This window comes from Azospira sp. I13, assembly GCF_003112695.1.
GTDB lineage: Bacteria > Pseudomonadota > Gammaproteobacteria > Burkholderiales > Rhodocyclaceae > Azospira.
The window spans coordinates 82812-138813 of record NZ_BFBP01000010.1 but is presented as its reverse complement, the minus strand read 5'-3'; the positions used below and the strand labels follow the sequence as shown (position 1 = coordinate 138813).

General features: G+C 65.0%; 51 protein-coding genes (1 of these 51 running past the window's edge). 28 read left to right on the top strand and 23 right to left on the bottom strand.

The annotated features are described in order from the left end of the window. From secA to AZSI13_RS17295, 7 genes are all read left to right on the top strand, one after another. On the top strand, positions 1 to 1691 hold the 3' portion of the coding sequence (gene secA / locus AZSI13_RS09410; RefSeq protein WP_109040917.1) for a preprotein translocase subunit SecA. It extends 1006 nt beyond the left edge of the window; only the last 1691 of its 2697 coding nucleotides appear in the window; its start codon lies off the left edge, out of view; it ends in the stop codon at positions 1689 to 1691. 75 nt (positions 1692 to 1766) lie between these two features. Next, positions 1767 to 3008 carry a bifunctional glutamate N-acetyltransferase/amino-acid acetyltransferase ArgJ gene (gene argJ, locus AZSI13_RS09405; protein WP_109040916.1) on the top strand — a complete coding sequence of 414 codons (1242 nt, stop codon included), beginning with the start codon at positions 1767 to 1769 and terminating at the stop codon, positions 3006 to 3008. 201 nt (positions 3009 to 3209) lie between these two features. Then, complete coding sequence (locus AZSI13_RS09400) at positions 3210 to 4475, top strand: tyrosine-type recombinase/integrase (RefSeq protein WP_109040915.1); 1266 nt, start codon at positions 3210 to 3212, stop codon at positions 4473 to 4475. A gap of 189 nt (positions 4476 to 4664) precedes the next feature. Next, positions 4665 to 4901 carry an AlpA family transcriptional regulator gene (locus tag AZSI13_RS09395; RefSeq protein WP_109040914.1) on the top strand — a complete coding sequence of 79 codons (237 nt, stop codon included), beginning with the start codon at positions 4665 to 4667 and terminating at the stop codon, positions 4899 to 4901. Between the two features lie 10 nt (positions 4902 to 4911). Beyond that, positions 4912 to 7263: a DUF3631 domain-containing protein gene (locus AZSI13_RS09390; protein WP_109040913.1), complete on the top strand. Its 2352-nt coding sequence runs from the start codon at positions 4912 to 4914 to the stop codon at positions 7261 to 7263. After that, on the top strand, positions 7260 to 7628 hold the full coding sequence (locus AZSI13_RS09385) for a hypothetical protein (RefSeq protein ID WP_109040912.1): 369 nt from the start codon (positions 7260 to 7262) through the stop codon (positions 7626 to 7628). The genes AZSI13_RS09390 and AZSI13_RS09385 overlap by 4 nt, the downstream gene beginning before the upstream one ends. Before the next feature lie 269 nt (positions 7629 to 7897). After that, entirely contained in the window at positions 7898 to 8107 is a 210-nt protein-coding gene (locus AZSI13_RS17295) for a hypothetical protein (RefSeq protein ID WP_133247301.1), read from the top strand. 107 nt (positions 8108 to 8214) lie between these two features. Here AZSI13_RS17295 and AZSI13_RS18195 read toward each other — a convergent pair whose 3' ends face one another. Together AZSI13_RS18195 and AZSI13_RS09380 are read right to left on the bottom strand one after the other, a co-directional pair. Further along, complete coding sequence (locus AZSI13_RS18195) at positions 8215 to 8346, bottom strand: hypothetical protein (protein WP_268807524.1); 132 nt, start codon at positions 8344 to 8346, stop codon at positions 8215 to 8217. A 133-nt stretch (positions 8347 to 8479) separates the two neighbouring features. Beyond that, positions 8480 to 9457, bottom strand: coding sequence for a cytochrome-c peroxidase (locus AZSI13_RS09380; RefSeq protein WP_109040911.1), 978 nt, complete (start codon positions 9455 to 9457; stop codon positions 8480 to 8482). Positions 9458 to 9654: 197 nt separating this feature from the next. Between AZSI13_RS09380 and AZSI13_RS09375 the strand changes: the two genes are divergently transcribed. Further along, complete coding sequence (locus AZSI13_RS09375) at positions 9655 to 10560, top strand: LysR substrate-binding domain-containing protein (RefSeq protein WP_109040910.1); 906 nt, start codon at positions 9655 to 9657, stop codon at positions 10558 to 10560. A gap of 18 nt (positions 10561 to 10578) precedes the next feature. Here the strand turns inward: AZSI13_RS09375 and AZSI13_RS09370 are convergent, their stop codons facing one another. Beyond that, positions 10579 to 11172: a class I SAM-dependent methyltransferase gene (locus AZSI13_RS09370; protein WP_109040909.1), complete on the bottom strand. Its 594-nt coding sequence runs from the start codon at positions 11170 to 11172 to the stop codon at positions 10579 to 10581. Between the two features lie 7 nt (positions 11173 to 11179). Further along, positions 11180 to 11563, bottom strand: a complete 384-nt coding sequence (gene apaG / locus AZSI13_RS09365; protein ID WP_109040908.1) for a Co2+/Mg2+ efflux protein ApaG — start codon at positions 11561 to 11563, stop codon at positions 11180 to 11182. Positions 11564 to 11682: 119 nt separating this feature from the next. On the opposite strand from apaG, the gene rpe reads away from it, so the two are divergent. The 7 genes from rpe (at position 11683) to AZSI13_RS09330 (ending at position 18534) form a co-directional block, all read left to right on the top strand. Then, on the top strand, positions 11683 to 12372 hold the full coding sequence (rpe, locus tag AZSI13_RS09360; protein ID WP_109040907.1) for a ribulose-phosphate 3-epimerase: 690 nt from the start codon (positions 11683 to 11685) through the stop codon (positions 12370 to 12372). A 7-nt stretch (positions 12373 to 12379) separates the two neighbouring features. Next, complete coding sequence (locus AZSI13_RS09355; protein WP_109040906.1) at positions 12380 to 13042, top strand: phosphoglycolate phosphatase; 663 nt, start codon at positions 12380 to 12382, stop codon at positions 13040 to 13042. A gap of 219 nt (positions 13043 to 13261) precedes the next feature. After that, positions 13262 to 14737, top strand: a complete 1476-nt coding sequence (gene trpE / locus AZSI13_RS09350) for an anthranilate synthase component I (protein ID WP_109040905.1) — start codon at positions 13262 to 13264, stop codon at positions 14735 to 14737. 10 nt (positions 14738 to 14747) lie between these two features. Beyond that, positions 14748 to 15320, top strand: a complete 573-nt coding sequence (locus AZSI13_RS09345) for an aminodeoxychorismate/anthranilate synthase component II (protein WP_109040904.1) — start codon at positions 14748 to 14750, stop codon at positions 15318 to 15320. Further along, entirely contained in the window at positions 15317 to 16339 is a 1023-nt protein-coding gene (gene trpD, locus AZSI13_RS09340) for an anthranilate phosphoribosyltransferase (protein WP_109040903.1), read from the top strand. The genes AZSI13_RS09345 and trpD overlap by 4 nt, the downstream gene beginning before the upstream one ends. Continuing rightward, positions 16336 to 17133, top strand: a complete 798-nt coding sequence (gene trpC / locus AZSI13_RS09335) for an indole-3-glycerol phosphate synthase TrpC (protein ID WP_109040902.1) — start codon at positions 16336 to 16338, stop codon at positions 17131 to 17133. The genes trpD and trpC overlap by 4 nt, the downstream gene beginning before the upstream one ends. Positions 17134 to 17415: 282 nt before the next feature. Then, positions 17416 to 18534 (top strand): porin, encoded by a 1119-nt coding sequence (locus AZSI13_RS09330; protein WP_165833432.1) that lies wholly within the window; start codon positions 17416 to 17418, stop codon positions 18532 to 18534. Between the two features lie 140 nt (positions 18535 to 18674). Here the strand turns inward: AZSI13_RS09330 and minE are convergent, their stop codons facing one another. The 3 genes from minE to minC are packed head-to-tail and all read right to left on the bottom strand — an operon-like array spanning position 18675 to position 20611. After that, a complete protein-coding gene (gene minE / locus AZSI13_RS09325; RefSeq protein ID WP_109040900.1) occupies positions 18675 to 18941 on the bottom strand; it encodes a cell division topological specificity factor MinE in 267 nt (88 codons plus the stop codon). A gap of 1 nt (position 18942) precedes the next feature. Then, a complete protein-coding gene (minD, locus tag AZSI13_RS09320) occupies positions 18943 to 19755 on the bottom strand; it encodes a septum site-determining protein MinD (protein WP_109040899.1) in 813 nt (270 codons plus the stop codon). Positions 19756 to 19795: 40 nt separating this feature from the next. After that, positions 19796 to 20611 (bottom strand): septum site-determining protein MinC, encoded by an 816-nt coding sequence (gene minC, locus AZSI13_RS09315; protein ID WP_109040898.1) that lies wholly within the window; start codon positions 20609 to 20611, stop codon positions 19796 to 19798. 334 nt (positions 20612 to 20945) lie between these two features. Between minC and AZSI13_RS09310 the strand changes: the two genes are divergently transcribed. After that, entirely contained in the window at positions 20946 to 22829 is a 1884-nt protein-coding gene (locus AZSI13_RS09310) for a potassium transporter Kup (RefSeq protein ID WP_109040897.1), read from the top strand. Between the two features lie 83 nt (positions 22830 to 22912). On the opposite strand, the gene AZSI13_RS09305 is transcribed toward AZSI13_RS09310, so the two are convergent. Further along, entirely contained in the window at positions 22913 to 23290 is a 378-nt protein-coding gene (locus AZSI13_RS09305; protein ID WP_109040896.1) for an oxidoreductase, read from the bottom strand. 199 nt (positions 23291 to 23489) lie between these two features. On the opposite strand from AZSI13_RS09305, the gene AZSI13_RS09300 reads away from it, so the two are divergent. Further along, on the top strand, positions 23490 to 26501 hold the full coding sequence (locus tag AZSI13_RS09300) for an HD domain-containing phosphohydrolase (RefSeq protein WP_109040895.1): 3012 nt from the start codon (positions 23490 to 23492) through the stop codon (positions 26499 to 26501). A gap of 187 nt (positions 26502 to 26688) precedes the next feature. Then, complete coding sequence (locus AZSI13_RS09295; RefSeq protein ID WP_109040894.1) at positions 26689 to 27111, top strand: hypothetical protein; 423 nt, start codon at positions 26689 to 26691, stop codon at positions 27109 to 27111. Between the two features lie 141 nt (positions 27112 to 27252). On the opposite strand, the gene AZSI13_RS09290 is transcribed toward AZSI13_RS09295, so the two are convergent. Both AZSI13_RS09290 and rfaE2 read right to left on the bottom strand, forming a co-directional pair. Beyond that, positions 27253 to 28176, bottom strand: coding sequence for a cation diffusion facilitator family transporter (locus AZSI13_RS09290; RefSeq protein WP_109040893.1), 924 nt, complete (start codon positions 28174 to 28176; stop codon positions 27253 to 27255). Position 28177: 1 nt separating this feature from the next. Continuing rightward, on the bottom strand, positions 28178 to 28678 hold the full coding sequence (gene rfaE2 / locus AZSI13_RS09285) for a D-glycero-beta-D-manno-heptose 1-phosphate adenylyltransferase (protein WP_109040892.1): 501 nt from the start codon (positions 28676 to 28678) through the stop codon (positions 28178 to 28180). A gap of 199 nt (positions 28679 to 28877) precedes the next feature. On the opposite strand from rfaE2, the gene AZSI13_RS09280 reads away from it, so the two are divergent. After that, a complete protein-coding gene (locus AZSI13_RS09280; protein WP_109040891.1) occupies positions 28878 to 30170 on the top strand; it encodes an MFS transporter in 1293 nt (430 codons plus the stop codon). An 83-nt stretch (positions 30171 to 30253) separates the two neighbouring features. On the opposite strand, the gene AZSI13_RS09275 is transcribed toward AZSI13_RS09280, so the two are convergent. Both AZSI13_RS09275 and AZSI13_RS09270 read right to left on the bottom strand, forming a co-directional pair. Beyond that, positions 30254 to 31549 carry an acetyl-CoA hydrolase/transferase family protein gene (locus AZSI13_RS09275; protein ID WP_109040890.1) on the bottom strand — a complete coding sequence of 432 codons (1296 nt, stop codon included), beginning with the start codon at positions 31547 to 31549 and terminating at the stop codon, positions 30254 to 30256. Between the two features lie 165 nt (positions 31550 to 31714). Further along, positions 31715 to 33811, bottom strand: coding sequence for a bifunctional diguanylate cyclase/phosphodiesterase (locus AZSI13_RS09270; protein WP_109040889.1), 2097 nt, complete (start codon positions 33809 to 33811; stop codon positions 31715 to 31717). Positions 33812 to 33899: 88 nt separating this feature from the next. Here AZSI13_RS09270 and AZSI13_RS09265 point away from each other — a divergent pair, with 88 nt between their 5' ends. Further along, on the top strand, positions 33900 to 34586 hold the full coding sequence (locus AZSI13_RS09265) for a response regulator (RefSeq protein WP_109040888.1): 687 nt from the start codon (positions 33900 to 33902) through the stop codon (positions 34584 to 34586). Further along, on the top strand, positions 34583 to 35998 hold the full coding sequence (locus AZSI13_RS09260; protein WP_109040887.1) for an ATP-binding protein: 1416 nt from the start codon (positions 34583 to 34585) through the stop codon (positions 35996 to 35998). Before AZSI13_RS09265 ends, AZSI13_RS09260 begins: the two co-directional genes overlap by 4 nt. Positions 35999 to 36071: 73 nt before the next feature. On the opposite strand, the gene AZSI13_RS09255 is transcribed toward AZSI13_RS09260, so the two are convergent. After that, positions 36072 to 37226, bottom strand: coding sequence for a PA0069 family radical SAM protein (locus tag AZSI13_RS09255; RefSeq protein WP_109040886.1), 1155 nt, complete (start codon positions 37224 to 37226; stop codon positions 36072 to 36074). A gap of 148 nt (positions 37227 to 37374) precedes the next feature. On the opposite strand from AZSI13_RS09255, the gene aroG reads away from it, so the two are divergent. The 3 genes from aroG (at position 37375) to AZSI13_RS09240 (ending at position 41096) form a co-directional block, all read left to right on the top strand. After that, the gene (gene aroG / locus AZSI13_RS09250) at positions 37375 to 38472 is read left to right on the top strand and encodes a 3-deoxy-7-phosphoheptulonate synthase AroG (RefSeq protein ID WP_109040885.1); all 1098 of its coding nucleotides are present in this window, start codon (positions 37375 to 37377) and stop codon (positions 38470 to 38472) included. Between the two features lie 171 nt (positions 38473 to 38643). Then, positions 38644 to 40197: a glycosyltransferase family 39 protein gene (locus AZSI13_RS09245; protein WP_109040884.1), complete on the top strand. Its 1554-nt coding sequence runs from the start codon at positions 38644 to 38646 to the stop codon at positions 40195 to 40197. Next, positions 40197 to 41096: a decaprenyl-phosphate phosphoribosyltransferase gene (locus tag AZSI13_RS09240; RefSeq protein WP_109040883.1), complete on the top strand. Its 900-nt coding sequence runs from the start codon at positions 40197 to 40199 to the stop codon at positions 41094 to 41096. The genes AZSI13_RS09245 and AZSI13_RS09240 overlap by 1 nt, the downstream gene beginning before the upstream one ends. Positions 41097 to 41499: 403 nt before the next feature. Here AZSI13_RS09240 and AZSI13_RS09235 read toward each other — a convergent pair whose 3' ends face one another. From AZSI13_RS09235 to AZSI13_RS09225, 3 genes are all read right to left on the bottom strand, one after another. Next, positions 41500 to 41970, bottom strand: a complete 471-nt coding sequence (locus tag AZSI13_RS09235; RefSeq protein ID WP_201262347.1) for a cupin domain-containing protein — start codon at positions 41968 to 41970, stop codon at positions 41500 to 41502. Between the two features lie 307 nt (positions 41971 to 42277). Beyond that, complete coding sequence (locus tag AZSI13_RS09230) at positions 42278 to 43054, bottom strand: ferritin-like domain-containing protein (protein ID WP_109040882.1); 777 nt, start codon at positions 43052 to 43054, stop codon at positions 42278 to 42280. Between the two features lie 97 nt (positions 43055 to 43151). Further along, positions 43152 to 43373 carry a hypothetical protein gene (locus tag AZSI13_RS09225; protein ID WP_109040881.1) on the bottom strand — a complete coding sequence of 74 codons (222 nt, stop codon included), beginning with the start codon at positions 43371 to 43373 and terminating at the stop codon, positions 43152 to 43154. A gap of 271 nt (positions 43374 to 43644) precedes the next feature. Between AZSI13_RS09225 and AZSI13_RS18190 the strand changes: the two genes are divergently transcribed. Then, the gene (locus tag AZSI13_RS18190) at positions 43645 to 43767 is read left to right on the top strand and encodes a hypothetical protein (RefSeq protein WP_268807523.1); all 123 of its coding nucleotides are present in this window, start codon (positions 43645 to 43647) and stop codon (positions 43765 to 43767) included. Between the two features lie 24 nt (positions 43768 to 43791). On the opposite strand, the gene AZSI13_RS09220 is transcribed toward AZSI13_RS18190, so the two are convergent. After that, positions 43792 to 44574 carry a LytTR family DNA-binding domain-containing protein gene (locus AZSI13_RS09220; protein WP_109040880.1) on the bottom strand — a complete coding sequence of 261 codons (783 nt, stop codon included), beginning with the start codon at positions 44572 to 44574 and terminating at the stop codon, positions 43792 to 43794. After that, the gene (locus AZSI13_RS09215; protein ID WP_109040879.1) at positions 44571 to 45539 is read right to left on the bottom strand and encodes a sensor histidine kinase; all 969 of its coding nucleotides are present in this window, start codon (positions 45537 to 45539) and stop codon (positions 44571 to 44573) included. Before AZSI13_RS09215 ends, AZSI13_RS09220 begins: the two co-directional genes overlap by 4 nt. A gap of 170 nt (positions 45540 to 45709) precedes the next feature. On the opposite strand from AZSI13_RS09215, the gene argH reads away from it, so the two are divergent. Both argH and AZSI13_RS09205 read left to right on the top strand, forming a co-directional pair. Then, the gene (gene argH / locus AZSI13_RS09210; protein WP_109040878.1) at positions 45710 to 47095 is read left to right on the top strand and encodes an argininosuccinate lyase; all 1386 of its coding nucleotides are present in this window, start codon (positions 45710 to 45712) and stop codon (positions 47093 to 47095) included. Positions 47096 to 47190: 95 nt separating this feature from the next. After that, the gene (locus AZSI13_RS09205; protein WP_109040877.1) at positions 47191 to 48483 is read left to right on the top strand and encodes a protein kinase; all 1293 of its coding nucleotides are present in this window, start codon (positions 47191 to 47193) and stop codon (positions 48481 to 48483) included. A 95-nt stretch (positions 48484 to 48578) separates the two neighbouring features. On the opposite strand, the gene AZSI13_RS09200 is transcribed toward AZSI13_RS09205, so the two are convergent. Next, positions 48579 to 49145 carry a DUF922 domain-containing Zn-dependent protease gene (locus AZSI13_RS09200; RefSeq protein WP_165833429.1) on the bottom strand — a complete coding sequence of 189 codons (567 nt, stop codon included), beginning with the start codon at positions 49143 to 49145 and terminating at the stop codon, positions 48579 to 48581. 318 nt (positions 49146 to 49463) lie between these two features. Here AZSI13_RS09200 and AZSI13_RS09195 point away from each other — a divergent pair, with 318 nt between their 5' ends. Then, on the top strand, positions 49464 to 49931 hold the full coding sequence (locus tag AZSI13_RS09195) for a hypothetical protein (protein ID WP_109040875.1): 468 nt from the start codon (positions 49464 to 49466) through the stop codon (positions 49929 to 49931). 119 nt (positions 49932 to 50050) lie between these two features. Here AZSI13_RS09195 and AZSI13_RS09190 read toward each other — a convergent pair whose 3' ends face one another. The 4 genes from AZSI13_RS09190 to AZSI13_RS09175 are packed head-to-tail and all read right to left on the bottom strand — an operon-like array spanning position 50051 to position 55930. Next, complete coding sequence (locus tag AZSI13_RS09190) at positions 50051 to 51346, bottom strand: TolC family protein (RefSeq protein ID WP_109040874.1); 1296 nt, start codon at positions 51344 to 51346, stop codon at positions 50051 to 50053. Then, positions 51346 to 51666: a DUF3240 family protein gene (locus AZSI13_RS09185; protein WP_109040873.1), complete on the bottom strand. Its 321-nt coding sequence runs from the start codon at positions 51664 to 51666 to the stop codon at positions 51346 to 51348. Before AZSI13_RS09185 ends, AZSI13_RS09190 begins: the two co-directional genes overlap by 1 nt. Next, positions 51663 to 54752 carry an efflux RND transporter permease subunit gene (locus AZSI13_RS09180; RefSeq protein WP_109040872.1) on the bottom strand — a complete coding sequence of 1030 codons (3090 nt, stop codon included), beginning with the start codon at positions 54750 to 54752 and terminating at the stop codon, positions 51663 to 51665. Before AZSI13_RS09180 ends, AZSI13_RS09185 begins: the two co-directional genes overlap by 4 nt. Further along, on the bottom strand, positions 54752 to 55930 hold the full coding sequence (locus AZSI13_RS09175; RefSeq protein ID WP_109040871.1) for an efflux RND transporter periplasmic adaptor subunit: 1179 nt from the start codon (positions 55928 to 55930) through the stop codon (positions 54752 to 54754). The genes AZSI13_RS09180 and AZSI13_RS09175 overlap by 1 nt, the downstream gene beginning before the upstream one ends. Positions 55931 to 56002 lie beyond the last annotated feature (72 nt).

Sequence of the window (56002 nt, the reverse complement as noted above, 5' to 3'; positions counted from 1 at the left end):
GCCGCCTGATGCCCGGCCGCCGCTGGTCCGATGGCCTGCACCAGGCCGTCGAAGCCAAGGAAGGCGCCCGCATCCAGAACGAAAACCAGACCTTGGCTTCCATCACCTTTCAGAACTACTTCCGCATGTACGGCAAGCTGGCCGGCATGACCGGCACCGCCGATACGGAAGCTTACGAGTTCATGGAAATCTACGGCCTGGAAACGGTGGTCGTACCCACCCATCGCCCGGCCCAGCGCAAGGACCACAACGACCAGGTGTTCCGCACGGCGGACGAGAAATTTGCCGCCATGAAGGCGGACATCGTGGATTGCCATCGCCGTGGTCAGCCGGTTCTGGTGGGCACCACCTCCATCGAAAACTCCGAGCTGCTGTCCAGCCTGCTGGATAAGGAAAAGCTGCCCCACCAGGTGCTCAACGCCAAGCAGCACGGCAAGGAGGCCGAGATCGTGGCTCAGGCCGGCCGTCCCGGCATGATCACCATCGCCACCAACATGGCCGGTCGCGGTACCGACATCGTGCTTGGCGGCAGCATCGAAAAGCAGGTAGACGCCGTGCGTCTGGACGAGTCCCTGGACGATGCCACCAAGGCCGCCCGGATTGCCGCCCTCAAGGCCGAATGGCAGCCGGTGCACGACCAGGTGCTGGCTGCTGGTGGCCTGCACATCATCGGTTCCGAGCGCCATGAGTCCCGCCGTATCGACAATCAGCTGCGGGGCCGTGCCGGTCGCCAGGGCGATCCGGGTTCCTCCCGCTTCTACCTCTCCCTGGATGATCCGCTGCTGCGCATCTTCGCCGGCGAGCGCCTGAAGTCCATCATGGAGCGTTTGAAGATGCCTGATGGCGAGGCCATCGAGCATCCCCTGGTGACCCGTTCCCTGGAGTCTGCCCAGCGCAAGGTGGAAGCCCGCAACTTCGATATCCGCAAGCAGTTGCTGGAATACGACGATGTGGCCAACGACCAGCGCAAGGTGATCTACGCCCAGCGCAACGATCTGCTGGAAGTGGATGACATTTCCGAAACCATCGTGGCCATGCGCCAAGGGGTGGTGGCCGAGATGTTCCGCATCTATGTTCCCCAGGAAAGCATTGAGGAGCAGTGGGACCTGCCGGCCCTGGAAAAGGCCCTGGAAGCTGAACTGCAGCTGAGCCTGCCGGTGGCCGAGTGGGTCAAGGCCGATAGCCGTCTTTCCGATGAAGACCTGCTGCACAAGGTGCTGCAGGCGGCCGACCAGGCCTATGCCGAGAAGGTCGATCTGGTGTCCGATCCTTCGGTATTCCGCAAGTTCGAGCGCGATCTCATGCTGCAAAGCCTGGATACCCACTGGCGCGAGCACCTGGCTGCCCTCGACCATCTGCGCCAGGGCATCCACCTGCGCGGCTACGCCCAGAAGAACCCGAAGCAGGAGTACAAGCGGGAAGCCTTCGAACTGTTCGAAGGGTTGCTCAACAGCGTGCGTTCCGAAGTCACCAAGCTGCTGATGACCGTGCAGATCCGTTCTCCCGAAGATGTGGCCGAGGTGGAGCAGCCCGGCGTGGAGAACGTCCAGTACCATCATGCCGACTACGATGAAGCCCTCGGCGCCGCTACGGCCGAAGACGATGCTGCCGCACCGAAGGTCGGCCGCAACGATCCCTGCCCCTGCGGCAGCGGCAAGAAGTACAAGCACTGCCACGGTAAGCTGAACTGAGCACCATGCCACTGACGCAGAGGGAGCAGCCTGCTACCCTCTGCGTTTTCTTTTGTCCTCTCCGGTGAGAGAGCCATGCCCGTCAATTACGCCACGCCTGCCCCTGAAGCCTTGTTCCCCGTTGCCGGGGTCCGTCTCGGTACTGCCGAAGCCGGAATCCGCAAGGCCAATCGACGGGACCTGACCGTCATTGCCCTGGATCCGGGCACCACCGTGGCCGGCGTATTCACCCAGAACCGTTTCTGCGCCGCCCCGGTTCAGGTCTGCCGCCGTCACCTGGGGCGCGATCCGGAAATTCGCGCCCTGGTCATCAATACCGGTATCGCCAATGCCGGCACCGGCGAAACCGGCCTGCAGGCCGCCATGCAGACCTGCGCCACCCTGGCCGGCCTGCTTGGCCTGGATGAAGATCGGGCGGTGCTGCCGTTCTCCACCGGCGTCATTCTCGAACCGTTGCCTGTGGATCGGCTGCAAGCCGGCCTGCCCGCCGCTATCGCCGACCTGAAGGCGGACAACTGGCATGCTGCCGCCCACGCCATCATGACCACCGACACCGTGGCCAAGGCCGCTTCCCGCCGTATTCAGGTGGGCGGCAAGACCATTACCGTCACCGGTATCTCCAAGGGCGCCGGCATGATCAAGCCGAACATGGCCACCATGCTGGGCTTCGTCGCCACCGATGCGGGCATTCCCCAGCAACTGCTGGCGCAGGTAGCCAAGGAAGCGGCGGACCAGTCCTTCAACTGCATCACCGTGGATGGCGACACCTCCACCAACGATTCCTTCATCCTCATGGCCTCCGGTCAGAGCGGCCTGCACGTCAAGGACGCCCAGGACCCGGCCTGGGCTGCCGTGCGTGCTGCCCTGGTGGAAGTTTCCATCGAACTGGCCCAGGCCATCGTGAGGGATGGCGAAGGCGCTACCAAGTTCATCACCGTGGCGGTGGAAGGCGGCAAGGATCTGGAGGAGTGTCGCAAGGTGGGTTACGCCATCGGCCATTCTCCCCTGGTAAAGACCGCCTTCTTCGCTTCCGACCCCAATCTCGGCCGTATCCTGGCCGCCATCGGCTACGCCGGTATTGCTGACCTGGATGTGGGCAACATCCGGGTGTGGTTGGGCAGCGGCGCCGATACCGTACTGGTGGCGGAAAAGGGCGGTCGGGCGGCCAGCTACAAGGAAGCTGATGGTTCCCGCATCATGCAGAATGCCGAAATCACCGTGCGGGTCGACCTGGCTCGCGGCCCGGCCGGCGGCGATATTTACACCTGTGATTTCTCCTACGACTACGTGAAAATCAACGCCGACTACCGGAGTTAGTTCCAGACTGCATCCGGTGAAGTCCGGAGAAACCCACAAAGCCCGCGTAAATGCGGGCTTTTTTGTCTGTATCGTTCCGCTGTCGTCCATTGCAATCCGGATAAAAACCGGGTGCAAAACCGGGTATCGAAGTGCTGTACCCGGTTCTGAAAACCGGGTACAGCGAAAAACCGGGTACGGAAGGCCCTGAAAGGCTCGCCAATGCTGACAGACACGCAATGCCGCACCGCCAAGGCAGCAGACAAACCGTTGAAGCTGCGCGACGGGAATGGTCTTTATCTGGAGGTCCGCCCCAACGGTTCCAAGCTATGGCGTTATAGGTACGAGATAGGGGGCAAGGAAAACCTGTTCGCCTTGGGGAGCTACTGCCAACCCCCTGCCGGGGAGTCCCAGAAGGAAGCCCAGGCTAGGCGGGATGCCCGGCAATTCACCTTGGCCGAGGCTCGGGTAGAGCGCGAGCGTTGCCGGGGGCTGGTTAAACAGAGCATTCATCCCTCTCACAGCCAGCAAACCGATAGGCTGCGCCGCTCCCTGGAGGCAGAAAGCACCTTTCAGGCGGTGGCTGAAACTTGGATCAGGGAGAACGAAAGCCACTGGTCCGCCAATTACCTGCGGCAGATCAAGCAACGCCTTTCCGGCGATGCCTTCCCATGGATTGGGGCTTTGCCTATCAAGTCGGTTACACCGGCCCACGTTAAGGACGTACTCAAACGTCTGGAAAAGCGTGGCTCACCGGCTAGTGCCAAGCTGCTGAAAACCTGGATAGGGGGCGTTTTCCGGTATGCAGCCGGTGAATTGCTGGTGGAAGCAGACCCCACCTGGCCCCTACGTAATACCCTCAAGGCACCCAAGACCCAACACATCGCCCACCTGGCCACTAAAGAGATACCCGCCTTCCTGCGGGCGTTGGAGGACGTGCAAGCGGAAAACGCGACCAAGGCCGCCGCCAAGTTGCTGTGGCTGACCGTGGTTCGGACGGTGGAATTACGCTGTGCCGAATGGCAGGAGTTTGACCTAGAGGCCGGGCTTTGGACTGTGCCTGCCGAGCGGATGAAGATGCGGGAAGCCCATACCGTGCCCCTGTCTTTCCAGGCGGTGGAAATCCTGCGGGGGATGCAGGCGCTAACGGGCCGGGGGCGCTATGTCTTTCCTGGGAGGAAGGACCGGGAGCAGCCCCTTACCCATGAGGGAATCCGGGATGTATTCAATCGCGCTGGGTATGCCGGTAAATTTACTCCCCATGGGGTGCGTGGCACCTTCTCCACCTTCTTCAATGAGGCGGGCGCAGATCATGAGGTGATCGAGCTATGCCTTGCCCATGCCGAGCGCAACAAGGTCCGGGGGGCATACAACCACGCCAAGAAGCTGGACCAACGGCGGGCATTAATGCAGCAATGGGCTGATTTGACAGAAGCCTGGATTAAGGGGGCTGATGTGGTGCCTCTGCGCAGCAATGGGGCCTTGTAATGGAAGGGCCCCTGTGGAGGCTATGCTACTGCGGGACGCTGGGAGCGCACCTGTCGGCAGTTATCGGGATTTTTGCTATTGAATAGTCAATGCGAAATTTGCAGGCAGGCGATGTGCCTAAGCTGGATTAAATAATTCGGGGCGAGCCAGAGCACTCCGCTCTGGCCTTCTTTAATCGGAAGGAAAAGCATGGCTCTCAAATTTCAGCCCGCCCCTGTCATTTTGCGCCGTAAGCAGGTAGAGGCCCGCACTGGGCTTTCTCGTTCCACCATCTATAGCAAGATACGCCAAAACCCCAAGCGTCCCGGTGACTACGATCCTACTTTCCCATTGCCTGTATCTATTGGTGCAAAAGCTGTGGGATGGGTGGAGGCCGAAATAGATGCATGGCTGACCGCACAGATCGAAAAAAGCCGTAAAGCTTGAGGGGCCAGAAATGTCCCCATTGCAGCAATTCAGGGATGCTATTCAAGCTGCTGGCCTGACGCCGCCTGACGTAATCGAGGACGACGGCAAGCTGCGGCGCTTTTCCAGCAACGGCAAACGCGGCGACGATTCCGGATGGTATTGCCTGCACGGTGATGGTATCCCGGCTGGGAGTTTTGGCGATTGGCGCAGTGGTCTAATCCAGAACTGGCGGGCGGACATTGGCCGCACTCTTTCCCCGGCAGAAGAGGGAGCGCACAGGGCCAGGGTGGAGGCCATGCGGCAGGCTAGGGAAGCCGAGGAAACCCGCCGCAAGGCTGAGTCCAGGGAAAAGGCCGGTGCTATATGGAAAGCTAGTCCCGCCGCCCCGGTGGATCATCCCTACCTTGCCCGTAAGCAGATCAAGCCCTACGGGGTACGCCTGAGCGGTGATGCCCTAGTGATCCCCGTGCGGGCTGATGGCGACATTCACAGCCTGCAATTCATTGGTGAGGACGGTGGCAAGCGATTCTTACCCGGTGGCCGGGTAAGGGGCTGCTATTTCAGCATCGGCAATCCCACGGGGGCGGCGAGGCTGGTGATCTGTGAGGGCTTTGCTACCGGGGCCAGCATTCACGAAGCGACGGGCTACCCGGTGGCGGTGGCCTTCAATGCAGGCAACCTGCTGGGGGTGGCCCAGGCGATGCGGGCGAAGTTTCCCGACCTGCCCCTGATCGTCTGCGGGGATGATGACTACCGAACCGAAGGCAACACCGGCAAAACCAAGGCTATAGAAGCGGCCCAGGCCGTCGGCGGCAAGCTGGCCTTCCCCGACTTCGGAACCGATAGACCGGATGGGGCGACGGACTTCAACGATATGGCCGTGCTGATGGGCTTGGACTCTGTGGCCCGCAGCATTGGCATTGCCATGGAATCCGACTATACGCCCCAGGTTGTGGTACCTACTAACGACGATAGCCGTATAGGGCGCTTGGCCGAGCTTTCGCCTATCGAATATGACCGAGTACGGGAAGCGGAAGCCAAGGCGCTCGGAGTGCGTAGTATTACTCTGGATAAAGAGGTTAAAGCCAGGAAACAGAAGAAGAACGAAACCGAGGGCATCGACTTTGATGACGTGACACCGTGGCCGCATTCGGTAGTGGCTGGGGCGCTCCTGTCTGACCTGTCGGCGACCGTTCAGCGGTTCATCATCTGCCCGGAGGAAACTGCCCACGCGGCGGCGCTGTGGGTTTCCATGTCCTGGTTCATGGATGTGGTTCAGGTGGCACCCCTGGCTGTGATTACCGCACCGGAGAAACGCTGCGGAAAGTCCCAACTGCTGTTTTTGCTGGGGCGTCTGGTGCATCGCCCATTGGCGGCCAGCAATATCACTCCTGCGGCCCTGTTTCGGGCGGTTGATGCCTGGAAGCCCACCCTGCTGGTGGATGAGGCAGACGCCTTCATGAAGGATAACGAGGAGCTGCGGGGGCTGCTGAACTGCGGGCATACCCGCGATTCGGCCTATATCGTGCGCGTGGTGGGCGACGACCATACCCCCAAGCGTTTCAACGTCTGGGGAGCCAAGGCGCTGGCGGGGATTGGTCACCTGGCCGATACCATCATGGACCGCGCCATTGTTCTGGAGCTGCGGCGCAAGCTCCCCCATGAAGAGGTGCAACGCTTGCGCCATGCCGAACCGGGTTTGTTTGATGACCTGGCCGCGAAACTGGCCCGCTTTGCTATCGACAACCGGGAGGCCCTGCGTCAGGTACGCCCCGATCTGCCCGCCGCCCTGAATGACCGTGCCCAGGACAATTGGGAGCCCCTGCTTGCCATTGCCGAACTTGCCGGAGGGGAGTGGCCGAGCCTTGCTCGTCATGCGGCCCTGAAACTCTCCGGCAGCGGGGAGGATGGAGGCACGGTAGGTAATGAGCTACTGGCTGATATTCGGGAACTATTCGAGACAAAGCAGTTGCTCAAGATCAGCACGGCGGACCTGATCCAGCATCTATGCGATGACGACGAGAAGTCGTGGGCGACCTACAACCGAGGCAAGCCTATCAGCCCGCGCCAGGTTGCCACGCGGCTGAAGGAGTATGGAATCGCCAGTAAGACGATCCGCCTTGGTCATGAAACGGCGAAAGGGTTTGAGCTTGAGCAATTCAAAGAGGCCTTTGCGCGTTATCTGGCCCTTTCCAGCGGTACAAGCGTAACAGCGTCACAACCCAGCAACCATGTGGGTTTTGCCGTTACGGATCATCCGTCACGTTACCCCAGCAAAACCCTGTCCGTCACGCCGAAACCCGCGCTAATACTGGATTGTGACGCTGTTACGGATAGAAGCGGGGAAAGCCAGGGGAATCATGTGGAGGTGGAAGTATGACCCCCGCCCAAGTGATCCAGGCGGCGACGGCAGAAGGAGTGGTGCTGGCCCTTTCCGACACGGGGAGCCTCAAGGCAACCGGCGACCAAGCGGCGGTGGGGCGCTGGCTCCCTCTTATCCGGCAATACAAGGCGGCAATCGTTGATGAGTTGGCAGCGTGGAATTGCAGCCCAATCCGGTTATGGCTGGCCCAGATAGGCGAAACCGACCCGGCGACCATAGCCGAGGTGATGGGCAAGTGTCAGGAAGATGAAGAGGCGCGGGCCTATTTCATCGGACGGGCGGCGGAACCTTGGGGCCATCTAGGGCGTGAAATCACAAAACCGGGTACGGAACCGGGTACGGTAAAGCGTGGCGTTGCATGAATCCTAGATTTTATGCGGGTTTTGTGTCTATAACGCCGATTACCGGAGTGCATCGATTGCGGGACTTCCCCGTTTTCGCCCCAAAAAGCCCGCCCCGTGCGGGCTTTTTTCTTGCCGGAGAAGCCATTCAGCAAAGGCGGCTGGCTGTCAATCGGGCGGCAACCCAGGTGTTTTCAAGCGGCGGGTATGGGATAACTCTGCCGCCGCTCACCGTGTTGTGCGTAGGGCTGGCATTCCCTTCCACCCGCCCAGATTGGATACCGCAGCAGGTGCATCGCGTAGTCAGCAGATGGCTCGACCATCGGGGTAAATGGGTCGTTGATACCGGCCCCTGGCTGGGCTCCCATGAAGATGCGGAGCTCTGGGCTGGACAGTTGCGGGCTCTGGGTTACCTGGCCCGGGTGGAGAGTATCGCCAGCCAGGTGCAGGGTGGTGGCGCAGATTTCGATCTGCAAGGGGCGCTGGCCGGCATGGCCTGAACAGGCACCTGGGGAAAAGCCAAGGCCCCGCCGGAGCGGGGCCTGTCATCGATTCTGGTGGAGCGGGGCCATCCCGACAGGTTGGCCATGCCACTGACGCCTGCGACTCAGCTCATTTCCTTGAGCAGGCGTTCGCAGCGATAGGGCTGGGAGAGGCATTCCAGCAACTGGGTGATGGTCATGGTGGCCTCCCGGTCACCGCTCAGAATGGCTTCGATCAGGCTCTCCAGTTGTTTCATGTTGTCTGCCATGTTGCATCCCATGTGCACCGAGGTATGGCCTGTAACGGCACGCCAGGCGGGGACTTTAGGGCATCTGTCAAAACAAAAACGGGGAGCCATGGCTCCCCGTTGTCATGCTGCTGCCCGGGACTCAGGGCAGGGCGGGGATGGTGAACTTGGGCATTTCACCGGTCAGGCTGTTGAGGAAGGCCACCAGGTCTTCCACCTCTTCCTTGCTCAGGTCGGTCTTCAGCATTTCCTTGCCCATGATCTTCACGGCTTCATCCAGCTTCCAGACAGAGCCATTATTGAAGTAGGGGTAGGTGAGGGCCACGTTGCGCAGGGTCTGGGTACGGAAGGCGTGCTTGTCGCTCTCCTTCTTGGTCACCGTGTAGCGGCCTTCGTCCGTGGAGCCCGGCACCTTGATGGCGTAGAAGTTACCGTCGCTGAAGTTGGGGCCGTTATGGCAGCCGACGCAGCCCTTTTCGACAAAGGTCTTCATGCCCTTCTTTTGCTGGCTGCTGATGGCTGCTTCGTCGCCGGCCAGATAGCGATCAAAGGGAGAGTGGGGGGTGATCAGGGTGCGCTCGAAGGCGGCGATGGCCTTGGCCAGGTTTTCCGGGGTTACCGGCTCCTTGCCGCCGAAGACATCGGTAAAGCGCTTCTGATACTCGGGGAAGCCCTTGAGGATGGCGATGGCCTTGTCCAGGGTGATGTTGTGCTCGATATTGGCCTGTAGAGGACCCAGGGCCTGGGCTTCCAGGGTGGGCGCGCGGCCGTCCCAGAACTGGGATGTGAGGAAGGCAGCGTTCAGGGTAGTGGGAGAGTTGCGCGGGCCGCGGGCAGCACCGTGGCCAATGGCGCGGGGAATACGGTCGGTATAGCCCAGGGCCGGGTTGTGGCAGGTGGCGCAGGCAATGGTGCCGTCGCCGGAGAGGCGGGCATCGAAGTAGAGCATCTTGCCCAGTTCCACCTTGGCTTCGGTCTGGGGGTTGTCCGCCGGGATGGGGGCGATGGCGGGCAGGGGCTTGTAGTATTCCTTGAACTTGGCGTAAGGATCGGCAGCCTGGGCCAGGCCGGCCCCCAGCAGACCAGCCAGCAACAACGGAACGGCGAGTTTCTTCTTCATGACATCTCCCTTTTTGCAGTGGTAATAAACCTTGTTTTCAGTAGGGGATTGTCTCGTCTTGATGAGGTACAATATTGATGTAAATCAATGAGTTATAATAGAAATTCCCTATTTGGCCAATAGCCAGAGCCTATAGTCCGGCAGCTGACGGACGTCGAAATAGCCAACGCCGCCTAGGGAAATCAGGGAGAAGCACCGTGACATTGACCGAATTGCGCTACATCGTGGCCTTGGCCCAGGAAGGGCGATTTTCCCGGGCGGCGGAACGATGTTCCGTCAGCCAGCCGACCTTGAGCGTGGCCATTCAGCGCCTGGAAGAGGAGTTGGGGGTCCTGCTTTTCGAGCGGGGCAAGAACCAGGTTAGCCTGACCGACGTGGGCGAGCAGGTGGTGAACCAGGCAGCCCGGGCCCTGGAGGAGGCGGATCGCATCCGCCAGATTGCCCACCGGGGCCGCAACCAGCTGGAAGGCGGCTTCAAGCTGGGAGTCATCCACACCATCGGCCCGTATTTGTTGCCGGAGCTGATCGTTTCCCTGAAGGGCATCGCCCCCGACATGCCCCTGGCCATCGAGGAAACCATGACCGCCACCCTGGCGGAGATGCTGCGCCACGGCGAGGTGGATGCGGCCATCCTGGCCCTGCCTTTCGACCAGACCGGTGTGGTGACGCGGCCCCTCTACGACGAGCCCTTCAAGGTGGTGGTGCCCAAGGGGCATCCCTGGGAAAACAAGGAGGAAATCGGCTCCGACGAGGTGGCGGCCGAGGATGTGCTGCTGCTCAAGGCCGGTAACTGCTTCCGTGATCAGGTGATGGATGCCTGTCCCCAGATCAGCGGGGCCGACACCGAGGTGCGCCAGGGGCATTCCATCGAGACCATCCGCTGCATGGTGGCCTCCGGTTTCGGCCTGTCGGTGCTGCCGGCCGGCGCGCTATGCAAGCCCTATTCGACGGACTTGCTGCGGGAAGTGCGTTTCAAGCCGCCGGTACCTTCCCGGCGTATTGCCCTGGCCTGGCGGGTGGGCTTTACCCGGCCGAAGGCTATCGAAGCCCTGTGTCGGGCCGTTGCCGGTATCGACAACCCGAGTTACCAGCACGTCCACTGAATTTTGGGGATGTTGTTTTCAACAGCGGTGCAGGCGCAGGGTGCGGAACCAGCCGCCGGCCAAGGCCGGGCGATCCTCTTCCAGCACCAGGCGGGGCATTGCCCGATGCAAGGTTTCGAACTCTACGTCGAGGCGGCTGGCCAGTTTGCCGGCCAAGGGGGTCAGCAGACGGCGCAGTGGCGCCCGCTGGCCGGGGCGCAGGAACTTGTCGAAAATCAGCAGGGTGCCGCCGGGACGCAGCACCCGGGCGGCTTCTGCCAGGCAGCACAGAGGTTGGGGTACGACTGCGAGGATGAGGTGAGCGACCACAGCATCAAAGCTGCCATCGGCAAAGGGCAGGGACTGGGCATCGCCCAGCACCGGGTGAAAATCCAGATGGCCGGCTTTGGCGCAGGCCCGGGCGAGCATGGCTGGCGTCAGGTCCACGCCGGTGTATTGCCGGTTCTCGGGGAGATGGGGCAGGTCCAGGCCGGTGCCAACGCCCAACAAAAGCACCTGCTGTGCCGTGGTTGGCAGGGCTTGCAGACTACGCTTACGTGCCTCGCGGGTGGCCGCCGCCAGGAGGGCATCGTAGATGGGGGCGGCCAGGGTATAGCTCTGCCGGAGGCCCATGCCGGTATTAGTGCAGTACCCGGGGAATGGCCAGGGTGAATTCCGGAATGTCGGCTTCGAACTGGGTGCCGTCTTCCGCCGTCATCTGGTAGCTGCCCCGCATGGTGCCCACTGGGGTGTTGAGGGAGGCGCCGCTGGTGTATTCAAAGCTCTCCCCCGGCTGGAGCAGGGGCTGGTGGCCCACCACGCCGAGGCCCCGCACTTCCTGCACTTCCTCGTTGGCGTCGGTGATGATCCAGTGCCGGGAAATCAGCTGGGCAGCGATGCTGCCGGTGTTCCTGATGGTGATGGTGTAGGCGAAGACATAGCGCCCGGCCTCGGGATCGGATTGATCCTCCAGATACTGGGGGGCGGTGGTCACGGCGATTTCGTATTTTTTGCTCTCGGCCATGGGAGTTTCCGTTGGGGGAAAGTGTCATTCCACAACACTACGCAGGCTCTGACAAGCCGGAGTCATCCCGGGTTCACGGTAAAATCCGGCCCTCGCCACTTTCCACCGCAGGCCGCCCCATGAATCTCATTGCCCCCAGTATCCTTTCCGCCGATTTTGCCAAGCTGGGGGAGGAGGTCCGTTCCGTCATCGCTGCCGGCGCTGACTGGATCCACTTCGACGTGATGGACAACCATTACGTCCCCAACCTCACCATCGGTCCCCTGGTCTGCGAGGCCATCCGCCCCCACACCGAGGCGCCCATTGACGTTCACCTGATGGTTAAGCCGGTGGATCGCATCATTCCCGACTTTGCCAAGGCCGGTGCCAATATCATCACCTTCCACCCGGAAGCCTCCGAGCACGTGGACCGCAGTCTTGGCCTGATCCATGACTGCGGCTGCCAGGCCGGCCTGGTCTTCAATCCGGCGACGCCCCTCCACTACATGGACTACGTCATGGATAAGTTGGACGTGGTGCTGATCATGAGCGTGAACCCGGGCTTCGGCGGCCAGAAGTTCATCCCCGGGACCCTCAACAAGCTGCGGGAAGCCCGGGCCAAAATTGATGCCTATACCGCCCGTACCGGTCGCCAGATCCGCCTGGAAATTGATGGCGGGGTGAAGGTGGATAATATCGCCGAGGTCGCCCGGGCCGGTGCCGATACCTTCGTTGCCGGTTCTGCCGTTTATGGTGCCGGGAAGGACAGCGACCCCCATCGCTACGACTCGGTGATTGCCGCCCTGCGCAGCGAACTGGCCAAGGCCTGATTCGCCGATGCGCCTGCGTGCGGCCACCTTCGACCTGGACGGTACCCTGGTCGATTCCATCCCCGACTTGGCGGCCGCCTGCCACGCCATGCTGGCCGAGCTGGGCCAGCCACCCCGCACGGACGGCGACATCCACCGTTTCGTCGGCAAGGGCATGGCGGTGCTGGTGGAGCGCTGCCTGACCTGGGATGTAGTGCCCGAGGCAACGCTGCTGGAGGCCGGCATTGCCGCCTTCCGCAAGCACTATGCGGAGATCAACGGTCGGGCCAGCACGGTCTATCCCGGCGTGGTGGCGGGGCTGGAAGCCTTCCGTGCCTTAGATCTGCCCCTGGGCGTAGTGACCAACAAGCCGGCGGCCTTTACCGGCCCCCTGCTGGAACGCATGGGCCTGGCCGGCTATTTCGACGTGGTCGTCTCCGGCGACACCCTTGCTTTCAAGAAGCCGCGGCCCGAGCCCCTGTTGCATGCCTGTGCCCGGCTGGGCGTGGCGCCGGACCTTAATCTGCATGTGGGTGACTCCCACAACGACATCGAGTCGGCCCGGGCCGCCAGCTGCCCGGTGATCTGCGTGCCCTATGGTTACAACGAGGGGCGGCCCGTAGACAGCGCCGATTGCGATGCGCTAGTATCGGACCTCGTCGCAGCGGCCCGTTGGGCGGCCGGCGCTTAATCGATACCGACTCCGAATCGACACTTCACCGTGACCCGCAAGTTCAATGCTTTCCTGATGGGTAACCGCGCCGCCTGGGGCTGGCGTGGCCGCGTCTGCGTTGACTGGCGCTCCCCGCGCCAACGCTGATAATTACCCGCCCGGGCCCGGGCGGCGGGTTGAAACCCAAACACCCCGGGCAAGCATTGAAATACAACCTGTCGTACTTGCGAGGTCCCCATGACCGAAACCGAATTCAACGCGCTTGCCGCGCAGGGGTACAACCGTATCCCCGTGACCCTCGAGACCTTTGCCGATCTCGACACGCCCCTTTCCATCTACCTGAAGCTGGCCAACGGCCCCTACACCTACCTGCTGGAGTCCGTGCAGGGCGGTGAGCGCTTCGGCCGCTATTCCATCATCGGGCTTTCCAGCCCCACCCGCATCGCCGTCTATGGCCACCAGGTCATGGTGCTGACCGGACAGCGCATCGCCGAGCGTGAAAACGACACCAATCCCCTGGAGTTCATCGAGAGCTTCCAGCAGCGCTTCCGCGTCGCTCCCTACGCCGGCCTGCCCCGCTTCTGCGGCGGCCTGGTGGGCTGCTTCGGCTACGACACGGTGCGCTATGTGGAAACCCGCCTGACCAAGGCGGCCAAGCACGATGAGCTGGGTACGCCGGACATTCTGCTGCTGCTCTCGGAGGAGATCGCAGTGGTGGATAACCTCTCCGGCAAGCTGAGCCTGGTGGTTTATGCCGAGCCTGGCTTCCCCGGGGCCTTTCAGAAAGCCAAGGCCCGGCTGAAGGAACTGCTGGCGCAACTGCGCACCCCGGCGCCCATTCCCGAGGAAAAGCCGGCAGCTTCCCAGCCGGCCGTTTCCATCTTCGGCGAGGCGCCCTTCAAGCAGGCGGTGGCCAAGGCCAAGGGCTACATCACCGAAGGCGACATCATGCAGGTGGTGCTGTCCCAGCGCATGACCAAGCCCTTCACTGCCAGCCCGTTGTCCCTATACCGGGCCCTGCGTACCCTTAACCCTTCCCCCTACATGTTTTACTTCGATTTCGAGGACTTCCATGTGGTGGGTGCTTCCCCCGAAATCCTCACCCGTCTGGAAGGCGATACCGTGACGGTGCGGCCCATCGCCGGCACCCGCAAGCGGGGAGCGACGCCGGAGGAGGATGCGGCCCTGGCTGAGGATCTGCTGGCGGACCAGAAGGAAATCGCCGAACACGTACAGCTGCTGGACCTGGGCCGCAACGACGTCGGCCGGGTGGCTCAGACCGGCTCGGTGAAGCTCACCGAGCGCATGAGCATCGAGCGTTACTCCCACGTGATGCACATCGTTTCCAACGTGGAAGGCAAGCTCAAGCCGGGCCTCTCCGCCCTGGATGTGCTGAAGGCGGCCTTTCCCGCCGGGACCCTGTCCGGTGCCCCCAAGGTGCGGGCCATGGAAATCATCGACGAACTGGAACCGGTGAAGCGCGGCATCTACGGCGGCGCCATCGGCTACCTGGGCTTCAACGGCGATATGGACCTGGCCATTGCCATCCGCACCGCGGTGATCAAGGATGGCCAGTTGCACGTGCAGGCCGGGGCCGGCATCGTCGCCGATTCGGACCCCAGCTCCGAATGGCAGGAAACCCAGAACAAGGCCCGGGCCGTGCTGCGGGCTGCGGAAATGGCCGAGAACGGCCTCGATACCCGTTTCGAGTGAGGGCGCTGCCATGCTGCTGATGATCGATAACTACGACAGCTTCACCTACAACATCGTCCAGTACTTCGGCGAGCTGGGCCAGGATGTGCGCGTCTATCGCAACGACGCCATCACCCTGGGCGAGATCGCCCGTCTCAACCCGGACTATCTGGTGATTTCCCCGGGGCCCTGTGCGCCCCAGCAGGCGGGGGTTTCCCTGGCGGCCATCCGCGAATTCGCCGGCAAGATTCCCCTGCTGGGCGTGTGCCTGGGCCATCAGTCCATCGGCGAGGCCTTCGGCGGGCGCATCGTGCATGCCAAGAAGCTGATGCACGGCAAGACTTCGCCCGTGCATCACAATGATCAGGGCGTTTTCAAGGGCTTGCCCAATCCGGTGACCTGCACCCGTTACCACTCCTTGGCCATCGAGCGGGAAAGCCTGCCGGACTGCCTGGAGATCACTGCCTGGACCGACGACGGTGAAATCATGGGGGTGCGGCACAAGACCCTGGCGGTGGAAGGGGTCCAGTTCCACCCCGAGTCCATCCTCACCGAACACGGCCACGACATGCTGCAGAATTTCCTCAAGGAGCACGCCAAATGAGCCCGCAAGAAGCCTTGACCCGCTGTATCGAGCACCGGGAAATCTTCCACGACGAAATGCTGGCGCTGATGCGCCAGATCATGTCCGGCGAAATGAGTCCGGTGATGATCGCCGCCATCACCACGGCCCTGCGGGTAAAGAAGGAAACCATCGGCGAGATCGCCGCTGCTGCCCAGGTGATGCGCGAGTTCGCCACCAAGGTGCCGGTGCAGGATCCCGCTGCCGTGGTGGATATCGTCGGTACCGGCGGTGATGGTGCCCACACCTTCAACGTCTCCACCACCTCCATGTTCGTCTGTGCCGCCGCCGGGGCCAAGGTCGCCAAACACGGCGGCCGCTCCGTTTCCTCCAAGAGCGGCTCGGCGGACGTGCTGGAAGCCCTGGGCGTAAACCTCAATTTGCCGCCCGAGCGCATTGCCGAGTGCATCGAGACCGTGGGCATCGGTTTCATGTTCGCCCCCAACCACCACGGCGCCATGAAACACGCCGCCCCGGTGCGTCGGGAGCTGGGGGTGCGCACCATTTTTAATATCCTTGGCCCCCTGACCAACCCGGCCGGCGCGGCGCGCCAGGTGCTGGGAGTGTTCCATGCCGATCTGGTAGGCATCCTCATCCGCGTGCTGCAACGCCTGGGCTCCCAGCGGGCTTTCACTGTATTCGGGGTGGATGGTCTGGATGAAATCTCCAACTCCGGTCGCACGCTCATTGGCGAGCTGAAGGACGGGCGCATCCTGGAATACGAAATTCATCCGGAAGACTTCAACCTGCCGGTGCACGATCCCCGGGTGATCCGGGTGGGCAATGTGGAAGAATCCAAGGCCATGGTGCTGGCTGCCCTGGAAGGCAAGAACGGCCCGGCCCGGGATATCGTTGCCCTGAATGCCGGTGCCAGCCTCTATGTGGCTGGCTTGGCCGAGACCATGGCTGAAGGGGTGGAGAAGGCTCTGGATGTGATCGCCTGTGGCGCAGCCCGGGCCAAGTTGGACGAATTCGTGCGTTTCACCGGAGCCGGTGCATGAGCGACATCCTCAAGAAGATTCTCGCTACCAAGCAGGACGAGGTGGCGGCCGCGCAGGCCAGTAAATCCCTGGCCGAGATCCGTGCCGAGGCCGAGGCCCGGGTCAAGATGGACCCCGCCCGGGATTTCGTCGGTGCCATCCGCGCCAAGCTGGCTGCCGGTCACGCTGCCGTTATTGCGGAAGTCAAAAAGGCCAGCCCCTCCAAGGGGGTGATCCGGGAGGACTTCGATCCGGCCGCCATCGCAGCTGATTACGCGGCCCATGGTGCCGCCTGTCTTTCCGTGCTGACGGATCGTCAGTACTTCCAGGGCGCTCCGGAATATCTGCAGGCGGCCCGGGCCGCCTGTGCGTTGCCCGCCCTGCGCAAAGACTTCCTCGTCGATCCTTATCAGGTCTATGAAGCTCGGGCCATGGGGGCAGATGCCATCCTGCTCATCGTCTCCGCCCTGAGCCTGGCCCAGATGCAGGAAATGGAAGCCCTGGCCATGGAGCTGGGCATGGCCGTACTGGTGGAGTCTCATGATGGCGACGAGCTGGAACTGGCATTGCAGTTGCGGACGCCCCTGATGGGCATCAACAACCGCAATCTGCGGACCTTTGAGGTTTCCCTGCAAACCACCCTTGGGTTGTTGCCCCGCATTGGTGCCGAGCGTTTGGTGGTGACCGAGAGCGGTATTCTTGCGCCCGCAGATGTGGCGCTGATGCGTGAACACAACGTCGCCAGCTTTCTCGTCGGGGAGGCTTTCATGCGGGCGCCCCAGCCGGGCGCTGCGCTGGCCGAGCTGTTCGGCTGATTTCACCCGACATCGCCTGACGGGCGAAGATGGCAATCAACACGGCGATAAACGCCGCCTCCGGGCGGCGTTTATCGCTTAAGGCATAGGGATTCCTGGCTTATGCTGTTGTTGTGTTGTAAAAACACAACAGGTGCTCAAAAAGAGGTGCCGGGAAAGCCCATGGCGATTGCTCCCCTGCCGTCCCTTTGCCAGAATCCGTCCAACCCCTCAAATCAGAGGTGGTATTCAAGGGGCACGGAAACAACGCTGCCTTTCCTAATTGCAAGAGGAGAAAACCTGATGCAAAAGAAACTGATCGCTCTGGCCGTCGCTGGCCTGGCTTCCACCGCTGCTTTCGCTCAATCCAACGTCACCATCTACGGTGTTGCTGACGCCACCTTCGACGTCGTCAAGACCTCCAGCGCCGCCGGCAACGCCGACCTGGGCTCCATGACCCGTGTTTCCACCAACTCTTCCTACATCGGCTTCAAGGGCCTGGAAGATCTGGGCAACGGCCTGAAGGCTGTGTTCCAGTTCGAATCCTCCGTCGCTTTCGACACCGGTGCTGGCCTGAACACCGCTCGTGATTCCTACGCTGGTATCGCTGGTGGCTTCGGTACCGTTGCTGCTGGTCGCCTGACCGGCCCGACCCGTGCTCTGGGTGCTTCCCTGGACGTGTTTGCTGGCTCCACCGGCATTGGCGCCAACAGCGGCATCATCGGCAAGCTGGGTAACATGGTTCCCGTGATCAGCGCTCCCGCTGCTCGTGGCGCCACCATCGAAAACTCCGTTTTCGACACCCGCTTCAGCAACACCATCGCCTACATCTCCCCGAACCTGAGCGGCTTCACCCTGACCGGTGCTTACGTTTCTGGCGAAAACAAGACCCTGGACAACGCTGTTGTCAAGGCTAACCTGAAGGGTTACGACGTTGGTGCTGTGTACAACAACGGCCCGATCATGGCTGGTCTGACCTACAACCACGTTGCTCTGGGCGACCTGAACGACACCAAGGCCAAGGACCTGCGTCTGGGCGGTTCCTACAACTTCGGCGTGGCTTCCCTGCGCGTTATGTACGACCGCGTGAAGGCTGACGACAACGTCGGTACCGACATCAAGCAAAACGTCTGGGGTATCGGTGGTACCTACAACGTCACCACCAACGGCAAGCTGGTTGCTCAGTACTACAAGGCTGGCGACGTGAAGGTTGCTGGTGCTACCGCCAACGAAACCGGTGCCAAGCTGTTCGCCGTCGGTTACGAGCACAGCCTGTCCAAGCGCACCCTGCTGAAGGCTACCTACTCCCGTCTGGCTAACAACGACTTCGCCAACTACGGCTTCGGCGTGAGCCCCATCGGCGGTACCGCTGCTGGCGCCACCAACTCCGGCGTGCAAGTTGGTCTGCGTCACTCCTTCTAATCTCTCCTCACCGAGAGTTTGAAGTTGAAAGCGGGCACCTTCGGGTGCCCGTTTTTTATTGCAAGAATCTAAGCGTATTCATGGCAAACAAAAAGGCCGGTGCGAAACTCGCACCGGCCTTTTTGTTGAGCGAACAGTCGTCAGCGGCCTGTGGGGACTTCCGGCAGGACGATGTTGACTTCCAGTACCTCGAAGTTGTTTTTCTTTTCCAGGGAAACCTTGATGTCGTCCTGATTCACCTTGACGTACTTGGAGATGACGGCAATCAACTCCTGCTGCAATTGCGGCAGAAAGTCAGGGGAGCTTTGCTCGCCACTGCGTTCGCGGGCAATGATGAGCTGCAGGCGTTCCTTGGCGACCGAGGCGGTCTTGGGCTTCTGGCCGAAGAGAAGGTCGAGCAGGGACATGTCACTTGCCTCCGAACAGACGCTTCAGCAGGCCGGGCTTTTCGTAATCCACGAAGCGCAGGGGGACTTCCTCGCCGAGGAAGCGGGCCACCATGTCTTGATAGGCATCGGCAACATCGCTGCCGTTCATGTGGATGGCCGGGGTGCCCTGGTTGGAGGCTTGCAGCACCACTTCGGATTCGGGAATGACGCCTAGCAGGGGAATGCGCAGCAGTTCATGCACATCCTTGAAGGAGAGCATTTCCCCATCGTCTACCCGTTTCGGGGAGTAGCGGGTTACCAGCAGATGTTCCTTGACCGCCTCGCTGCCCTCCTTGGCACGGCGGGACTTGGACTGGACGATGCCCAGGATGCGGTCCGAGTCGCGTACGGAGGAAACTTCCGGATTGGAAACGACAATGGCCTCGTCGGCGAAGGTCAGGGCCATGACGGCACCCCGCTCGATGCCGGCAGGGGAGTCGCAGACCACGTAGTCAAAGCCCATGTGCTCCAGTTCCTTGAGCACCTTTTCCACACCTTCCTCGGTCAGGGCGTCCTTGTCCCGGGTCTGGGAGGCGGGCAGCACGAAGAGGTTCTCGGCGTGCTTGTCCTTGATCAGGGCCTGGGTCAGGTTGGCTTCGCCATTGATGACGTTTACCAGGTCATAGACCACCCGGCGTTCGCAGCCCATGATCAGGTCCAGGTTGCGCAGGCCGACGTCAAAGTCGATGACCGCAGTCTTGAAACCACGCAGGGCGAGGCCGGAGGCGAAGGCAGCGCTGGTGGTGGTCTTGCCTACCCCACCCTTGCCGGAAGTGACGACGATGATTCTCATGGGACCTCGGGAATGTGAAAGGTTGATGATTCGGAGGATGTCAGCAGGTCTTGAGGGGAGTTAGGACGAGCTTTTCCCCCTCCAGATGGATTTGTACCGGCTTGCTGGTGAGGGCCTTTTCCGCGCCGGGCTCGAAGGTGCGATACACCCCGGCAATGGAAGTCAGTTCCGCCTCGAAGCAGGTGGTAAAGATGCGGGCATTGACGTCGCCCCGGGCGCCGGCCAGGGCGCGGCCCCGCAAGGGGGCATAGACGTGGATGTGGCCATCGGCAATGACCTCGGCCCCCGGGCTGACCATGGCCAGTACCACCAGATCACCGCCTCGGGCATAGACCTGCTGGCCGGAGCGCAAGGGCTTGTCCAGGACCAGGGTGGCGGCGGGGAGCGGGGCTGCCGGCACGGGGGCAGCGACCGGCGCAATATCCAGTTCGCTTTGGCTCGGCACGGCGGCAACCGGTGCTGCGGGTACGGATTCGGCGGCAGGGGCTTCAGGTTCGCTGCGCCGTGCGCCGTGGCGGACAGCCGTTTCGGCTTCCTCGACGATGACCAGGCCGGCCACCCGGGCCGCTGCGGCCTGATCGGCGCTGCTGTTGCGGATGCCGATCGGGGCTAGCCGGTAGCGGCGCAGCAGGGGCAGCAGTTCCGACCAGTCCAGGGATACGTCGCCAGGAAGCTCGCCCAGATCGATGATGGTGGGTTCGAAACTGAAAAAATCGGATTCGGGGCCGTACTGGTCGGAAAGGCTGTCGGCCAGGGAGGGCAGGTCTGCCGAGCGGAGCGTAGCCTGCAATACCGTCATGGCCAGGGTGGTGCCCTTGATTTCGAGCAGGGCAAGGGACTTGGGGGCTGACTTCATGGGGGCCCGGGGGCTTGGATGTGGAAACCGCAAGTTTACCAGACAGTTGGCGGGTTTCCGCCACCGTCTGCATCCTTGTCAAGGACGCCGGCATGAATCGGTGGGGGAGTGGGGGTAAGGTTGGGAAAACGGCAATGTTGCGTTGCAAAAAACGGTATACACTGGCGGTCCTCCGGATGCCCTTACGGGCCTCCGTGGCGAGGAGCGCCTTATTTTTGGGTTCTCCCCGCCGGCATTCCCGAAGCCGCAGGCGTGCACCGAAAATATCGGCAGACGTTGAAAAAGCGGCGGGAGTGCATCGAAGCGCTGTCAGTCATCTCTTTCGGGAGTTCGCATGCACGATTCCGTTCAGACCACCAAGTCGCGCCTGGCCGCACTGGCCCTGGCCGCACTGGGCGTGGTTTATGGCGACATCGGGACCAGCCCGCTGTACGCCATGAAAGAAGTTTTTGCCGGAAACCACCCTATCCCCCTGACCGAGGCCAATGTGCTCGGCAGCCTCTCCCTCTTTTTCTGGGCCCTCATCATTGTGGTGTCCCTGAAATATGTGGCGTTCATCATGCGGGCTGACAATCGGGGCGAGGGGGGCATCATGGCCCTCATCGCCCTTGCCCTGCACGAGTCCCAGGGCAAGGCCAGGCGGCAGAAAATCATCATGGTCATCGGCATTCTCGGTGCCGCCATGTTCTACGGTGACGGCATGGTGACCCCTGCCATTTCCGTGCTTTCCGCCGTGGAAGGCCTGGAGATCGTAACCCCGAGCTTCAAGCCCTACATCATTCCCATCACCCTCTTTGTGCTGTTCGGCCTGTTTTTCATCCAGCGCCGGGGTACTGCCACGGTGGGGGTGCTGTTTGGTCCGGTGATGTTGGCCTGGTTTTCCACCCTGGCCCTGCTGGGCTTGTGGAACATCATGGCCAATCCCCACGTGCTGCTGGCGGCCAATCCCCTGTACGGCATCGAGTTCCTCTTTGCCAACAAGGCCATGGCCCTGGTGGCCATGGGCAACGTAGTGCTGGCGGTGACCGGCGCCGAGGCCCTCTATGCAGATATGGGGCATTTTGGCCGTAAGCCCATCCAGCTGGCCTGGTTCAGCTTCGTGCTGCCGGCCCTGGTGCTCAACTACTTCGGCCAGGGCGCCCTGATCTTGGACGACCCCGCCGCCGCCGCCAATCCCTTCTTCAACTCCGCCCCCGACTGGGCGGTCATGCCTCTGGTAGCCCTCGCGACCGTGGCCACCGTGATCGCCTGTCAGGCCGTCATTTCCGGCGCTTTCTCGGTGACCCGCCAAGCCATGCAACTCGGTTTCGTGCCGCGCATGGAAGTGCAGCACACTTCCGAGAAGGAGCAAGGCCAGATTTACCTGCCCGGTGTGAACTGGGGTCTTTTTGGTGCCGTAGCCGTGCTGGTGCTGGGCTTCAAGTCTTCCAACAACCTGGCGGCGGCCTACGGCATTGCCGTGACCGGCGACATGGTCATTACTTCCCTGCTGGCCACCGTGGTGGCAGCCAAAGTCTGGGGGTGGGGCTGGAGCCGCGCTGTGCTGCTGTTTGCCGGCTTCCTGGTGGTGGAATTGACTTTCCTGGCCGCCAACATCCTGAAGATTCCGGATGGCGGCTGGTTCCCCCTGGTGGTCGGCGTCTTCGTTTTCGTCCTCATGACCACCTGGAAGCGGGGCCGTCAGTTGCTGGCCGACCGCCTCAAGGGCGAAGCGCTGCAACTGCTGCCCTTTATCGACAGTATTGCCGTGGCGCCGCCTTCCCGGGTGCCGGGGACGGCCGTTTTCCTCAACGCTGACCCCAATGGCGTGCCCCATGCCCTGCTGCACAACCTGATGCACAACAAGGTGCTGCACGAGCGGGTGATCATGGTGTCGGTGCAGATTTTCGACGTGCCCTACGTGCCGGAGATTGACCGGGTGGAAGTGCATAAGCTTAAGGAGAACTTCTGGCGGGTCATCGTCCAGTATGGCTTCAAGGATGAACCGGACATTCCCCAGGCCCTCTCCCTCTGTGCCGACTCCGGCCTGACCTTCGAGATGCTGGAGACCTCCTTCTTCCTCGGCCGGGAGACCCTGATCCCCCGTCTTGGCTCGGAAATGGCCTTTTGGCGCGAGAAGCTCTTCATTGCCCTGTTCCGCAACGCCGGTAGTGCCACCAGCTTCTTCAAGATTCCCTCCAACCGGGTGGTGGAGTTGGGGACCCAGGTGGTTCTCTAGCCCTCCGGGGCGGCTGGGTGTTTGGCCCGGCCCCAAAGAAAAAGCCGCCCTCGGGCGGCTTTTTTTATTACCGGAGCCTTGGCTCACGCGTATTCCTGGTCCCCGTGCTTGCCGTTCACCAGCTTGCCGGCGGAGAGGGAGAGCATCAGCAGGGCGATGCGTTCGTGCATGATCAGGGTGTGATCGTTGCCGCTGTCCACCATGTGCTTGCGCAGGGCTTCCCGCACCTTGGGGGCGCCGGTGACGTCGATGACGATATCCACGTTGCTTTCCTGGCTCAGCAGTTCCATGAAGTTGTCGGTGACCTTGACGCCATGCTCCCGGGCCAGGGCGATGCCGGGCATGGAGAGGTCCAGGTCGGCGACGCCGAGGACGGTGACGAAGGGGGCGGTCAGCAGCTGCTTGAGCAGGGGGGTGCCGGTTTCGCCGGCGCCGACGACGGCAATGCGGAAGCCTTGCATGGTGTTGAAACTCCAGGTTCGAAAAACCGCCAGTCTGCCCGTGGATATAGTTTTACCGCTTGACTTACATCAATGCCGGCGGCCCTGTGCTGCCTGTGCCTCCGGCGAGTGACGTAAGTCCATCGCCCGGGGCAACCTTGGTGTAGCCTATCCAGAAGGCTTCGCAGCGCTGGCTGCCCTGTCATCAGGAGGAGGGGCCATGGCACATCCCGGCAAAGCAATGGCACGGCGGCAGCGGGGCCGCCTGTACCCGTTGCACATCCACATCGCTTACCTGTTCACCCTGCTGATCTTCGTCGCCTGTTCAGTCATCGGCTGGTTCAACTACCACCAGTCCCGACGCATCGTCCTCTCGGCCGCAGAGAATGTTTTCGAGCGCACCGCCCGGCAGACCGGCGATGACCTGGCGCGCCTTTACGGGCCCCTTGAAACCCTGGTGGAACTGCTCGTCCATCACCCCCTGACGACTGCCCCTGATCTCGACTCTCGCCTGCGATCCCTGCCCATGCTGCGTGAGAGCCTGGTCAAGAATCCCCGTCTCTCCGCCGCTTACGTGGGCTATCCCAATGGCGACTTCTTTCTCGTGCGCTCTCTCGACAATGCCGCTGTCGCCCTGGCCGTAGGCAGCCCCGAGGGGGCCCGCTTCCTGGTCCAGAGCATGGAGCGGCAGGGCCTCCACGGCGAGATGCGTCGCCCCACCTTTATCTTCTACGACGAATGGCTGCAGGAGCTGGCCCGCAGCCATCCTGCCGACTACACCTTCGATCCCCGCGGGCGGCCGTGGTTTCAGCGAGCTGCCGATGCTACCGAGCTAGTCCGCACCGATCCCTATGTCTTTTTCACCACCCGGGAAGTCGGCAAAACCTTCGCCCGCCAGGCGGCCGGTGGCGCGGTGGTGGCTGCCGACCTGACTCTGGCGGAGATTTCCGAATCCCTCGCCGATGCCGGCATCACGCCAGGCACTCAACTGGTGCTGGTGGATGGCCAGGGCCGTGTACTGGCGGACAAGGACGCTGCCCGCCTGTCGGCGGCCTCCGCCAGAAGCGGTGGCCGGCCCCCCCAACTGGCGGATCTGGGCTCCCCCGTGCTAGCCCGACTGGCGTCCCGGGAGGTATTGCCGCTGATCCAGGTGGATGGTCGCTACTGGCATAGTCGCGCCCTGCCGGTCGCCGCAGCGGGGGAAGCGCCAAACTACCTGCTGGTGGCGGCGCCGGAAGATGAATTGCTGGAAGAGGCAGTGCGCATCCGCAACTACACCCTGTGGGTCACCCTGGGCCTCATTGCCCTGGCCATCCCCGGCACCTGGTGGCTGGCCCGGCGGATTTCCAGCGAGTTGAAGGATCTGATCCGCGAGGCGGCGGAGATTCGCCGCTTCCGCTTCGACGGGGCGCCGGCCAAGGGCTCCTCCATCTGGGAAATCAATGAGCTATCCCGCTCCATGAACCAGATGAAGGGCACCATCCGCAAATTCCTCGATATTTCCGCCACCCTGGCATCGGAGCGCAATTTCGACCGGCTGCTGGCCCGGGTGCTGCAGGAAACCCTGGCCAGCGCCGAGGCCTGCGGCGGCATCGTCTACCTGATGCCCGACAATGGCCGGGGGTTGCTGCCGGCCTCCCTGCTCTGGCATGAAGCCGCGACAGAGGCAGCCGAGAACGGCGGGGAGGATGAGGCTGGAGAAACCACCACGACGGCTCGGATAGTGGACGCATCCCGCCTGCCGGGCCTGGCCTTCATCGCCTCCCCCCGGGAAACCCATCCCCTCCTGCTGGCCGCCCAGGAGGCTCGCACCCAGGTGCTGGAAGTGCCGCCCCAGCGGCCCGCCGGCATGGAGTTCCTGGATAGTGAAGGCAGCGCCCTGGTGGGCCAGCCGGTGCTGCTGGTCGCCCTGCCCCTGAAGAACCGGGCCCAGGAGGTGATCGGGGTGCTGGCCCTGTTCCTTCCCGGCAGTGCCGAAGCGCCGGCGCCGGAGCGCATTTCCTTTATCGAGGCCCTGTCCGGAGCTTCCGCCGTGGCCATCGAGAACCAACGCCTGATCCAGTCCCAGAAGGCCCTGCTGGAAGGGCTGATCCGCCTGATGGCCGGCGCCATCGATGCCAAGAGCCCCTATACCGGCGGCCACTGCCAACGGGTGCCGGAGCTGACCAAGATGCTGGCGCGGGCCGCCTGCGAGGCCGATAGCGGCCCCTACGCCGGCTTCTCCATGGACGAGGAGGCCTGGGAGGCCCTGCACATCGCTGGCTGGCTCCACGACTGCGGCAAGGTGACGACGCCGGAATACGTGGTGGATAAGGCCACCAAGCTGGAAACCCTGTACGACCGTATCCATGAAGTGCGGATGCGCTTCGAGGTGCTGAAGCGGGATGCGGAGATCGACTTCTGGCAGCAGGTCGCCGCAGGCGGCGATGCCGCCACCCTGCGACAGGCCCTGGAGGCCCAGTGGGCGGTGCTGGACGAAGAGTTCGCCTTCGTCGCCGCCTGCAACGAAGGCAGCGAGTTCATGGCGCCGGAAAAGCAGGCCCGCCTCCAGGCCATCGCCTGCCGCACCTGGCGGCGCACCCTGGATGACCGGCTGGGCATCTCCTGGGAGGAGGGGCAGCGCAAGGCACACCAGCCTCCGGCTACCCTGCCGGTCACGGAGGCGTTGCTGGCGGACCGGCCCGAGCATCTGCTGGAGCGCGCACCGCGGGATCTGATGCCGGCGGAAAACCCCTGGGGCTTCCACCTCCAGGTACCGGCGTGGAAATTCAACCGGGGGGAGCTGCACAACCTCAGCGTCGGACGCGGCACCCTGTCGGAAGAGGATCGCTACATCATCAACGACCACATCGTTCAGACCATCATCATGCTCGAAGCCCTGCCTTTCCCCCTGCATCTGCGCCAGGTGCCGGAGCTGGCCGGCGGGCATCACGAGCGCATGGATGGGCGGGGCTATCCGCGGGGCCTGAAGGGCTCAGAAATGAGTCCCCAGGCCCGCATGATGGCCATTGCCGACATCTTCGAAGCCCTGACCGCCGTGGATCGGCCCTACAAGAAAGGCAAGACACTCTCCGAGGCGCTCGCCATCATGGCCCGCATGGTGCAGGAGCAGCATATCGACCGGGAGTTGTTCGAACTCTTCCTGCGCACCGGGGTGTATCGCCAGTACGGGGAACGCTACCTGCAGGCCCGCCAGATCGACGAGGTGGATGTAGCGGCCTTGCTGGCCTGAGGCCTGCCGCGACCTGGGATCATCTCCCGGCCCCCGCAGGGTGGCGTTCGGCTTTGGTGTTTTGGGTGGTTGGGCGCCTGTCAGGCGGCTTTTCTCCTTCGTTGCGGCCTATTTCACGGCGCTTGCCAGATCAATGGCATAGGCTGTGCGGCGGTCCACATCACATCTTCTTTCGGAGTCCTTGCCCATGAGCCGTTTCTCCCACCTTGCCGGCCTGCTGGCCGCCTCCCTGATCCTTCCTGCTACCGCCTTTGCCCAGTCCACCCTCAGCGTCGATTGGCGCTGGCAGAAAAGCCACCTCTGCGACAACACTTCGCCTGCCCTGGAGATCGGCGGCATTCCCGAAGGCACCCGTTCACTGGTGGTGTCGATGAACGACGTGGATTTTCAGAATAAGGATCACGGTGGCGGTACGGTGCCCCATGCCGGCGGTGTGACCGCCAGCCTTGGTGAAGGCGCGCTGAAGCGCTATCTGGGCCCCTGCCCGAACAATTTCGGCTCCTTCGGCCACGATTACCGCATCACCGTGCGGGCCCTCGCCGAAGACGGACAGACCGAACTGGGGCGCGGTGTGGCGACCAAGAATTTCTCTGCCCGTAGCGCTCCCTGAGCATCAGCAAGGCCGATTGGTGCTGCGGCACCCGAGTCGGCCCAGTCTGACAACGCCCCGGCAATTCGCGCGGGGCGTTGTCATTTCAGCCGGTGGTGGGCCGGGCTGGCGGCAAGAAGTGGAGCCTTGGGGGCGGGAGAGTCAGCCGATGCGGTGCAAGGGCTGGATGGGGCCGGTTTCCGGTTGCAGGGTGGCGTGACTGATGGCCCAGCGCTCCTGCAGGGTCCGGCGCAGGGCGGCCAGGATGGTTGGCCAGTCTTCCAGCCGGGCAATCTGCAGGTGGGCCGTGAGCATGGTTTCCCCGTCGCCGACGCTCCACACGTGCAGGTCGTAGACACCGAGAACGCCGTCCGTATCGGCCAGGGCGGCCTGTATGTCGGCGCTGGAAAGGTGGCGCGGGGTGGCCTCCATCAGGGCATGCAGGGCCTCCTTGAGCAGGCGCAGGCTGGAGAGGGAGATGAGCAGGGCAATGCCGGCGGCCAGCAGGGGGTCGGCCTGGCGCCAGCCGGTGTAGTAGACGATGGCCCCGGCAGCAATGGCCGCGACGGAACCGAGCATGTCGCCCATGACGTGCAGCAGGGCGGCCCGGGTATTGAGGGAATGGCTGTCGCCCCGGCTGAGTATCCAGGCCACCAGGACATTGACCAGCAGTCCGCCGACGGCGACGGCCATGACGGCCGGGCCGGCGACCGGGGCCGGGGTGTGGAAGCGTTCCACGGCTTCCACCAGGATCGCCACTACCAACGCCAGCATGGCCAGGCTGTTGAGCAGGGCCGCCAGCACTTCCGCCCGGCCGAGGCCGTAGGTGTGGCGATGGCTGGGTGGGCGGCGCGCCACCCAGGCTGCGGCAGCGGCCAGGGCCAGGGCCACGCCGTCATTGACCATGTGCCCAGCATCGCCAATGAGGGCGAGGGAGCCGCTCCAGGCGCCGGCCAGGGCCTCTACCCCGGCAAAGCCCAGGGTCAGTAGCGTCGCCGGCAGCAGGCCACGACCGTTGTTGCCGTGACCATGAGCGTGGATGTGCGCATGGCCATGGCTGCAGGCGTGGGGATGGTCGTGGGCCATGTCAGAGTCTACGGATCTTGGTCAGCAGCGCCGTGGTGGATTTTTCGTGCAGGAAGGGGACGGAATGGACGCTGCCGCCCCAGCTTCGTACTTCGGTGGCGCCGACGATGCGGTCGGGGGCCCAGTCGCCGCCCTTCACCAGCACTTCTGGCCGGGCTTCCAGAATGCGCTGCAGGGGCGTGTCTTCGTCAAACCAGGTCACCAGGTCTACGCAGCCCAGGGCGGCCATTACTGCCAGACGGTCTTCAAGGCGGTTTACCGGTCGGTCATCGCCCTTGCCTAGGCGCTTGACCGAGGCGTCGGTGTTGAGGGCCACAACCAGCGCGGCGCCCAGGGCCCGGGCCTGGGCCAGGTAGGTGACGTGGCCCCGATGCAGAATGTCGAAACAGCCGTTGGTAAACACCAAAGGGCGGGCCAGTCGGACCGCCCTCTCCGCCAGTTGCTCGGGGGGACAGATCTTGGCTTCGAAGGCGGGGGGGGCGTAAGTGGAGGTGGCGTTCATGGCGGGATCTTGGCAATTTATGGCGGTATTGATGCGGGCCCTGGCGGCAATGCACCGCTGGCGCAGCAGGATTGGCGCGGCCCAAGGATAGCATGGGGCGGCAGGCCGCCCGGCGGTGCGGGCAATCCCTTATATGACTACATACGGTTACGTATGTTAGGATGCCTTTCCCCCAAAGGAGACAAGAGGAGAGGCAAATATGCCCCCAGACGCAACCGGCGCTGCCAGCGCCCGGACGGCCCGGGCCGTTACCCTGGCGGTGGTCATCGCCGCCTACATGCTGTCCTTCTTCCACCGCTTCGCCCCGGCCGGCATTGCCCATGACCTGACCCTGGCTTTTCAGACCACGGCCGCTTCCCTGGGTGCCCTGGCAGCCACCTATTTTTACGTTTACACCCTGATGCAGGTGCCAACGGGAATCCTGGTGGACACCCTGGGGCCCCGGCGCATCCTGCTGATTGGTGGGCTGGTGGCTGCGGTGGGCAGCGTGCTGTTCGGCCTGGCCGACAGCCTCAATGGCGCCCTGGTGGGGCGCACCCTGGTGGGGCTGGGGGTCTCGGTGACCTTCATCGCCATGCTCAAGATCATTGCCGTCAGCTTTGACGAGCGGCGCTTCGCCACCCTGGTCGGTGCTTCCATGCTGGTGGGTAACCTGGGTTCGGTGCTGGCCGGCGCCCCGCTTTCCCTGCTGGCTCAGACGGTTTCCTGGCGCAGCATCTTCGTCGGTGCCGGCGTGCTTTCCCTGCTGCTCGGTCTCGCCTGCTGGCGCTTCGTCAAGGACAGCGCCGGCCAGGGCAGTGAGGCACCCCGTTTCGATCGTACCGTGGTGCTGGGCGGCCTGGCCTCGGTGCTGAAGAACCGGGCTACCTGGCCGGCGGTGGTGGTGAATTTTGGTCTGGCCGGCAGCTTCTTTTCCTTCGCCGGCCTGTGGGCCACGCCCTATCTGATGCGGGTGCACGAGCTGACCCGGGCCCAGGCCTCGTCTCATCTTTCCCTCTACTTCGCCGGCTTTGCCCTGGGTTGCTTCTTCATCGGCACCCTGTCGGACCGCCTGGGCAAGCGCAAGCCGGTGATCATCGTCGGCGCGGCCCTTTACTGCCTGCTCTGGCTGTTCTGGCTGACCAACATCCGCTTGCCCCTGGCCGCCTCCTACACCTTGTTCGGTCTCATGGGGCTGAGCACCGCCAGCTTTGCCCTGACCTGGGCCTGTGCCAAGGAAGTGAACCCGCCTCAGCTGTCTGGCATGTCCACCAGCGTGACGAATATGGGCGGCTTCCTGGCCGGTGCCCTGTTGCAGCCCATGGCCGGCTGGGCCATGGATCAGGTGTGGGACGGCGCCCTGGCCAATGGCGTGCGGGTTTACGGCCCCGATACCTTCCGCGTTGGTATGGCCTGCATGGCGGTGGCAGCACTCATCGGCTTCTTTGCCAGCTTCTGGATCAAGGAAAGCGGTTGTCGCAACATCTGGCAGGCGCCCCGGCCGGAGGCATGAAAAAGGGCGCGGTGGTTGCCTCGCCCTGTAGGCTGTCTTGAAGCCCCGCCAGCCTGTGCTGCCGGGGCTTTGTCCTTGGGTACTTACAGCAGGTTCATCTTGCGTGCAGCCTCCCGCAGCTCACCGCGGAAGTCAGGATGGGCGATGCCGATCAGGGCTTCGGCCCGCTGCTTGGCGCTCTTGCCCCGCAGTTGGGCGACGCCATACTCGGTAACCACGTAGTTGATGTCGTTCTTGCTGGTGGTGACGTGGGTGCCCGGGGTGAGGGTGGGGACGATACGGGAGATGGTGTCGTCCTTGGCCGTGGAGGGCACCACGATGAAGGCCTTGCCGTCCTTGGAGCGGTTGGCGGCGCGCACGAAGTCGGCCTGGCCGCCAGTGCCGGAGTAGGGGGAGAAGCCCAGGCTCTCGGAACCGCACTGGCCCAGAAAATCCACCTGCATGGTGGCGTTGATGGCCATCAGCTTGTCGTTCTGTGCGGCGAGGAACGGGTCGTTGGTGAATTCCACCGGATGCATTTCCAGGGCCGGGTTGCGGTGCATGAACTTGTACAGCTTGCCGGAACCCAGGGCGAAGGTGGCCACGGATTTGCCGGGCATGAAGGTCTTCTTGTGGTTAGTGACCGCACCGGCCTCGATCAGGGAGAGGATGCCGTCGCCGATCATTTCGGTGTGGATACCCAGATCGTGCTTGTGCTTCAGCTGCATCACCACGGCATCGGGAATGCCGCCGTAGCCGATCTGCAGGGTGGAGCCGTCATCGATCAGGTCGGCCACGTACTTGCCGATGGCTTCCTGCACCGGGCCGATGGTGGGCAGGCCCACTTCCAGCACCGGGTCGCTGCTTTCGGTAAGGGCGGTGACCTGGGAAACATGCACGTGACAGTTGCCGAAGGCAAAGGGCACGTTGGGGTTCACTTCGAGGACGATGGCCCGGGCCTTCTTCACCGCCGCCATGGTGTAGTCAGGGCCCAGGGAAAGGGCGAAGTAGCCATGTTCATCCATGGGCGAGGCCATGGAGAAGACCACGTCGGCCGGGGTCAGGCCGCGCTCGATCAGGGCCGGGATTTCGGAGAAATAGTTGGGGATGAAATCAACCCAGCCGGCCTGGCCGCCGGGGCGGGTGGCGCCGCCGTAGAAGTAGGCGGTGTGGCGCACGTTGTCCCGGGTTTCCGGGTCGATGTAGCCATATTTGCGCAGGGCCAGGATCTGGGAGACGGTGACGCCGCGGTAATTGCGGCGGGCCTCGGAGAGTGCCGTCAGCAGGGCAGGGGGCTCACCGACACCGGTGGGCACGACGATGGTGTCGCCGTTCTGGACGCAGCCGATGGCGTCCGACGGGTTCATGCGCTTTTGCTGGTATTGATCCTGAAAGTCCATCTGGTCTGTCTCCTCTGTCCTCTGTTTTTACCGGGACGGAATCCCGGTCCGCCGGGGTGCCCCGGGGCGGACAATATTATACAGCACTCCATACGAGTGCGTATGGAGTGGGTGGCCGTAAGGAACGGGGGTAGGAACAGCGTACGGGAGCCGGTTTGGGCGGCTTCAGGAGGCGGTGCCGAGGAGGACGGCGATGTGCTCGGCGTCCACTGCCTTGGAGAAGAAGTGGCCCTGGATTTCGGCGCAGGCCCTGGCCTTGAAAAAGCCCGCCTGGTCGGCAGTTTCCACCCCTTCAGCCACCACCTTGAGGTTCATGGACTGGGCCATGGAAATGATGGCGTCGACGATGACGGCGTCGTCCTCGCTGCGGGTCACGTCGGAAACCAGGGAACGGTCGATTTTCAGGGTGTCCACCGGCAGGCGGCGCAGGATGTTGAGATTGGAATAGCCGACGCCAAAATCGTCCAGGGTGATGCCCACGCCCAGTTGCTTGAGTTCCGTCAGCACCCGCATGTTGCGCTCGGTGTCGTACATCAGGGCGGCCTCGGTGAATTCCAGTTCGAACCAGCGGCCCTCCACCCCTTCTTCTTCCAGGATGGCGCTTACCGCCTCGGCAAAATCCGGCTGGCGCAGCTGGGCTTCGCAAAGGTTGATGGCGATGGGCACCAGGGCCAGGCCCCGGCTACGCCACTCGGCCAGCTGCCGGGCCGCCCGGCGCAGCACCCAGAGGGAGAGGGGTAGCACCAGGCCGCTTTCCTCCGCCAGGGGGATGAACTGGTCCGGCAGCAGCAGGCCCCGCTCCGGGTGGTGCCAGCGGATCAGGGCCTCCAGGCTGAGCACCCGGCCGCTGGGGTTGTCCACCTGGGGCAGGTAGTGCAGGGCAAACTCGTCGCGGTCCAGGGCCCGCCGCATGGCGTTTTCCAGGGTCAGGCGGAAGAGGGCGCCCTGTTCCAGTTCGGGGCTGAAGAACTGGTAGTTGTTGCGGCCCACATTTTTGGCCCGGTACATGGCCAGGTCCGCGTTCTTCATCAGGGTTTCCGGATCGGCGCCATCCCCGGGGTAGCAGGCGATGCCCACGCTACCGGTGACGGCCAGCTCATGGCCTTCGAAATACACCGGCTGGGCCAGTGCAGCGAGAATTTTCTCGGCCACCAGGGCAGCACTGGAGGAGGTGTCCAGGCCGGTCAGCAGCACCACGAACTCGTCGCCCCCCTGGCGGGAAACCGTATCTTCTTCCCGCACGCACTGGCGCAGACGCTCGGCCACCTGTTTCAGCAGTTCGTCGCCCACCCGGTGGCCGAGGGTGTCATTGACCACCTTGAAACGGTCCAGATCCACGAACATCAGGGCCACCGCCTGGTTGTAGCGGCGGGCATGGAGCAGGGCCTGGTTGAAGCGGTCGTTAAAGAGCACCCGGTTGGGCAGGTCGGTGAGGGCGTCGTAATGGGCCAGGTAGTGGATGCGGGCTTCCGCCTCCTTGCGCTCCGAAATGTCGGACCACATGGCCACGTAATTGAGGACCGCGCCTTCCGGCGACAGCACCCGGTCCAGGGTCAGCCATTCCGGGTACAACTCGCCGTTGCGTCGGCGGTTCCAGATTTCGCCGCGCCAGTGGCCGTTCTGGTTGATGGCGGCCCACATTTCCCGGTAGAAATTGTCGCTCTGGATGCCGGATTGCAGCAGGCGGGGATTGCGCCCCAGCACTTCGCTGCGGGGATAGCCGGTGATGCGGGTGAAGGCCGGATTCACGTCCACGATGCGGTTTTCCGTGTCGGTGATCATGATGGCTTCGCTGGAAGCGCGGAAGACGGTGGCCGTGAGGCGATGCTCGGCCTCCAGGCGGGCGGTGCGGGCACAGGCGGTGACCGCATCGAGCAGGGCCTGGGCCCGCAGCGGCTTGAGGACGTAGCGTTCCACCCCGATGTCAATGGCGTCGAGGAGGACGCTGCTGTCGCTGTGGGAGGTGGTGATGATGATGGGGGTGACGGGGCTTTCCGCCTTGATCTGGCGGGCCAGGGAGAGGCCGTCCCGCTGGGGCATGACCAGATCGGAAACCACCAGGTCCGGCTCGTGCTGGCGGAACAGGCGTAGCCCTTCCTCACCATCGGCCGCTTCCCACAGAGTGCCCACGTGGCGGGAAAGAATGCCGGCCGCCGCGCAACGGGCTACCGCATCGTCCTCCACCAGCAGGACCCGCAGGCCGCGCAGAATCTCGCGTTCCGGGGCGTCCTGAGGGTGGGCGGTTTCCAGGCGGAAGTTCATGTCGGCAGCGGAAGGGGCCGTTAAAAGCAGGTATTCTAGCGCCTAATCCCCTGATGTCATTCCAATTTTTTCGTTTGGCATATCTCCTATGCGCATCCTCCTTGTGGAGGACGACCCCCTGTTGGGGGACGGCCTCCAGGTCGGTCTCGGCCAGGCCGGCTTCACCGTGGACTGGCTGCGGGACGGCGCCCAGGCTGCGGCAGCCCTGGCCGGGCCGGAAGCCCGGGCCTTCGCCGCGGTGGTCCTCGATCTCAATCTGCCTCAGCTCTCCGGCCAGGAGGTGCTGCGTCGCTGCCGCAGCGGCGGCAATGCCGTGCCGGTGCTGGTGCTGACGGCCCGGGATACCGTCCCTGACAAACTCACCGCCCTCGATGGCGGGGCTGACGACTACCTGGTCAAACCTTTCGATCTGGACGAACTGGGGGCCCGCCTGCGCGCCCTGATCCGCCGTAGCCATGGCCGGGCTGCACCCCTGCTCTGCCATGGCGAACTGTGCCTGGACCCGGCAGCACGCCGGGTGACCCAGGGCGGGCAGCCGGTGGAACTTTCCGCCCGAGAATTCGCCCTGCTCGAAGCCCTGTTGGGGGGCGCCGGCCGTGTGCTCACCCGCCGCCAGTTGGAAGAGGCAGCCTACGGCTGGGAAGAGACGGTGGACAGCAATGCGGTGGAAGTGCACATCCACCACCTGCGGCGCAAGTTCGGCAGCGAGCTGATCCGCACCGTGCGGGGGGTCGGCTATCTGGTGGACCCGGCAATATCCGGGAGCGCCCCATGAACATGCCGCCCCCCCCGCCCAGCATGCCGACGCCTCCCGCCTATTCCCTGCGGCGGCGCCTGCTGCTGCTGTTGCTCGCAGTGTCGGCCCTGATCTGGGTGGCCACCATTGCGGCCGCCTTCCTGCGCGCCCACGACTTGGCCGACGATATTTTCGACGCTCACCTGCAACAGACTGCCCGGCTGCTCCTCGCCATCGAGCACAGTGGTGGCGATGTGGATGTGCTGCCGGCCCCCGGGGCGGCGGGGGGCGAGGTGCTGTTCCAGATCTGGTATCACAGCCCCCAGGGGATGGTGCTGCAACTGCATTCTGCCGGCGCCGGCCAGTCGCCCCTGACGGCCGCCGAAGGCTTTGCCGAAACCCCCTGGCGAGATGGTGAATGGCGCTTCTACAGCGAATGGAGCAGTGACGGCCAGCGCCAGGTGCAGGTCGCCCAGAGCCACGACATCCGCTATGCCCTGGCCCAGGAAGCCGCCATGCGCCTGCTGGCCCCCCTCATCCTCGGCCTACCGCTCCTCGCTGCCGCCCTCTGGGTGGCCGTGGGCCGGGGCCTGGCGCCCCTGAAGCGCATTGCCGCCCAACTCGAGCGCCGTCCGCCGGATGCCGCCACGCCCTTGGGCAGCGGCCCGCTGCCGGAGGAGGTGGCGCCCCTGGTGCAGGCCCTGGATGGCCTCTTCGCCCGCATCGCCCGGCTGCTGGAAAACGAGCGGCAATTCACCGCCAATGCCGCCCACGAACTGCGCACCCCCCTGGCCGCCCTCAAGACCCAGGCCCAGGTGGCGCTGCGGGCGGCGGAAGGGGAGGTGCGGCAGCGCGCTCTGCTGCATGTGCTGGAAGGCACGGAGCGCCTGGGGCGGCTGGTGGAGCAGTTGCTGACCCTGGCCCGCCTCGATCCGGGGGCCGGTCTCACCTTGCAGACGCTGGATCTCGCCCCCCTGGCCCAGGAGGCCTGCGCCCTGCTGGTGCCGGCCGCCCAGGCCCGCCAGGTGAGCCTCAGCCTGGAGTGCGGCGATGGGGAGCCGCCTGATCCAGGCGGCGCCGCGCCGGTGGGCATCCTCATCCCCGGCAATCCGGACCTGCTGCGCATCCTCCTGCGCAATCTGGTGGATAACGCCGTGCGTTACACCCGGGAAGGTGGCCACGTCTGGGTGCGCCTGGGGCTGGATGGCCCGGCCGGCGGCCCCCGCCAGGTGCTGCTGACCGTGGCCGACGACGGCCCGGGCATTCCCGCCGAAGCCCGTGAACAGGCCCTGCGCCGCTTTTCCCGCCTGGAGCCCGGGCGGGCCGAGGGCAGTGGCCTGGGGCTTTCCATCGTCGCCCGGGTGGCCGAACTGCATGGCGCCGCCCTTTCCCTGGGCGTCGGGCCTGAGGGGCAGGGCTTGCGGGTGCTGGTGGTGTTTCCGGCGGCGTGACGGCGGGCGCGACGGGCAGGTTCGCAGCGCTTATCCTCGGCAAGCCGGGAGGTCGCCGGCCCTCAAGGCCCGGCTAGAACAGGTCCAGCTGGCGCTCGTCCGCCGCCCGGCGGCGGCCTGCCGGGGCCAGTTGGGGCGGCGTGAAGCGGCTGCAGTCCTGGGGGGCAAAGCCGCAAAAGCCCAGGCGCCGCGAGGCCAGGGCAAAGCGCTGGGCCAGCAGGTCGGCGTAGTGGCCCAGGCCCGTCATGCGGCTGCCGAAGCGGCTGTCGTTGCCGCCATAAGCCGTGCCGCCCCGCAGGTCGTAGAGCACGGCCATGACCCGGGCCGCCTTCTGGGGCGCGTGGTGTTCGAGCCAGCGGCGGAACAGTTCCGCTACCTCCCGGGGCAGGCGTAGCACCGTGTAGGCCGCAGCCACGGCGCCGGCTTCCCGGCTGGCGGCTAACACTTTTTCCAGCTCATGATCGTTGAGACCCGGCGCGATGGGGGCCGCCAGCACGCCCACCGGCACCCCAGCCCGGGTCAGGGCGGCCATGGCCTCCAGGCGGCGTTTTGGGCTGGCAGCCCGGGGTTCCCAGCGGCGGACCAGTTCCGGGTCCAGGGTGTTGAGGGAGAACGTCACCTCCGCCAGGCCCTCGGCGGCCATGGGGGCGAGCAGGTCGATGTCGCGCTCCACCAGGGCGGATTTGGTGACGATGCTGACCGGGTGGCGGGTTTCCGCCAGTACCTGCAGCATCCGCCGGGTGGTGCCCAGCTGGCGTTCCACCGGCTGGTAGACGTCGGTGTTGGTGCCCAGGGCCAGGGGGGCGCATTGGTAGGCCGGGTGGGCCAGTTCCTGGCGCAGCAGGGCGGCGGCATCGGCCTTGTGGAGGATGCGGGTCTCGAAGTCCAGCCCGGGGGAAAGGCCCACCCGGGCGTGGGTGGGCCGGGCGTAGCAATAAATGCAGCCGTGCTCGCAGCCCCGGTAGGGGTTGGCCGAGCGGTCAAAGGGCAGGTCGGGGGACTGGTTGCGGGTGAGGATGCTGCGGGCAGCTTCGGGGATGATCTCGGTGGCCGGCGGGGCTGCGTCCTTGTCAGCATCGTCGGCGGCGCATTCCCAGCCGTCGCTCCAGGCTTCCCGGCGCCAGGCCTCGAAACGCGGGTCTGGATTGCCGATGGCGCCCCTGCCCTTGTGCGCCGGGGGCGGCAGGGCTTCGGAGAAAAACGGCAGGTCGGGCGCGCATTCGTCCATCGCGCCAGTATATCCCCCGCAGATATCCGCCAGCGGGCCATTCCTCCGGTGGTTCCCGGCTTCGCCGGGCCGGGGCTTTGGCGTAGAATCACCCGCTTTCCCTTTTGCCTGGCGCCCCGGTGGGTGCTGCCGTTCCGAGGTCTGCGTCATGACGTCCCAGAAAATCGCTTCCCATGCCACCAAGCCCGTCACCGATGACGTGCGTATTCGCGAGATCAAGGAGCTGGTGCCGCCCGCCCACGTCTTCCGCGAGTATCCCGTGAGCAACCGGGCCGCCCAGACCACCTACAACGCCCGCCAGGGCATCCACCGCATTCTCCACGGCGCCGACGACCGGCTGCTGGTGGTGATCGGCCCTTGCTCCATCCATGACTACGAAGCCGCCATGGAATACGCCCAGCGCCTGGAGAAGGAAGCCGAGCGCCTGAAGGAAGACCTGCTGGTGGTGATGCGCGTCTACTTTGAAAAGCCCCGCACCACCGTGGGCTGGAAGGGCCTCATCAACGACCCGCGCATGGACGGCTCCTTCCGCATCAACGAAGGCCTGCGCCTGGCCCGCAAGATCCTGCTGGATGTGAACGAGACGGGCCTCTCCTGCGCCACCGAGTTCCTCGACACCATCAGCCCCCAATACACGGCCGACCTGATCGCCTGGGGCGCCATCGGCGCCCGCACCACCGAATCCCAGGTGCACCGCGAGTTGGCCTCCGGCCTCTCCTGCCCGGTGGGCTTCAAGAACGGCACCGACGGCAATGTGCGCATTGCCGTGGACGCCATCCGTTCCGCCTCCGCCCCCCACCACTTCCTCTCGGTGACCAAGGGTGGCCATTCGGCCATCGTCTCCACCGCCGGCAATGAGGACTGCCACGTCATCCTGCGCGGTGGCAAGGCCCCCAACTACGATGCCGCCAGCGTGGATGCCGCCTGCAAGGACATCGCCGCCGCCGGCCTGGCCGCCCGCCTGATGGTGGATTTTTCCCACGCCAACAGCAGCAAGAAGTACGAGCGCCAGGTGGATGTGGCCAAGGACGTGGCCACCCAGCTGACCGCCGGTGAAGACCGCATCATGGGTGTGATGATCGAATCCCACCTGGTGGAAGGCCGCCAGGACATCACCCCGGACAAGCCCCTGGAATACGGCAAGAGCGTCACCGACGCCTGCATCGGCTGGGAAGATTCGGTGCGGGTGCTGGATATCCTGGCCCGGGCCGTGCGCGAGCGCCGCCTGGTGGAAGCGGCGGAATAAGGGCCTCTCGCCTTGGCGGAAAACTCCCTTCCCCCCTCCGAGCCTGTCGCCGCACCGTCGCCCGCCGGGGCGCCGGAGACGGCTGCCGCGCCTGTTAGCCCGGCCCCGGCCCCGGCCATCCCGCCGGCGGGTGCTGCATCCCGCGCGTTCCGGCAAGCCTGGCGTCAGGCCTTGGCCCTGGATCGCCTGCCCATGCCCCGCCTGGTGCTGGGGGTGGCGGCGGTGCTGCTGCTCTTCCGCATCTGGCTGGCGGCGGTTACACCGATCACCGGCGATGAAGCCTACTTCGCCTTCTGGGGCTGGAAGCCCACCTGGGGCTTCTATGACCACCCGCCCATGGTGGGCTGGTGGCTGGCGCCCCTCATGGCCATTTCCTGGGCCGAGTGGGTGGTGCGCCTGCCGGCCTTGCTGTTGCCCTTCGTCCTGGCCGGTCTTTCCGGCTGGCTGGTGCGCCGCTCCGGCATTGCCTTCGCCGAGGAGCGGGGCTGGCTGACGGCACTGCTGGTGCTGTTGCTGCCCACCTCGGTGTGGAACGTCTTCATCACCACCGACACCCCCCTGGTCTTTTTCTCCCTGCTTTCCGTGGCCGCCTACGTGGTGGCCCTGGAGCGTCAGGGCTGGCAGCGCTGGGCCTTCCATGCCTTGGCCGGGCTGATGCTGGGGCTGGCCTTCCTTTCCAAGTATTTCTCGGTGCTGCTGGGCGTCGCCTTCCTGGTGCACGTCGTTGTGGCGCGGCGGGAAGAAGGCTGGCGGCGCTTCGCCGAGTTCGCCCTGTTCGTCACCGTGGCCCTGCTGGGGCCGGCCCTCAACATCTGGTGGAACTGCGCCAACTGCTGGGCCAACATCATGTTCAACCTCTACAACCGGCACGAGAGTTCCGGTTGGGGCAAGTCCTGGGCCAATCCCTTCCTCTATGTGGTGACCCTGGGCTATGTGGCCACCCCCTTCCTCTTCGTCGCCCTGTGGAAGTTCCGCGACGAGGTGAAGCAGGCCGTGGCCCAGCCGGGCCTGGCTCGCACCGCCTTTTGGCTGGCCGCCGTGCCCCTGGGCCTGTTTGCCGCCCTGGCCCTGGCCAAGAAGATCGGCCTGCACTGGCTGCTGTCCTTCATCACCCTGCTCTGCATCCTCGCCGCCTCGGTGTTGCCGATGACCGCCCTGCGCCGGCTGGCGCTGTGGCTGGGAGGCTTTGCGGCGGTCCATGTGGTGTTGCTGCTGGGGCTCAACTTCGTGCCCCTGTCGGCCTGGGAGAGCACCAGCTTCCACCGCGGCATCGTCCTCACCTTCCGCACCCAGCAACTGCTGGAGCGCCTGGAACCCTACGCCAACGATTACGTCTTCGCCTCCGACGGCTATTCCAATGCGGTGACCCTGGGCTACAACGCCCGGCGCTACTTCATCGTCTTCGGCGTGGCTTCCTCCCATGCCCGGCACGACGACATCCTCACCGACTTCCGCGAGCTGGATGGCAAGAACATCCTGGTGCTGCGCAAGACCGAGCCCCAGCCCGGCGAATACGCTCCCTATTTCCGCGAGGTGCAGACCCTGGCCTTCCAGGTGGAAGGGGTGACCTTCTACCAGGTGCTGGGCCGCGGCTTCGATTTCCGCACCTACCGGGAGCGGGTGCTGCGGGAAGTGAAGAACCGCTACTACCGCATCCCCGGCTTCCTGCCCATGACGGATTGCTACTTCTGCGACCGCTACTTCCCCGGCGAGGTCTGCCGCTGATGGGCGGAAGCGCCCCCGCCCGGCCGCCCCGGGGCGGCCTCTGGCCCTACCTCAAGCTGCTGCGCCCGCACCAGTGGGTGAAAAACGGCTTCGTCTTTGTCGGCCTCATCTTCGGCGAAGCCGTGGGCAACGGCGATCTGCTGCAGGCCGTGGTCCTCGCGGCCCTGGCCTTCTCCCTGGCCGCTTCCAGCATCTACGTGGTGAACGACCTGGCGGACCGGGAAAAGGACCGCCTGCACCCGAAGAAGCGCCACCGCCCCCTGGCCGCCGGCACGGTGAACGTCACCGCCGCCCTGCTGCTGGCCGGTGCCTGCCTCTTCGGCGCCCTCATGCTGGCCTACAGCGTTTCCCTTACCGTGCTGGTGCTGGTGGCCCTCTACGGCGCCATGAACGTGGCCTACTCCATGGGCCTCAAGCACGTGGTGGTGCTCGACGTCTTCATCATCGCCGCCGGCTTCATGCTGCGCATCCTCGCCGGCACCCTCGGCGTCGGCATCGCCCCCTCCCACTGGCTGCTGGTCTGCGGCCTGCTGCTCACCCTCTTCCTCGGCTTCGCCAAGCGCCGCGCCGAGCTGAAAACCCTGGAAGACGACGCTGGCAGCCACCGCAAGGTGCTGGACGACTACGACCCGGTGCTGCTGGACCAGTTCATCACCCTTTGCGCCGCCGGCACCATCGTCACCTACAGCCTCTACACCGTAGCCCCCGAAACCGTGGCGGTGCACGGCAGCCAGTGGCTCATCGCCACCGTGCCCTTCGTGGTGTACGGCATCTGCCGCTACCTCTTCCGCCTGCACCGGCGGGGTGGCGGCGGCGACCCGGCAGCCGACCTGCTGGCCGACCCTCACCTCATCGCCGCCTTCCTCGGCTGGTTTGTGACGGTATTGCTGGTGCTATGAGGTATTGATGGCCTGGAGAGGCAAGCGGGGTGCGGAGTTCGCCCCCGTTGCCGTGGAGAACAAGCAAGGGCGCGGGGCCTGAAGAAGGTCCGCGCCCTTGTTGCGTTTGCGGGGTGTTTTTTGGGGGGCGTTCAGGGATTGCTTGGGTGTGGTTTGGCGTGGTCTGTGGATTGGCAGCTGTGTTTNGCCGTTGCCCGGCGGCTTACTTATTCTTGAATCGCCAAGAATAAGTAAGCAACAAGAAAGCGACCCTCACCCCCGGCCCTGCGCCAAACAGGGGGGATGGGGCGAGTGGGCGTTTGACTGCAAATGGCTGGGCGATCCCGGCGAACAGCCATTTCACGGTCTTCGTTGTGCCAACCCCCTTGAGTCGATTTCGGCCGGATGGCCAGAGGTACCCCGGCTACTTCTCCATAGCTGTATTCGCCGAGCCTTCGGCGCCGACATACACGGCCAGTAGCTTGACGATATTGGTGCCCATATTTACGCCGCGGTGCGGCACATTCATTGCCTCGACCAATGCATCGCCCTGGCGAAATGTTTTCAATCCCTTGTCGCCGTAATCGACGGTAAGTTCGCCTTCCAGAATATAGGCAACCAGCGGTACCGGGTGGCGATGAAAGGCAGCGGAAGTGCCGGGGGCAACCGTCACTACGGCAACGGTGATCTTGGGGGCGCCGGTGGTGGGATATTGAATGTTTTCGCCGACAACGGTCTTGCCCGTGACCAGCAATTCCTGCACGGGGTAGTAGCCTTGGTCATGCGCTAGCGCAGTGGTAGTGAGTGACGCCAGCAGCAAGATGCCGGCCGTCAGGCGCTGAGTGAAATGACGGAATTTTCTACAGTTCCGGCCGGCCATCATGTTGATGGGCATACGCTGCTCCTCTGGCATATCGGGAATGCCAAAAGGGTATCACGGTGCGGAATGTGACCGAGTTTCCCCTGCCTCTGCTGGAGGCGAGTCGCGTGGGGAGCCGCCTGGCGGAAAAACACCTCGCCGCCCCTGAAAAATCCAAGAAATAGCCCGCAAGCCCAATACCCACGCGGCTATCCGTGGAACACCGTATCCCGCTTGCCTCTCCGCGGCAACGTGAGCGAGACCCCCACCCCTATTGCCTCTCCGGGCATCCATGTTTCCATGGTTTTCAGAAAGCGTCTCTTCCCCTATCCACCCCAAACCCTTAGCGTGCCGCCAGGGCGGCCAGTTCGGTGGCGTCGAAGCCTGCGGCTTGCCGGGCTTCGAGGTTGAAGGGGCCGCGCTGGCGGGGAGCGCCGTAGCGGGCGGCCAGGTCGGCCTCCGCGGCCAAAGGCGCCAGGCCCCGTTGCTGGCAGACGTGGCGATACCAGCGGTTGCCCGCGGCCACGTGGCCGATTTCATCCCGCAGGATGATGTCGAGAATCGGCCCGGCGGCAGTTTCGCCAGCCTGGACCAGCTTGTCGTGGATGCCCCGGTTCACGTCCAGCCCCCGGGCTTCCATGGCCCGGGGTACCAGGGCGAGGCGGGCCAGCACGTCGTCCGCCGTTTTCTCCGCCATGTCCCACAGCCCGCGGTGGGCGGGAAAGTCGCCGTAGGTGTAGCCCAGGGTGCGCAGGTGGTCGTTGACCAGGGTGAAGTGGTAGGCCTCTTCCCGGGCGATGCGCAGCCAGTCGCGGTAGAAGTCCTCCGGCAGATTGGGGAAGCGCCAGACGATGTCCAGAGCCAGGTCGATGGCGTTGAACTCGATGTGGGCAATGGCGTGGAGCAGGGCGGCCCGGCCCTCGGCGGTGTGCAGGCTGCGCCGGGGCACCTCGCTGGGCGGCACCAGCACGGGCCGCGCTTCCCGGCCGGGAATGATGCCCTGGGGGGTTAGCACCGCGGCGGTGTCGATGGGTGCGTTCGGGTCCAGGGCTTCCACCGCCGCTACCTTGGCGGGGATGGTATCGATGAGCAGGGCGGCGAGGGCTTGGCGGCGGAGCATGGGGCGGGTAGTGAAAATAAGGGAGGGGGTTGGGCGACCAGCTGGGCGGGAGCGTTGGCGCGGTCGTTTGCCAGCAACGTTTCTCGTCGTGGCCGGATCAATCTCTCCGGCTGAGTACCTGGCCGGCGCCAATGGCCATGCAGATGAGGCCGGGCCAGGCGGTGAGGAAGAAGAGCAGGCCGGGGCCTACCGGGTTGGGGTTCGGGTCGGGCCAGAGGCCGATGGCGGCGAGGAGGACGATACCCCAGAGTGGGGCGCCTCCCAGGATGAACGTCCAGAAGCCGATCTTGAACCAGCGGTTGCTCAGATACTTTTGCATCGCTCGTATTCCTGAATGTGGGGGCTGGTGCAGGGACTGCCCATGCCCGCCGATTGTGCATGGATTGGCGCAGGCGTCTTTCGTGGTGCGTGCCGCGGTGCCAGTCCCAAGGAGTTGGGCACCGAGGTCGTAAGGCGGAAAGGCCCGTCCGACCAGCTTTTCTGCCGCTCGGCGGGCGGGTGGCAACGGTGGCTTTCCCCTGGCATATCCCTTGCTGAACCCTTAAGGCCTACGCAACCACTTGGGGAGAAGCGCCATGAACGGAGATGCCATGATGAAGCGCGAGGACATCGAACGGAGCTTGCGAGTTCTGGAGCACGGCGCCAGGAATACGCTGGCGGCACTGCTGGGGCTGGTCATGCTGTGTGCCGGAGTGGTGGTCTACGCGGTTTGAGCGGCGGCTGCCGGGCGTGGCGGCCTACTTGGCGTACTGCTTGACGTGGCTCCACTGGCGGCGGCTCACCGGCAGCTTTTCCGGCACCTCCTTGAGCAGGGCCAGCCAGTGTTCGCCGCCGTCTTCCCCGTCGCCCTGGCCCCGCTCGAAGCCGGACAGGGCATCCTTGGCCACCAGCACGCTACGGTGCAGGCGGATGAAGCGCTCGGCGAATTCCTGCTCCAGATGGGTGAGGGCCTCGTCCAGCAGGTATTCCCGTTCCCGGGTGCGGGCGGTGACGTATTTGAGATCGGCCTTGAGGTAGAGCACCTCCTGCACCGGCACCAGGAGGATGCGCCCGCGCTCGTGGCAGGAGAAGTGGCGGCGCGGCCCCTGGCCGGCGTCCTGGCGTAGCTTGGTGAGGCGTTCGGTGGTCAGCGGCCCCACCAGGCGGGCCTTTTCCAGGGCGGCCTGGAGGCGGGCGGCGCGCACCGGCTTGAGCAGGTAGTCCACCGCATTGAGGTCGAAGGCCTGGACGGCGTGGGTGTCGTAGGCGGTGGCGAAAATCAGGGCTGGCGGCTGGGGCAGGCCGGCCAGGTGGCGGGCCAGTTCCAGGCCGTCCATCTTCGGCATGCGGATGTCCACCAGGGCCACGTCCGGCCGCAGGTGCTGGATCAGGGCCAGGGCCTCTTCGCCATCGGCGGCCTCGCCCACTACCCGGGTGGGCAGTTCCGCGGCGATGTCCTGCAGCAGCTCCTTGATGCGGGCCCGGGCCGGGGCCTCGTCGTCCACCAGCAGCAGGGTGAGGGCGGGGAGGGCGTCGGTCATGGGGTCTGTCTCCGGAGGGGGAGGGTGATGCGCACCCGGTAGGTGCCCTGGCTGTCGCTGCTTTCCAGCTTGGCTTCCAGGTCGTAGTAGAGATCCAGCCGCTCCCGGATGTTGGCCAGGGCCATGCGGTTGCCGGTATGGTGGCTCTGGCCTTGGGGGCTGGGGTTGGTCAGTTCGATGGTGATGGCGCCGCCCGGGCCGGCGGAGTGGCGGGCGATGGCGATGCGCAGGCAGCCCGGGCCATCGCCGGGTTCAATGCCGTGGTAGACGGCGTTCTCCAGCAAAGGCTGGAGCATGAGGGGGGGCACCAGGGCATCGTCCGGCACGTCGGCCACGGCCCATTCCACTTTCAGCCGTTCGCCCAGACGCAGTTTTTCCAGGCCCAGGTACTGGCGGCAGAGGGCGATTTCGGTGGACAGGGGCGAGAGGTCCCGGGCGTCCCGCATCAGGGCGCGGAAGAGGTCGGCCAGTTCCTCCAGGGCCGTCTCCGCCCGCCGCGGGTCCTGGCGGATGAGGGAAAGCACGGCGTTGAGGCTGTTGAAGAGGAAGTGGGGGCGAATGCGGGCGGTCAGGGCCTGCAACCGGGCCTCGGCCACGGCGGGGGAGAAGGCCCTTGCCCGCAGGCTGAAGTAGAGCAGCAGGGGCAGGGTCAGGGCCACTGCCAGCAGGGCAACCCGTAGGGCCGGACCCCAGCCCCCTTCGGTGAGCCCCATGAAATGCCAGAAATCGAAGAGGAGCAGGGCTTCTGCCGCCACCAGCCCCAGCACCAGCGCCTGGCCGGTGAGGGGCCGCAGGTGCCACAGCCAGTTGCGGGCCAGGGCCAGGAAGCCGAGGGTGGCAAAGAGCACCGGCTCGGTCCACGCTGCCAGTTCGACAAACTGGCTTGGCCATTCCCCCAGGCGGGGGGCAAGCAGCAGGGCGCCGCCGGCCAGCAGCAGGTTGGCCCCCAGCAACAGGCGCAGCATGACCCCCAGATTGCGGCAATCCGGCAGGGGATGGGCGGCAGGGTTTTGCTTTATACTTGCCAACTTAGGGCGCTTTCCATGCAGTTTTCAGCGACTTTTCCGGCAAATCGGCAGAAAAATGGATTTTTCCCCCGGTCTGCATCACTTTCGCATCAAGTTTCCCACATATCATGACCCAACAGAACTCCTCCTACACCTGGGCTGGCCGTTTCTCCGAACCCATGTCCGATCTGGTCAAGCGTTACACCGCTTCCGTGGATTTCGACCAGCGCCTGTGGCGCCAGGACATCAACGGCTCCCTGGCCCACGCCAAGATGCTGGCCAAGCAGGGCATCATCGCCGCCGCCGACCTGGCCGACATCGAGAAGGGCATGGCCCAGATCGTCGAGGAGATCGAATCCGGCAAGTTCGAATGGTCCCTGGACCTGGAGGACGTACACCTCAACATCGAAAAGCGCCTCACCACCCTGGTGGGCGACGCCGGCAAGCGCCTGCACACCGGCCGCTCCCGCAATGACCAGGTGGCCACCGACATCCGCCTCTGGCTGCGCGACACCATCGACACCATCGTTGAACTGATCAAGGCTTTCCAGGCCGCCCTGCTCGTCCTGGCCGAGAAGGAAGCCGCCACCCCCATGCCCGGCTCCACCCACCTGCAGGTGGCCCAGCCCGTCACCTTCGGCCACCACCTGCTGGCCTACTTCGAGATGACCCAGCGGGACAAGGAACGCTTCCTCGACTGCCGCAAGCGGGTGAACCGCCTGCCCCTGGGTGCCGCCGCCCTGGCCGGCACCACCTACCCCATCGACCGGGAATACGTGGCCGCCCAGCTGGGCTTCGACGGCGTCTGCGAAAACTCCCTGGATGCGGTTTCCGACCGGGATTTCGGCATCGAATTCTGCGCCGCGTCCTCCCTGCTGATGACCCACTTCTCCCGCCTCTCGGAAGAACTGGTGCTGTGGATGAACCCCCGCTTCGGCTACGTCAAGATCGCCGACCGCTTCTGCACCGGCTCTTCCATCATGCCCCAGAAGAAGAACCCGGACGTGCCGGAGCTGGCCCGGGGCAAGACCGGCCGGGTGAACGGCAGCCTGGTCTCCATGCTGACCCTGATGAAGGGCCAGCCCCTGGCCTACAACAAGGATAACCAGGAAGACAAGGAACCCCTGTTCGACACCGCCGACACGGTCATCGACACCCTGCGCATCTTCGCCGACATGATGGGCGGCATCGAGGCCCGGCCCGAGCGCATGCGCGGCGCCCTGGCCGAAGGTTTCGCCACCGCCACCGACCTGGCCGATTACCTGGTGAAGAAGGGCCTGCCCTTCCGCGAAGCCCACGAAGTCGTCGGCGCCGCCGTCAAGGCCGCCGAGACCCAGGGCAAGGATCTGGCCGACCTCACCCTGGCCGAGCTGCAGGCTTTCTCTCCCCTGGTGCAGAGCGACGTGGCCACCTGCCTGACCATCGAGGGCTCCCTGGCCGCCCGCAACCACATCGGCGGCACCGCCCCCGAACAGGTCAAGGCCGCCATCGCCCGGGCCAAGAATCGGCTGTAAATCGGCCGGGTGTAAGCTGTAGCAATGCCATAACGCCTCTCCCGGCCGGGAGAGGCCGGGCCGGCGCCCGACAAAAACTGCAGGCGGAGAGTCCCATGGAAAAGATCGGCAAGTACGACGTGATCCGGGAACTGGGCCGGGGGGCCACCAGCACGGTGTACCTCGGCCACGACTCCTTTGCCGGGCGCCAGGTGGCCATCAAGCTGGCCTTCCCCGAAGTTCTCAAAGACCCCGAACGGGGCAAGCTCTACTCCCACCTCTTCCTCAACGAAGCCTCCCTCGCCGGCAAGCTCAACCATCCCCACATCGTGCAGATTTTCGATGCGGTGGTGGATGAATCCCAGGCCTACATCGTCATGGAGTACGTCTCCGGCGGCACCCTGGAGGATTTCTGCGATCCGGCCCGCCTGCTGCCCGTGGAGCGGGTGGTGGAAATCGTCTTCAAATGCACCCGGGCCCTGGATTTCGCCTTCCGTCTGGGCATCACCCACCGGGACATCAAGCCCGCCAACATTCTCCTGGCCGAATCCGGGGCGGGCGGCTTTTCCGGCGACATCAAGATTTCCGACTTCGGCGCCGCCCTCACCGCCGGGGCGGACCGCACCCAGGTATCCGGTATTGGCTCCCCCGCCTACATGTCGCCCCAGCAGGTCAAGGAACAGCCCCTGGACCACCGCACCGACATTTATTCCCTCGGCGTGGTGATGTACCAGCTGCTCACCGGCCAGCTGCCCTTCCAGGCCAGCAACAACTACAACATGGTGTACCAGATCATCAATCTGGCGCCGACGCCCCCCAGCCAGCTGCGGCCGGGCATTCCTGCCGCCCTCGAGGCCATCGTCCTGAAGGCCATGGCCAAGGACCTGGATGACCGCTACCCGGACTGGGAATCCTTCGCCCACGACCTCGCCCAGGCCGTGCGCAACAAGCAGTTGCAGGCCCGGCAGAACGAGTTTGCCGAGACCGAGAAATTCGACACCCTGCGCGTGCTGCCCTTCTTCGCCGGCTTCTCCGACGTGGAAATCTGGGAGGTGCTGCGCTTCTCCCGCTGGGATCGGGTCACCCCCGGCGACGTGGTCATGCGCGATGGGGAACCGGGGGATTTCTTCTGCTTCCTCGCCGAAGGCGAACTGAAAGTGACCAAGGGCGGCAAAATCCTCAACCTGCTCACCGCCGGCGACTGCTTCGGCGAGATGGCCGTCATCGCCGGCGGCAACAAGACCCGGGGCGCCGACGTCATCGCCCTGACCAGCGCCAAGATCGTCACCGTCAAGGGCGAAGCCCTGCAGAAGGCCTCCGAAACCTGCCGCATGCACTTCTACCAGTCCTTCCTGGAAGTGCTGGCGGGCCGCCTTTCCCTCGCCAACGCCCGTCTGGCGGCCTTCTAGGCCCCGGCGCGGTTGGTGCGTCCACGGCCCGCCGGGCCGTTCCCTGTCATGCCTGCCTGGGGGGGCTGCGGCTGCCGCTGGCTCTGCCGCCATTCCTAGCGCGGTAGCCAGGCGCCCTGGGTGCGGCCGTGGCCCGTTTCCTGGTCGTACTGCAACTCCTCCCGCTTCGCCTCTTCGATCAGGGCCGAGCCCCGTTGGTTGGCCGTGGCCGACAGCAGTTCGCAGCTGCTCATGGTGGGCAGGTTCTGAATGGCCTGGTCGATGCGGCGGGCTGCGTTGCGCCCCACCTGCACATGGCCCAGCTCATGGCGGCGCAGGGGTTCCAGATAGGCGGCGAACTGGCGCTCGACCTGGGGATCGGCGGTGCTCAGGCGGGGCAGGGTGATGACTGATTCCAGACGGGTGTTGACGGAGGTGATGGTGCAGCGGCCCTGGGTATCGAAGCGCCAGCGGTAATCCCAGCGCACATTCCAGCGTGTGTGGCCATGGAAGACTTCACCGTTCTGGCGGATCGTCGTCGCCCCGTTGATGGCCGCCAGCAGGCTCTGGCCGGGCCGATGGGCCACGGCGTAATGCTGGTAGCTCAGCTGTTCGCTGACCTCGGCCCGGGCCGGCGCACAGCACAGCGTGGGGAGCGCAAATGGCAGAACATATGGCAGCAAGCCTCGCATCGACTCTCCCTCGGGAAGAAATGGACCAAGTGGAAGTGGCCAGCTTACGGCCCCTCGGGGAAGACTGTCCATGGGGCGACGCCGCGGGCTACTATCGCTGCCTGATGAGTGCTGGTGGCGAGTCCGGGAGTAAGTCATGGGGTATTACCCATGATCTGTCGTTGCGCTACCCCACGCCACCCGCAAACGTCTTTCGCCCGGTTGCCGAGGGGCCGAGATGTGGCCGGTATGCGGCCGCTGAGGCGGCCGTTGCCCTATCGTTTCAACCGTTGTTTGAACCTATCTCACCGATTGCCGAGAACTCCCTCCATGCGCTGCAAACTTCTGGCCTACATTCTTTTGGCCCTCCTTCCCTGCGGCGCCCATGCTGCGTCACCCCAGGAGCAGATCAAGCTCGGCGTTCGCTTCGTGGTCGATAACTTTGGCCCGCAAAGCGGCCTGGCCAATTTTGGCTGCAACGCCGAGTCGATGGCTTACCTCGATAGTTTCATCACCCGCCAGAATGCCGTCATCAAGAAGGATGCCCAGACCACCGAGCGCTTCGTCAGCCTTTTCGGTTCCTTCCTGGGGGAGTGCATCGTTTTCTCTTACCGTGGTGCCTGGGTGGTCCGGGACGAAGGCATCCATGTCGAGGTTCGTACCGGTGACATGGTCAACATCCTGCAGCCTTTCCAGAAGGTCGCCAGGCGTATCGAGCTCGGAGGGCAGGACAGCCTCCTGGTCTATTACCGCGATACCTTGCCTGCTGCGCTGGGCCAGAAAACGCCCGCCAAGTAGGGCGTCAGCCCCATCGCGTTCGGGGCAGACCAGAGGGGGAATCAACGACCCGTGCTGGTCGTAACCCCCATTCATGCCGTTTCCCGCAACAGGGCCCCGTCCGGGGTGGCCGGACAGCCTTACTTCTCCTCGTGCTCGTGTTCCCCATCCACCGGCCACAGGCCGTGGCTGTCCAGGTACACCCGGTAGCGGCTTTCCAGAGCGTCGAGGCGGCTCTGGTTGGCGGCCAGGCGGGCGTCGTTGGCCTGGCGCTGGGCGGTGAGCAGTTCGGCAATGCCGGCTTCTCCCAGCTGGTAGGCCCGGGCCATCAGGGTGGCGGCCTGTTCGATGCGCCGGGCGGCCTCTTCGGCCAGGCGCCAGGACTCGTAGGCAGCCTGGGCGCTGGCCAGCAGGGCGGCGGCTTCGGCGTTGATGCGGGCCAGGGTGGCGGCCTCGCGGCTGGCGGCGGCGCTGGCGTAGGCCGCATCGCGGCGGGCGGTGGCGCTGCGCAGGGTACCGGAGAAGGGGATGGAAATGCTTACGCCGGCCAGCCGCTCCTCCCCCCCCTTGTCGGAGCCGATGTGCACCCCCAGGGTCGGGTCTGGCAGCCGGTCGGCGTCGGCCCGGTGGGCCACCAGCCGGGCCTGCTGGCTTTCGGCCCGGGCCAGCATCAGTTCATGGTTGTGTTCCAGCAGGTGCTCGCGCCACTCCAGGGTTTCCAGGGGCTGGGGCTCGCCGGGGGCCACCTGGCGCGGCAGGGGCAGGCCGGGGAAGCGGGCGGCCAGGTCGACTTCGGCCACCTGCCGGCGCAGGCGGGCCTGCTCCAGGGCGGCCTGGGCCTGGGCGGCGGCGGCTTCGGCCTGCATCAGTTCCAGGCGCGGGGCATCCCCCAGCTGTACGCGGCGGGCCGTGACCTGGCGCTGGCGGGCCAGGGATTCGCTCTGGCGCTGCCATTGGGCGGCATTTTCCTGTTCCCGCAGCCAGAGGAACCAGGTGCGCAGCAGGAGGCGGCCGGTTTCGTGGAGGGCATCCCCCAGGGCGGCCTGGGCCATGGTTTCGCCGTTGGCGCCGAGTTGCTCGTCGAGGGCGGCCTTGCCGGGCAGGCGGATGCCCCGCTCGATGCCGCCGCTCCATTCCCGGTAGCGTTCGTTGGGGGCGCCGTTGACGCCATTGACGTTGCGCCGCTGACTGCCGACCCGGGCGGTCCATTCATAGGGGCCGGCTTCCAGGCGTTTGCGGTTCTCCCCTTCGGCCGCCAGCATGGATTCCGCGGCCCGGGCCTGGGGGGCGCTGCGGATGGCGGTGATGGCCGCCTCCCGGGGCGGCAGGTCGGCCGGGTAGGCCAGGGGCGGGGGTTCGGCAGCCTGCAGGGCAAGGGAGAGGGAAAGGCCCCAGGTCAGACCGGCCAGGGGAGCGAGTTTCGACAGGGCGCCCATTACAGTCTCCCGGATTGCAGGACCGGCGCGGTCCAGTAGTAGATGTCGGCGCCGCCGAACTGCAGCCGCAGTTCCCGCAGCAGGTCGTGCACGTGGGGGCCGGCCATGAGGGCCTGGATGCGCAGGCGGCGAGCCCGCCCGCGCACGTGTTCGGCGGCATTGCCGTAGGCCACGTCGCCGCCGTGGGCATCCACCGGGCGGGAGGTGAAATGGCCTACGGTGTCGCCGCGGTCGAGCAGGAAGTCGATCACCGGATCTTCCAGGGTGGGGTGGATGACCAGGGTCAGGCAGGTATCCACGGGCCGTTGGGCGGGGGTCATGGACGTTCTCCCGGGGCGATGCCGAAGCGGCGGTAGAGGATGGGCAGCAGCAGCAGGGTCAGCAGGGTGGAACTGAGCAGGCCGCCAATGACGACGATGGCCAGGGGCTTCTGGATCTCCGAGCCGGGGCCGGTGGCGAAGAGCAGAGGCACCAGGCCGAAGGCGGCGATGGAGGCCGTCATCAGCACCGGGCGCAGCCGCCGCTTGGCGCCTTCCCGCACCACCTGTTCCAGGGCCAGGCCCTGGGTACGCAGCTGGTTGAAGTAGGTGAGCATCACCACCCCGTTGAGCACGGCAATACCCAGCAGGGCGATGAAGCCGACGGAGGCGGGCACCGAAAGATACTGGCCGGAAAGCAGCAGGGCGAAGATGCCGCCCACCAGGGCGAAGGGGATCATGGCCAGCACCAGGCCGGCCTGGCGCAGGGAGCCGAAGGTGGAAAAGAGCAGCATGAAGATCAGGCCCAAGGCCACCGGCACCACCAGCATCAGGCGCTGGGCGGCCCGCTGCTGGTTTTCGAACTGGCCGCCCCAGACAATGCGGTAGCCCTGGGGCAGTTTCAGCTGCTGGGTCACCTTGGCCTGGGCTTCCTCGACAAAGCCCACCAGGTCCCGGTCCCGCACGTTGGACTGGATCACCACGTAACGCTGGGCGTTTTCCCGGTCCACCTTGACCGGCCCTTCCACCCGTTCGATCCTGGCGACCTGGGAGAGGGGCACGGTGCGGGCAGAGGTGTTGCTGCCGCCCTCGCCCGGCAGGGTCAGGCGCAGGTCGGCAAAGCGCTCGACGCTGGTCTTGGTGTCCGGGCCGCCGCGCAGGATCACCGGAGTGCGCCGGCCGGGCTCCACCACCAGACCGGCGGGCAGGCCTTCCACCAGGGCTTTCAGGGCGTTCTGCACGTCTTCGATGGGCAGGCCCAGGCGGCCGGCGGCGAGGCGGTCGATCTCCACCTTGAGGTACTGCACCCCTTCGTTCTTCAGGGTGAACACGTCTTCCGAGCCCTTGATGCCCTTGAGCAGGGTGACGATCTCGTCGGCGGCGTGGTTGAGTTCGTTGAGGTCACTACCGAAGACCTTCACGGCGATGTCGCCGCGCACGCCGGTGAGCATTTCCGAAACCCGCATGTCGATGGGCTGGGTGAAGGTGTAGGCGATGCCGGGGAAGTCTTCCATGACCTGGCGCAGCTGGTCTGCCAGCCAGTCCTTGTCGGCCTGGCGCCATTCGTTGATGGGCTTCAAGACGAGGAAGGTGTCGGTCTGGTTGAGGCCCATGGGGTCCAGGCCCAGCTCGTCGGCGCCGACCCGGGCGATGATGTTCTTCACCTCCGGCACCCGTTCCAGGATGGCCCGCTGCACCCGCTGGTCCGCCTCCACCGTCTCTTCCAGACTGATGGAGGGCAGCTTTTCCAGCTGGATGATGAGGTCGCCCTCGTCCATGGTGGGCAGGAAGGTCTTGCCGAGCAGGGTGTAGGCGCCGATGGCCAGCAGCAGCAAGGCGGTGGCGCCGAGGATCACCTGGCGGGTGTGGGAAAGGGCCCAGTCCAGGGCCGGGGCGTAGGCGGCGTTGAGCTTTTTCACCAGCCAGGCCTCGTGGTGGCCGCCCCGCTGCATGAGCATGGAGGCCAGGGCCGGAATCACGGTGAGGGCCAGCACCAGGGAGGAAATCAGGGCGAAGACGATGGTCAGGGCCACTGGGATGAAGAGCTTGCCCTCCAGCCCTTCCAGGGTCAGCAGGGGCACGAAGACGATGACGATGATGGCGATGCCGGAGGCCACCGGCACCGTCACCTCCCGCACCGAGCGGTAGATGACGTGCAGCAGGGGCAGGCGGGCGGAGGTATGGGGGCTGGAGAGGTGGCTCTCCACGTTTTCCACGATCACCACCGCCGCATCCACCAGCATGCCGATGGCGATGGCCAGGCCGCCCAGGCTCATGAGGTTGGCGGAGAGGCCGAAGTACTGCATGAGGATGAAGGTGAGCAGGGCCGAGAGGGGCAGGATCACCGACACCACCAAGGCCGCCCGCAGGTTGCCGAGGAAGGCCAGGAGCAGGATCACCACCAGGACGATGGCTTCCATGAGGGCCTTGGAGACGGTGCCCACGGCCCGCTCCACCAGGTGGCCCCGGTCGTAGAAGGGCTCGATGCTCACGCCTTCGGGCAGGGTGGCCTGGATCTCGGCCAGCTTGGCCTTCACCTGGTCCACCACCTGTTGGGCGTTGGCGCCCCGCAGGCCCAGCACCAGGCCTTCCACCGCCTCGCCCTGGCCGTCCTTGGTGACGGCACCGTAGCGGGTGAGGGCGCCAAAGCGCACTTCGGCCACGTCGCCCACCCGCACCGGGTTGTGACCCCGCTCGGCGATGACGATGGCGCGCAGGTCGTCCAGGCTGCGCACGGCGCCTTCGACGCGCACCAGCAGAGTTTCCTCGCCCTCGGTGAGGCGGCCGGCGCCGTCGTTGCGGTTGTTACCTTCCAGGGCCTGGCGCAGTTCATTGAGGCTGACACCCCGGGCGTTGAGGGCCGCCGCATCGGGCACCACCTCGAAGGCCTTGGCGTGGCCGCCCAGGCTGTTCACGTCGGCGACGCCGCGCAGGGTGCGCAGCTGGGGGCGGATGGTCCAGTCCAGGATGGTTCGCTTCTCCTCCAGGGAGAGGGGGCCTTCCACGGTGAACATGAACATTTCGGAGAGGGGCGTGGTGATGGGGGCCAGGCCGCCGCTGGCGCCGGGGGGCAGCTCGACGCCGCCGAGGCGCTCGGCCACCTGCTGGCGGGCCCAGTAGATGTCGGTGCCGTCCTCGAAGTCGATGGTGAGGTCGGCAATGGCGTATTTGGAGGTGGTGCGCAGGATGCGCTGCTTGGGGATGCCCAGCATCTCCTGCTCGATGGGCACCACGATGCGGGCCTCCACCTCTTCCGGGGTCATGCCCGGGGCCTTCATGATGATTTTCACCTGGGTGGTGGAAACGTCGGGGAAGGCGTCGATGGGCAGATTGTGGAAGGCCAGGGCCCCGGCGCCGATGAGCAGGGCCGTCAGCACCAGCATCAGGAGGCGCTGGGCCAGGGAGAATTCAACCAGGCGGGAAAACATCAGTGGCTGCTCCCGGCGTCGCTAGCGGTGGCGCTTGAAGCCGCGCTTGATGCCGTACTCCAGGCTGATTTCAAGGCGCTGACACCTTTCACCGCCACCACCGCATCGGGGGCCAGGGCGGCGCCGCTCACCAGCACGTCGTTGCCGGCGTTGCCCGCCACTGTCACCGGCGTGGCCTGGAAGCCGGGCTTGGCGCCGGCGGTCTGCACGAAGACCCAGGCCTGGCCGGCCTGGCGCACCACGGCGGCCTGGGGCACCCGGTAGGTCTTGCCGTTCTTGGCGTCATTGCCGGCCGAGGGCGCCACCTCGATGGCCGCCTCCACCATCTGACCCGGGCGCAGGGCGTCGAGACCCCCATCCATGCGGGCCCGCAGGGTGATGGTCTGGCTGCCGGCGCTGATCTGGCGGCCCACGTTGATGAGCTTGCCGCTGGCCTCGCTGCCCGCCACCTTCACTGTGGCCCCTTCCTTGAGGCCGGTGCTGAGGGCCGCCGGGGCCTGAATTTCCAGCCACAGGGGCTTCAACTGGGCGACGGTGAACAGGGCGGTGGCCGCTTCCACCCGGCTGCCCACGGCGGCGTTGGCTTCCAGCACCACGCCATCCAGGGGGGCGCTTACTGCCACTTCCGGGGTGAGATTGCCGCCGCCGGCGGGAGCGCCGGCAATGCGCAGTTCCGCCTGCAGTTCCCGCGCCGCCACCGCCGCCTGTTCGTGGCTGGCCCGGCTGCTCTGGTAGCGGGCCTCGGCAATGATGCCTTCCTTGAACAGCTGTTCGTCCCGGGCCAGGCTGCGCTGGGCCAGGTCGGCCTGCTGCCTGGCCTGCAGGTAGTCCCGCTGCACCTGCAAGAGGCCCGGGCTGGCCAGGCGGGCCAGCATCTGGCCCTTCTTCACCGTCTGCCCGGCCACGGCGCCCACCTGGGTGAGCAGGCCGGCCAGGGGCGCGGCCACCACCCGCATCTGCTCCACCGGCACCACCACCCTGGCCGGCAGGCCGGCGGCGCTGCCCGCATCGGCCGGGGCCAGGGGCCGGGTTTCCACCCCCAGGGCCTTGGCCTGGGGAGCGGCCAGGGCAATGAAACCCGTGGGCTCGGCAGCCCGGGCGGGCAGGGATAGGGGGATGGCCAGGGCGGCGAAGGCGAGGGCAAGGGCAGCGGCAACGGGCGAAAGGCGACGGTTCATGGCGGCACTCTGAGTCAGTTTGGCCGTTACCTTAGCGGATGAATCTTAAGAGGGTCTTAAGGCGGCGGCGAT

Excerpts from the sequence above, each read along its gene's own strand:
- argJ (WP_109040916.1), top strand. The coding sequence starts at position 1,767 with ATGCCCGTCAATTACGCCACGCCTGCCCCTGAAGCCTTGTTCCCCGTT.
- AZSI13_RS09400 (WP_109040915.1), top strand. The coding sequence starts at position 3,210 with ATGCTGACAGACACGCAATGCCGCACCGCCAAGGCAGCAGACAAACCG.
- AZSI13_RS09395 (WP_109040914.1), top strand. The coding sequence starts at position 4,665 with ATGGCTCTCAAATTTCAGCCCGCCCCTGTCATTTTGCGCCGTAAGCAG.
- AZSI13_RS09390 (WP_109040913.1), top strand. The coding sequence starts at position 4,912 with ATGTCCCCATTGCAGCAATTCAGGGATGCTATTCAAGCTGCTGGCCTG.
- AZSI13_RS09385 (WP_109040912.1), top strand. The coding sequence starts at position 7,260 with ATGACCCCCGCCCAAGTGATCCAGGCGGCGACGGCAGAAGGAGTGGTG.
- AZSI13_RS18195 (WP_268807524.1), bottom strand. The coding sequence starts at position 8,346 with ATGAAACAACTGGAGAGCCTGATCGAAGCCATTCTGAGCGGTGACCGG.
- AZSI13_RS09380 (WP_109040911.1), bottom strand. The coding sequence starts at position 9,457 with ATGAAGAAGAAACTCGCCGTTCCGTTGTTGCTGGCTGGTCTGCTGGGG.
- AZSI13_RS09370 (WP_109040909.1), bottom strand. The coding sequence starts at position 11,172 with ATGGGCCTCCGGCAGAGCTATACCCTGGCCGCCCCCATCTACGATGCC.
- apaG (WP_109040908.1), bottom strand. The coding sequence starts at position 11,563 with ATGGCCGAGAGCAAAAAATACGAAATCGCCGTGACCACCGCCCCCCAG.
- rpe (WP_109040907.1), top strand. The coding sequence starts at position 11,683 with ATGAATCTCATTGCCCCCAGTATCCTTTCCGCCGATTTTGCCAAGCTG.
- AZSI13_RS09355 (WP_109040906.1), top strand. The coding sequence starts at position 12,380 with ATGCGCCTGCGTGCGGCCACCTTCGACCTGGACGGTACCCTGGTCGAT.
- trpE (WP_109040905.1), top strand. The coding sequence starts at position 13,262 with ATGACCGAAACCGAATTCAACGCGCTTGCCGCGCAGGGGTACAACCGT.
- AZSI13_RS09345 (WP_109040904.1), top strand. The coding sequence starts at position 14,748 with ATGCTGCTGATGATCGATAACTACGACAGCTTCACCTACAACATCGTC.
- trpD (WP_109040903.1), top strand. The coding sequence starts at position 15,317 with ATGAGCCCGCAAGAAGCCTTGACCCGCTGTATCGAGCACCGGGAAATC.
- trpC (WP_109040902.1), top strand. The coding sequence starts at position 16,336 with ATGAGCGACATCCTCAAGAAGATTCTCGCTACCAAGCAGGACGAGGTG.
- AZSI13_RS09330 (WP_165833432.1), top strand. The coding sequence starts at position 17,416 with ATGCAAAAGAAACTGATCGCTCTGGCCGTCGCTGGCCTGGCTTCCACC.
- minE (WP_109040900.1), bottom strand. The coding sequence starts at position 18,941 with ATGTCCCTGCTCGACCTTCTCTTCGGCCAGAAGCCCAAGACCGCCTCG.
- minD (WP_109040899.1), bottom strand. The coding sequence starts at position 19,755 with ATGAGAATCATCGTCGTCACTTCCGGCAAGGGTGGGGTAGGCAAGACC.
- minC (WP_109040898.1), bottom strand. The coding sequence starts at position 20,611 with ATGAAGTCAGCCCCCAAGTCCCTTGCCCTGCTCGAAATCAAGGGCACC.
- AZSI13_RS09310 (WP_109040897.1), top strand. The coding sequence starts at position 20,946 with ATGCACGATTCCGTTCAGACCACCAAGTCGCGCCTGGCCGCACTGGCC.
- AZSI13_RS09305 (WP_109040896.1), bottom strand. The coding sequence starts at position 23,290 with ATGCAAGGCTTCCGCATTGCCGTCGTCGGCGCCGGCGAAACCGGCACC.
- AZSI13_RS09300 (WP_109040895.1), top strand. The coding sequence starts at position 23,490 with ATGGCACATCCCGGCAAAGCAATGGCACGGCGGCAGCGGGGCCGCCTG.
- AZSI13_RS09295 (WP_109040894.1), top strand. The coding sequence starts at position 26,689 with ATGAGCCGTTTCTCCCACCTTGCCGGCCTGCTGGCCGCCTCCCTGATC.
- AZSI13_RS09290 (WP_109040893.1), bottom strand. The coding sequence starts at position 28,176 with ATGGCCCACGACCATCCCCACGCCTGCAGCCATGGCCATGCGCACATC.
- rfaE2 (WP_109040892.1), bottom strand. The coding sequence starts at position 28,678 with ATGAACGCCACCTCCACTTACGCCCCCCCCGCCTTCGAAGCCAAGATC.
- AZSI13_RS09280 (WP_109040891.1), top strand. The coding sequence starts at position 28,878 with ATGCCCCCAGACGCAACCGGCGCTGCCAGCGCCCGGACGGCCCGGGCC.
- AZSI13_RS09275 (WP_109040890.1), bottom strand. The coding sequence starts at position 31,549 with ATGGACTTTCAGGATCAATACCAGCAAAAGCGCATGAACCCGTCGGAC.
- AZSI13_RS09270 (WP_109040889.1), bottom strand. The coding sequence starts at position 33,811 with ATGAACTTCCGCCTGGAAACCGCCCACCCTCAGGACGCCCCGGAACGC.
- AZSI13_RS09265 (WP_109040888.1), top strand. The coding sequence starts at position 33,900 with ATGCGCATCCTCCTTGTGGAGGACGACCCCCTGTTGGGGGACGGCCTC.
- AZSI13_RS09260 (WP_109040887.1), top strand. The coding sequence starts at position 34,583 with ATGAACATGCCGCCCCCCCCGCCCAGCATGCCGACGCCTCCCGCCTAT.
- AZSI13_RS09255 (WP_109040886.1), bottom strand. The coding sequence starts at position 37,226 with ATGGACGAATGCGCGCCCGACCTGCCGTTTTTCTCCGAAGCCCTGCCG.
- aroG (WP_109040885.1), top strand. The coding sequence starts at position 37,375 with ATGACGTCCCAGAAAATCGCTTCCCATGCCACCAAGCCCGTCACCGAT.
- AZSI13_RS09240 (WP_109040883.1), top strand. The coding sequence starts at position 40,197 with ATGGGCGGAAGCGCCCCCGCCCGGCCGCCCCGGGGCGGCCTCTGGCCC.
- AZSI13_RS09235 (WP_201262347.1), bottom strand. The coding sequence starts at position 41,970 with ATGCCCATCAACATGATGGCCGGCCGGAACTGTAGAAAATTCCGTCAT.
- AZSI13_RS09230 (WP_109040882.1), bottom strand. The coding sequence starts at position 43,054 with ATGCTCCGCCGCCAAGCCCTCGCCGCCCTGCTCATCGATACCATCCCC.
- AZSI13_RS09225 (WP_109040881.1), bottom strand. The coding sequence starts at position 43,373 with ATGCAAAAGTATCTGAGCAACCGCTGGTTCAAGATCGGCTTCTGGACG.
- AZSI13_RS18190 (WP_268807523.1), top strand. The coding sequence starts at position 43,645 with ATGATGAAGCGCGAGGACATCGAACGGAGCTTGCGAGTTCTGGAGCAC.
- AZSI13_RS09220 (WP_109040880.1), bottom strand. The coding sequence starts at position 44,574 with ATGACCGACGCCCTCCCCGCCCTCACCCTGCTGCTGGTGGACGACGAG.
- AZSI13_RS09215 (WP_109040879.1), bottom strand. The coding sequence starts at position 45,539 with ATGCTGCGCCTGTTGCTGGGGGCCAACCTGCTGCTGGCCGGCGGCGCC.
- argH (WP_109040878.1), top strand. The coding sequence starts at position 45,710 with ATGACCCAACAGAACTCCTCCTACACCTGGGCTGGCCGTTTCTCCGAA.
- AZSI13_RS09205 (WP_109040877.1), top strand. The coding sequence starts at position 47,191 with ATGGAAAAGATCGGCAAGTACGACGTGATCCGGGAACTGGGCCGGGGG.
- AZSI13_RS09195 (WP_109040875.1), top strand. The coding sequence starts at position 49,464 with ATGCGCTGCAAACTTCTGGCCTACATTCTTTTGGCCCTCCTTCCCTGC.
- AZSI13_RS09190 (WP_109040874.1), bottom strand. The coding sequence starts at position 51,346 with ATGGGCGCCCTGTCGAAACTCGCTCCCCTGGCCGGTCTGACCTGGGGC.
- AZSI13_RS09185 (WP_109040873.1), bottom strand. The coding sequence starts at position 51,666 with ATGACCCCCGCCCAACGGCCCGTGGATACCTGCCTGACCCTGGTCATC.
- AZSI13_RS09180 (WP_109040872.1), bottom strand. The coding sequence starts at position 54,752 with ATGTTTTCCCGCCTGGTTGAATTCTCCCTGGCCCAGCGCCTCCTGATG.
- AZSI13_RS09175 (WP_109040871.1), bottom strand. The coding sequence starts at position 55,930 with ATGAACCGTCGCCTTTCGCCCGTTGCCGCTGCCCTTGCCCTCGCCTTC.